Below are 57,079 nucleotides of genomic sequence, written 5' to 3'. Positions count from 1 at the left end.
GGAATGCTGATTCCAGGGAATATCCCGAACATCATCTCTGCAGGAAAACTTGGTATTAACAGTAAAGAATGGGCAAGACTTGGACTGCCTCTTGGGCTTATCTCAATGGCTATCTATTTCGTAATTATTTTTGTGCTTAAGATCTAAGCTCAAAATATGCACATTCGACTGTACTAATATAGTTTCAAAATCCGGTGATAATATAAAATTGAAATCGCTGGATTTTGGAACAAATTTTGTAAATATCCTCAAAAAATGAATAATTAGCTACTAATTTCCCAGATAATCAAATCAGTATCAGGTTTTAACCCTGTTTTTCAATGTTGATTTCTTTGACTCTCATTGAATTTTTTATATTTTTTTCTGACAACACTCAGATTTTTAATGCTTTTTTTCAAAGCTGGAATCTATTCTTCTCATCTACCTTATGTCAATATTATGTTCCGGATAAAAGATTCTGAATTTGCTAAATCCGGATAAGAAGGATTTCTGTCAAAATCTGAAGATAAATCTCAATTTGCAATGTATGGCTGAATGAGATTTCAAAGGAATATTAATGATAGATTAATATATTATAGGACTATATTTAATAAAGCAGGTTTCTATAAGGCCCAACCATCCGAGAATTTCCTGCTGTTAGACAGTAAGTTACCTTCTCAGGCCCTTTATGACCTAGAGTAATAAATAATGGAGGAAAAATAATGGCTCTTGATTTAGGAGTTTTAATTGGATTTCTTGTGATATTCCTCACCGTATTGATTGGACCTTTTAAAATACACTTTATTGAAGAAAATCTGGAAATATTCCTGTTTATCTGCGGTGTAGCGGCAATGACACTTTCAGGTTTTGCTAGGATTCCAGGTGAAGAAACAGGCTGGAGCTTGGAGATTATAGAAGAAGCTATAACTGCTCCGCTGCACGTTGGAGATATATTTGGTATTCCAATAGGCATATTTCAGATAGTGCTGTTTGTCGGTTTGATTATCTATAAATGGCATTCTCCAATCCATAAAGCAATCAGAAAATTGACAGATATGCTTTCTGTAAAGGTTCTGGCTTTTCTTCTGATTGTCGTGCTTGGTCTGTCTTCCAGCGTGATGTCAGCTATACTTGCGGCAATAATTCTCGTTGAAGTGGTTAATGCAATGCCTCTCTCCCGAAAGTCAAAGATAGACCTTACAATCATTGCATGCTTTTCAATCGGGCTTGGAGCAGCGCTGACCCCTCTTGGAGAGCCGCTTTCAACAATCGCCATCTCAAAATTAGCCGGTGAACCTTACCACGCTGATTTCATGTTTTTGTTTAATATGCTTGGCAAATATATCTTCCCGGGCATCCTTGTGTTTGGTCTTCTTGGAGTATTTTTCCTTGGAAAGGCGGATCAAGAGGCTCATGAAATGGAAGCTGCAGACTATAATGAGACTGTGAAGGACGTTGTAATGAGAGCTGTCAAGGTTTATGTGTTTATTGCGGCGCTCGTACTGCTCGGCGAAGGTTTCAAGCCCATAATATTCGAGTATTTCATACAGGTGCCGTCTGTGGCGCTCTACTGGATTAATATGGTCTCTGCTGTCCTTGATAATGCTACTCTGGCAGCTGCTGAGATCGGACCTATCCTCAGTGAATTCCAGATAAAGAGCATCCTTATGGGGCTTTTGATCTCAGGTGGAATGCTGATCCCGGGAAATATTCCCAACATTATATCTGCAAGCAAACTGGGTATCACCAGTAAAGAATGGGCAAGACTCGGACTGCCTCTTGGGCTTGTCTCGATGACTATCTATTTCATCGTACTGTTTGTACTCGGAATATAAACTTTCAAAAATTTTCTTTTTTAATTTTTTCCATCCGAAGAGTCTTTTCTCGGTTTAACTTTTCTTCATTCAGTAAACAAGTTTTTATTTATGTTCAGTTACTTCCTTCAATCAGGACAATATTATCTAACGAAATATAATCTGGGAATTTAATATTCAGTCAGGAATAAGGAGAATACAAAATGCGTAGGGACTATATAGACATCGGCTACAGCCCGAAGGATACGGAGCTGGTGTGTGAATTCCACATCGAACCGACAGCAGGAGTTAATTTTGAGGAAGCTGCCACTCATATGGCAGGGGAAAGTTCCATAGATTCCTGGACTGAAATTGCCACTCTGAGTCCCGAACTTGCAGAGAAACTGAAACCCCATGTTTTTTACGCAGATGAAAAAGCACAGACTGTAAGAGTGGCTTATTCGGAAGATCTCTTTGAACTCGGCTCCGTTCCTCAGGTTCTCAGTGCTGTTGCAGGAAATATCCTGAGCATGAAAATCGTTGACAACCTGAGGCTGCAGGATATCGCTTTCCCGAAGTCAATGCTTCGCGAATTCAGGGGACCCAACTTCGGGCTTCCGGGAATAAGGAAACTTGTGGGTGTTCAGAATAGACCGTTGATAGGGACCATTGTCAAACCAAAAGTCGGTCTGAACTCAGAAAAGCATGCTGAGGTCGCGTACAATTCTTTTGCCGGGGGCTGCGATCTTGTTAAGGATGACGAAAACCTGACCGACCAGAAATTTAACAGCTTTGAAAAGAGAGCTGAACTTACCCTGAAACTGGCAGAAAAGGCAGAATCTGAGACAGGGGAAAAGAAGATGTACCTCTGCAATGTCACTGCCCCAACCTGCAAGGAAATGATCCGCCGCATGAATGTCCTTAAAGACCTTGGTGCCAGTTATGCAATGATCGATATCGTGCCTGCGGGCTGGACTGCAATTCAGACCCTGCGCGAAGAAGCTCAGGATGTCGGTCTTGCTCTTCACGCCCACCGCTGCATGCATTCTGCCTATACAAGGAACCCGCGCCATGGAATAAGCATGCTTGTTGTTGCCAAGCTCTGCAGGCTGGTAGGGCTTGACCAGCTTCACATAGGCACGGTTGTCGGAAAGATGCATGGAGAAAAGCACGAGGTCCTGAATCTCAGGGACCAGTGCGTGCTCGATAAAGTGCCTGCGGACGAAAGCCAGCATGTCCTTGCCCAGGACTGGAGGGGACTGAAACCAATGTTTCCTGTAGCATCCGGAGGGCTTGCTCCCACAATGATTCCTGACCTTTATTCCATATTCGGAAAAGATGTTATTATGCAGTTCGGCGGCGGCATTCATGCGCACCCAATGGGCACGGCAGCCGGAGCCACTGCCTGCAGGCAGGCCCTTGAAGCAAGTCTTGAAGGAATCAGCCTGCAGGATTATGCAAAGAACCACAAAGAACTTGAAGCAGCTCTCGGAAAATGGCTGAATAAATAAACTGCCGAATTAGAACAGGACTGTATAACTGGAACCAGTGCAGGCAGAATCATTACAGCTTGTAAAAGCAAAAAAATAGCAGAATAATTATCAGTAAGGAGTTCACCTCCGGTGCAGGTAGAAAACAGAAGCAAAAGAGAGACCCGAATTTTCCGGGTCTCCGAAGAGAATTTTGATACTATTCTCGATGAGGCCGCAGAGATTATCAGAAAGGGTGGGACAGTAGCCTTTCCCACGGAGACAGTTTACGGGCTTGGTGCAGACGGGCTGAATCCAGATGCCGTCCTGAAAATCTTTGAAGCAAAGGAACGCCCTCCCGGGAATCCTCTCAGCCTCCTTGTTCATTCCAGGGAAGACATCAGAAAGGTTGCAAAAAATATTCCTGAAAAAGCTGTCAGGCTTATGGATGCTTTCTGGCCCGGTCCCCTTACGATTGTGCTTGAGAAAAATGACATTGTGCCGGAAATTACTTCGGGGAACCTGCCTTCAATAGGTCTCCGCATGCCTGACCACAGGATTCCTCTGGAACTTGTAAAAAGAGCAGGAACTCCTCTGGCTGCTCCGAGTGCTAACCTTTCCGGAAAGCCCAGCCCCAGTCTGGCAATCCATGTCCTGGCTGACCTTGCGGGGAGGATTGATGCGGTTATTGATGGCGGAGGAACTGCCATAGGGCTTGAGTCAACTGTGATTGACATGACAGTCGAACCTCCTGTGGTTCTCCGGCTCGGAGCCGTGGGAATTGATGATCTTGAAAAAGTCATAGGTAAAGTCAGCAGGCCAATGGGAACTGAAACAAAGGCTGGAGAATCCTTGCCTGAAAAACAGGCAGGTCAGAAATACAGCCATTATACTCCTGATACAATGGTCGTGCTTGTCGAAGGAGAAAAAGAAGAAAAGGTTTCTGAAAAGATTGGTACCCTGTTTGAAGATTACCTGAGCAAAGGACAGAAGGTCGGGCTTTTACTCAGTGATGAGACTGCAGGTTTTTTTACTGCTGAGGGATTGAGTGCCCATAAATGCTTTTTACTGGGATCTCGTAAAGAGCCGGAAGAAGCTGCAAAGAGATTATTTGAAGGGCTCAGGGCACTGGATGCAGAAGGGCTGGACGTGATCCTGGCTGACGGCTCTTTTTCACTTTCAGGACTTGGAACTGCCCTCCTTAGCAGATTAAGAGAAGCCTCCTCAGTAAGGTATATTGTTTAAATCGGAATGCCGGTTAAATTGAAAGGGTATAAGTGACAGTTTGACAGTCAGATTTGATAGTCAAACTTAATATTCAAATTTGCTAGTTATTGGTTGTTCAGGTATTACTGGAGAGATCTTTTTGAAGGCGGAAAAAAGAGAAAGAATGGAACAAATGCGGGCTTATAAAAAAATCAGGCAGCAGAACAAAAAAACGACACTTATAAGCCTTGCGATCCTGGCTACAGGTCTGGTTTTGACAAATCTTAAAATAAGTCTTCTTGGCATTGATATCGGGTACTATTTCCTGTGGGCAGGCGTCTTTGTTTTCTTTGTGGTCTCAATGCAGGGACTCTTTGCTGCCGGATCTCTGCGCAAGCAGAGATAAACTTTTTTCTTTTCTTAAAAGGGGCTTTTCGATATGGGAGAAACTATTGCAAGTGAAGAAATGCATGAATATTTTGACGGGCTTGAGGCAAGGTTAAAAGAGGCGATTGAAATCGCAAACAGAGCACGGGCCCGCGGTGGAGATCCCAGGCCCTTTGTAGAAATTCCCCTTGCCAAAGACCTTGCAGACAGGGTCGAGAACCTTATCGGAATTCAGGGAGTTGCTGTAAAGATCCGGGAACTTGAGACCAGGATGTCTCGAGAAGAAGCTGCCCTTGAAATAGGAAAACAGGTTGCTGAAGGGAAAGTAGGAAGTTTTCCAACAAAAAAAGATGCAGTGGATGCTGCTATTCGTGTCTCTATGGCAGTTTTGACCGAAGGGGTAGTTGCAGCTCCTCTAGAAGGAATTGATAAGGTAGATCTCGGAAAAAATGACGATGGCTCTCAGTATATCCGGATTTTTTATTCCGGTCCCATACGGAGCGCGGGAGGGACTGCGCAGGCACTTTCCGTGCTTGTCGGCGATTATGTGAGGCACGGGATAGGGATTGACCGCTATAAGCCGCGGGAAGAGGAAGTGGAGAGGTATGTGGAAGAACTCCTGCTTTACAAGAGAGTTGCAGGCCTGCAGTACACACCTTCCGAAGATGAAATTCGCCTGATAGTCCGGAACTGTCCTGTCTGTATTGATGGAGACCCGACTGAAGAAGCCGAGGTTGAAGGTCACAGGGATCTCGAAAGGATAGGGACAAACCGTGTTAGGGGAGGAATGTGCCTCGTGCTTGCCGAAGGGCTTGCCCTCAAGGCTCCAAAAGTCAAAAAACACGTGAACAAATTGAAGATGGAAGGGTGGGACTGGCTGGAGATCCTTATTGGAGGAGCCAAAAGCGGGGAAAATGCTGAAGATGAGCAGAAAAACAAGATCAAGCCTAAGGATAAGTATATCCGCGACCTGATTGCCGGAAGGCCTGTATTCTCTCACCCCTCAAGACCGGGAGGTTTCAGGCTGCGGTACGGGCGGTCAAGAAATACTTCCTTTGCTTCTGCAGGGATCAATCCTGCAAGCATGGTCCTTCTTGATGATTTTATTACTAACGGAACGCAGCTCAAGGTTGAAAGACCCGGAAAAGCTGCGGCAATGTCTGCTGTGGATTCAATAGAGGGTCCTACGGTAAGGCTTTTTTCAGGAGATCTTATCCGTATAGATAATATAAAGGAGGCATACGAACTCCGTCCTCAGGTTGAAGTAATTGTTGATATCGGGGAAATTCTGATCAATTATGGGGATTTTCTGGAAAACAATCACCCTCTCATGCCTTCTCCATATGTTTTTGAGTGGTGGATTTATGATTACGAAGCAGCCTGTCCTGAAAAGATTCCAGAGGAAGAGTTGAAAAACCCGTCTGCTGTTCTTGCCCTGAGGCTTGCAAGGGAATATAATGTGCCATTGCACCCGAAATTCACATTTCTCTGGCACGATATAAACCGGAATGAGTTTGAGGCTCTCAGGAAGTTCGTTGCTGAAAAAGGGGTCTTTCTGAAAGGCGAACTGGACGGGGAAGGAATTCTCAAACTGCCTCTGGAAGCCTCTTTGAGGGGGGGCATAAAGCCTGTGCTTGAAAAGCTACTTGTACTGCACAGGGTAAAAGAAGGTGAAATCCTTATTGAAGAGGCGCTTCCTTTCATTTTATGTCTTGGGCTTGATGATTCGCTTAAAGAAAAAGCCGGCATGCCGGATACTGATAATATGGTGGAAGCTGCAGGCTTTTTGAGCGGGTTTAAGGTTTATCCCAGGGCGCCTTCAAGAATAGGGGCGAGGATGGGAAGGCCGGAAAAAGCTGACCTGCGCAAGATGTCTCCTGCGGCTCAGGTTCTTTTTCCAATAAGCAATGCCGGAGGAATGACGCGCAACCTTGTCACTGCTTCTGATTACACCTCCTGCATGAATGCGAAGATCGGAGAAATTGAAGTGGAACTGGGGAAGAGGGAATGCCCTGCCTGCGGGAAAGAGACTTATTTCTGGCGCTGCGAATGCGGGGAATTTACGGACCCCAAACTTTCCTGCCCTCGATGCAGGATAGATGTAAGAGGTACCGATACCTGCCCCAAGTGCGGGAGAAAGGCGACTTCCGTTGCAAACGTAAAACTTGATTTCCGTTCCATTTACAAACAGGCTTTTGAGAACTTAGGGGAAAGGGAAAAAGGGGATATGATAAAGGGAGTTAAACGGCTCATGAACGGGCAGATGACTCCCGAGCCTCTGGAAAAAGGAATCCTGCGCGCAAAGCATGATGTTTACATTTTTAAAGATGGGACTGTCCGTTATGATATGTCCGATATCCCCCTTACTCATATAAGGGCGGATGAACTCGGAATTACGGCAGCCAAACTTAGAGAACTCGGTTACAGGGAGGACATTTACGGAAAGCCCCTTGAGAGGGATGACCAGGTTGTCTGTTTAAAGGTTCAGGATCTTGTGATTTCTTATGACGGGGGCGATTATATGTTGCGCACGGCAAAATACGTGGATGACCTTCTTGTGAAGTACTATAAAGTTGAGCCATATTACAATGCCGAAACCATTCAGGATCTTGTGGGGACATTACTGATAGGACTTGCGCCGCATACATCTGCAGGTGTACTCGGGCGCCTGGTGGGTTTCACAAAAGCATCCGTAGGCTATGCTCACCCCTTTTTCCATGCCTCAAAAAGAAGAAATTGCGATGGGGACGAAGACTGCATAATGCTTCTTATGGACGGAATTCTCAATTTCTCAAGGTCATATCTGCCCGATAAAAGGGGAGGAAAGATGGATGCTCCTCTGGTGTTAACTACCAGAATAGATCCCAAGGAAGTTGACAAGGAAGCTCATAATATTGATGTTCCTGCGCGCTATCCTCTTGAGTTCTACAGGGCTACGCAGGAGATTAAAAATCCAACTGAAATTGAAAGCATGATGGACCTCGTCAGCAGCCGGCTCGGGACACCTGAACAGTACGAGCACTTTATGTTTACACATGATACCTCAAATATTGCTGCAGGTCCGCTTCATTCCTCATATAAGACTCTTGGAAGCATGATTGACAAGATGGAGGCTCAGCTTTCTCTGGCTAGCAGGATAAGGGCAGTAGACGCGCCGGATGTAGCCGAAAGAGTTTTAAAGTCTCATTTTCTTCCGGACCTGATAGGAAATCTTCGTTCCTTTTCCAGGCAGCGTATGCGCTGCATCAAGTGCGGAGAGAAATTCAGGCGCCCTCCACTTACGGGAGCCTGCCCCAAGTGCGGAGGCAATGTGGTGCTGACTGTGCACGAGGGGGCTGTCCGCAAATATCTTGAAATTTCAAAAGAGATCGGTGAAAGGTATGGAGTTTCCAGCTATACCAGACAGAGAATAGAACTTCTAGATTATGATATCTGCTCTTTGTTTGAAAACCATAAGGTTAAGCAGCTTGGACTTTCAGATTTTATGTCCGGGTCTGCGCGCTGAGGTAAAAAATAGAGAGTGTTTTAGAATCTGAAAATCTTCTGACTACTTTCAGGAAGAAGATAGGGCAGTCTAAAAACCGGAAAAAAATCGAAATGTTTATTAATAATGCTTTCAAACTCTCCTGCTGGATTTTTTTTCTTCCGGAAAAGAGGACTTTTCATTTTCGGACTTTTTTTACTGACAAAAGTTCTACTATCTAATTGGATGGGCTTCTATTGATTTTCTCTATATTTATATAATTTCGTATGGATTTATATAGTATCTGTTTTAATATCTAAACTCTCATCAGTATATTTTTTTTGATGACGTAGGGGTCCTCTCAAAGTTTGATTTTAATGCCTCTATTTTGAGGATATCGGGTAGATCAAAGCTTTACTCTACAGGCAATCCCAGGGAGTTTATATGGTTAATAAGCTCTGTGAAATTCTCGATTTCCAGTTCCAGAACTTCTTCTCTGGTCATGCCTATGGACATTTCCCCATCTACGGAAAGGCGTTCTGGACCTCTGCGTACAATTCTGTCTACCCCATCTCTTTTGAGAGCTTCTTTGATTTCCATATCATGAACAAAGGCTCTGCCCGGAATGAAGACAGTTTCAGCCACCTCTGAGAGGTCCAGAGTTTTGAAATCATCAATTGTGATAAGGCAGCCTATGTCTTTTTTTAGCGGAACTACGTTTACTGTTCCTCCAAGAGCTTTAAAAATTTCGGTAAGCCTGGGGGCTGCTACCTGTCCTGTGATAACGGTTGCTTTTTTGGTCACTCCGGGAAGTTTTGAAAGGGCTTCGGGAATGTTTCGGATTGCAAAAGGTGAGCCAATTAAAGGGTCTTCCAGCGGCGTTCCTGTGATCCTCATAGAAGGATGTTTTGCTGCGGAACTGCGCACAATTTCTGTAAACTCGGAAACCGTGTGCGGAGTAATTCCCGGAATGATAGGAGAATTATTGAGGATCAGGCCATTTTCCTGAAAGTTTGCAAACCTCATAAGAATGGCTCCTTTTGCCCCCATAGATTCCAGGTCACTGAGGGTTTTTTCAAGAACCTCTCCATCGTTTACTCCCGGAAGAAGGACTATTGCTCCATAAACTTCACAGTGGGAACAGAAGTCGCGAAGAACCTGAATTGATGCTTCTGGTTCAGGGTCTTTCATATATTCGGCTCTCAGGGCAGGATCTGTTGCAAAAACTGTGAAACTAACTTCAGTAACCCCGTTATTTATGTAGAAAACAGCGTCATCGGGCTTGCTGAAGCCTTTTCCACTGGTATATCCAAGGTGTATCGGGATGCTGAACTGGGACAGGAAAGCAATAAGATTCTTCAGCTCAGGATAGCAGCTTAAGTCTCCTCCTCCGCTAACTGTGAATTTTTTTACCTCTCCTGTTGTGAAACAGAGTTTATTTGCAGTTTCTTCGAGTACCATCTGGAGGGACTTGAAGCCTGAGTACGATTCTTTTACGCTGCGAGTACAGTAATCACACCCTTTTTTAAAAGGGAGGCAATACTTACAGCCAAGGGGTTGAACTTCTTTGACTTTCTTAAAATAACAGTATTTGCAAAAGCCTCGGCAGTCTACCCCGGGATTTCCTCCTACGTCGACAACTACTTCCATATCAAACTTTCGTATAATGAGGATATTACTAATTCTTTTTGGTATGATCCTTGTAACTTAAGACCTACAATCTAAAAAAAGTTGTATCATCTCAGGCGTCTCTCAGAAAAATATATAATTAAGTTTTTTGCAAAATTTTCGATAATTTTTGGTTACTCTAAAAATTCATTTTCCTATTGATGCCGATTTTTAATATATTTCTAGAATAATACAATTCACATTAATAAAACTATTTTTAAAAAAATACATGAATTCATCTAGCGGAGAACACAAAAGATTTAAGTACCTTCTAAACGAATGAGATTTGATTGGGAAAGTGGACACTTAAAAACGACGCGGTACTTGATTTATTGAGTGCACAGCACTCGAGTAGGTGACCAGTCCCAAAATGATTTTAATAAATTAAGGAGGAAATTAAAGTGTCTGACACAGTAGACATCTACGACGACAGAGGAAAACTGCTCGAGAGCAATGTCAACATAATGGACCTTGCTCCAACAAGAAACGCAGCAATTAAAAAGATTATCTTGGACACCAAGAGGTCAGTTGCAGTCTCCCTCGCAGGTATTCAGGGCGCACTTGCCAGCGGCAAGATGGGCGGCAAAGGCCGTCATATCTTAGGCCGTGGACTCAACTACGATCTCGTAGGCAATGTTGATGCACTCGCAGCAAATGTGAAGAAGCTCGTCCAGGTCGATGAAGGCGACGACACAGTTGTCAAAGTCCTTAAGGGCGGAAAGAGCCTTCTCATTCAGGCTCCCTCATCCAGAATGGCCGCTGGTGCTGACTACATGGCTGCAACAACAGTCGGCGCAGCAGCAGTTACCCAGAGCATCATTGACATGTTCAAGACCGACATGTACGATGCACCAATTGTAAAAGGTGCAGTCTGGGGAAGCTACCCGCAGACAATGGACCTCATGGGCGGACAGGTTCAGAGCATCCTGAGCATCCCCCAGAACAATGAAGGTCTTGGTTTCTCCCTCAGGAACATCATGGCAAACCACGTTGCAGCAATCACCAACCGCGGTGCAATGAACGCAGCAGCTCTCTCCTCAATATATGAACAGGCCGGTATCTTTGAAATGGGCGGCGCAGTCGGTATGTTCGAGAGGCACCAGCTCCTCGGTCTTGCCTTCCAGGGCCTCAATGCCAACAACATGGTATATGATATCGTAAAGGAAAACGGCAAGGACGGTACTATCGGAACTGTTATTGCATCCACTGTCAGCAGGGCAATTGAAGACGGTGTAATCTCCGTTGACAAGACCGCACCCTCCGGATATAAGTTCTACAAGGCAAATGACGTCCCAATGTGGAACGCCTACGCCGCAGCCGGTACACTTGCAGCCACCTTCGTGAACTGTGGTGCAGGCCGTGCAGCCCAGAACGTCTCCTCAACACTTCTGTACTTCAACGACATCCTTGAGAAGGAAACCGGTCTCCCAGGATGCGACTACGGTAAAGTACAGGGTACTGCAGTAGGATTCTCATTCTTCAGCCACTCAATCTATGGTGGCGGTGGACCTGGTGTCTTCAACGGTAACCACGTCGTTACCAGGCACTCCAGAGGTTTCGCAATTCCCTGCGTATGCGCAGCAGTAGCCCTGGATGCAGGTACCCAGATGTTCCCAATCGAAGCAACATCCGGCCTCATCGGCGACGTGTTCGGATCGATTGAGGAATTCCGCCAGCCGATTAAGGCAGTTGCAGGAGCGCTCAAATAAATTAGTTAAAAAGGTCTAAAGATGTCAGACTCTGCTTCAACTAAGGAAGATTCTATTCAAATTGAAATCTTTCCCAGCAGGATCCTGTCCCCTGAAACTGCTCAGAAACTCATCGCTGAGCTTTATCAGATTGACGGGATACTCCGTGTCATGGTCCAGGGCCCGAAACTTCCCGAAAAGGTGGGTTACGGTCCTGGTACCGGGGAAAAGGTGGAACATCCCCTAAGAAAGCCTATTCAGATCGGAGATCAGGTCATTGAACTCAAGATCAGTGTAGGCAGGATCAGGCTTGAACTCTCAAACGCCGAAGTTAAAGAAAAAGTCAGGGCAGTATGTGAAAAAGTGCTCCCGTTCTCTTTTGAATTCAGGGAAGGGCATTTCCTCAGGAGGAAGCCTACAGTTACTGACTATGCAAAACTTGGTCCTGAAGCTGACTCTCGCTTGCTTGGTATGGTAGATCCCAAAGCCAAGATAAACCAGCTCGTCTTCATCGAGAAACAAGAGAACGAAAATAAAAAAGATAAAGATGAGTGAAAGGTATGATGATCGATCGGGAAACGCAGGTAGTTGACTGCCGATGCGGCGGAGGCCTGGGCAAAGGAGGAGGGCTTGCTCAAAGGGGCACTCTTTCGGAAGCTGGCCGTGCCGATGTGGTAGCTATTGCCATGAGTCCCGGACAGAGACATATCACAAAGCCGGTATGCGAGATTACATACGGCATGAGGAAAGAGAACATTCAGGTGAGTGTGCTGGTACTTTATTCCGGTTCGGGAATTCCTGAATCAGGCATGAGGACAGGATCATTTGTACTGAGTCCTGTAGAAGTCGCACAGATCGAAATGCATAAACTGGCTGTTATTCACCTCGGAAATATCAAGGATCACGTAATCAGAAAAGCCAGGGAGATCCTGAGCCAGGCTGATATACCGGCAATTATTGTCAGCCAGATCCCGGTGGATTTTGAAGATTTTGCAGAAGCAGGGATAAAGACGAGATTAGTGATGCCAAGGGATGAAAATATTCGTACAAAGGGAATTATAATGGATATGGTTAGTGGAGTTACACGTGGTGACTTCTGTCCCAGGGATAAGCTAAATTTAATCGTAAAATACGTCAAGACGACATTAGACCAGTTAGAAGATCATAAAGGAGTTGCATGAGATGGCATACAATCCACAGTTTTATCCAGGCGCGACATCAGTCGGCGCTAACAGAAGAAAGCACATGTCTGGAAAACTTGAGAAACTCAGGGAAATTTCCGACGAAGACTTAACTGCAGTCCTCGGACACCGTGCCCCAGGGAGCGACTACCCGAGCACCCACCCACCACTTGCTGAGATGGGAGAGCCCGCATGCTCTATCCGCGAAGCCGTAGCACCAACACCCGGTGCAGCAGCAGGAGACAGAGTCAGGTACGTCCAGTTCGCAGACTCCATGTACAACGCTCCGGCTACCCCGTACTTCAGATCATACTTCGCAGCAATCAACTTCAGAGGTGTAGACCCAGGTACCCTTTCCGGTCGTCAGATCGTTGAAGCCCGTGAAAGAGACATGGAAAAGTGTGCAAAGGTTCAGATGGAAACCGAAATGAGCTGCCCGGCACTCTCCGGTATGCGCGGTTCAACTGTGCACGGTCACTCTGTCCGTCTCCAGGAAGATGGCGTAATGTTCGACATGGTCGACAGGAGAAGACTCGAGAACGGCACCATCATCATGGACAAGGACCAGGTCGCAATTCCACTCGACAGGAAAGTAGACCTCGGCAAGCCAATGTCCAGTGCAGAGGCCGCAAAGAGGACCACCATCTACCGTGTGGACAATGTAGCCTTCAGGGACGATGCAGAAGTCGTTGAATGGGTACACAGAGTATTCGACAAGAGAACGACATACGGATTCCAGCCAAAATGAGGTGACCATAATGGCAGCAGATATTTTCTCTAAATTCAAAAAATCAATGGAAGTCAAGTTCACACAGGAATTTGGTTCGAACAAGCAGACTGGTGGCGACATCACCGGCAAGACCGAAAAGTTCCTGAGACTCGGCCCTGAGCAGGACCCGAGAAAAGTTGAAATGATTAAGGCCGGAAAGGAAATCGCAGAGAAGAGAGGTATTGCATTCTACAACCCAATGATGCACTCTGGTGCACCACTCGGTCAGCGTGCAATCACCCCTTACGTCATTTCCGGAACTGATATCGTTGCAGAACCTGACGACCTCCACTACGTCAACAACGCTGCAATGCAGCAGATGTGGGACGACATCAGGAGAACCTGTATTGTCGGTCTTGACATGGCTCACGAGACCCTCGAGAAGAGGCTGGGTAAGGAAGTTACCCCTGAAACCATCAACCACTACCTTGAAGTCCTTAACCACGCCATGCCCGGTGCAGCAGTGGTTCAGGAAATGATGGTCGAAACCCACCCCGCTCTCGTCGACGACTGTTACGTCAAGGTCTTCACCGGTGACGATGAACTCGCAGACGAAATCGACAAGCAGTTCTTAATCAACATCAACAAGATGTTCCCTGCAGAGCAGGCAGCCCAGATTAAGGCCTCCATCGGCAAGACATCCTGGCAGGCAATCCACATCCCAACAATTGTCTCCAGAACAACTGACGGTGCTCAGACCTCCAGGTGGGCAGCCATGCAGATCGGTATGTCCTTCATCTCCGCATACGCAATGTGCGCTGGTGAAGCAGCAGTCGCTGACCTGTCTTTCGCTGCAAAGCACGCAGCCCTTGTCTCCATGGGTGAAATGCTCCCAGCAAGGCGTGCACGCGGACCAAACGAGCCCGGTGGACTGTCCTTCGGTCACCTCTCAGACATCATCCAGACAAGCCGCACATCCCAGGACCCGGCAAAGATTGCCCTTGAAGTCGTCGGTGCAGGATGCATGCTCTACGACCAGATCTGGCTCGGATCCTACATGTCCGGTGGTGTCGGATTCACACAGTATGCAACCGCTGCATACACTGATGACATCCTCGACAACAACGTGTACTACGACGTTGACTACATCAACGACAAGTACAACGGTGCTGCAGAAGTAGGCAAGGACAACAAGGTAAAGGCAACCCTCGACGTCGTAAAGGACATCGCAACCGAGTCCACACTCTACGGTATCGAGACCTACGAGAAGTTCCCGACTGCCCTTGAAGACCACTTCGGTGGATCCCAGAGAGCAACCGTGCTCGCAGCTGCAGCCGGTGTCGCAACTGCACTCGCAACCGCAAACGCCAACGCTGGTCTCTCCGGCTGGTACCTCTCCATGTACCTCCACAAGGAAGCATGGGGCAGACTCGGATTCTTCGGATACGACCTGCAGGACCAGTGCGGTGCCACAAACGTTCTGTCCTACCAGGGCGACGAAGGTCTCCCAGACGAACTCCGTGGTCCAAACTACCCCAACTACGCAATGAACGTCGGTCACCAGGGTGGATACGCAGGTATCGCTCAGGCAGCCCACGCAGGCCGCGGCGACGCATTCACCGTCAACCCACTCATCAAGGTCTGCTTCGCTGACGACCTCCTGCCCTTCAACTTCGCTGAGCCCAGGAGAGAGTTCGGCCGCGGTGCCATCAGAGAGTTCGTGCCTGCTGGTGAGAGATCCCTCATCATCCCGGCAAAATAAACTCAATAAATTAAACACTTTAAAACAGAGCAGGCCTTCGGGCCTGCTTCTTTTCTCTTTTTCCCACCCGAATTGCGCCTCGCCCGAATTGCGCCTCGGGAGTACGCTGTCCTTTTCGCTTCGCTCAAGAGGACTAATTTTACGGGAAGCTTCTTCTTTTCGCTCATTCAAAAAATGTAGACGTGTTTCTATTTTCCTTTACACTTGATATCGTGAGTCTCTTCAAACAGTGTTCCTTCCATTCCAGGCTCATATATTTCTATTTCAAATCACAACAATCTTTTTGCCTAATTTTCCTGCAGCTTCCACAAATTCTGCTGTATCCACACCCGGAAATGCATCTATAATACAAATATCAAATTTTTCCTCTAAACAATTCGCTAATTCTCTTATATCCATACTGTAAACTTCAAATCTGTCTCCGGATGCTATTAATTTTTTTTCACCGCTGGAAAGTTTGACTGGAAATCCGTTAGCTTCCAGATTAATCAAAGTAGTTTCTATTGCAGGACGCCATATATCATTAAAAACAACTTTTGGTGAGCCGGCTTTAAGGCATGTGATTCCTAACGTTCCGGGACCACACGTACAATCAAGAACAGAAGGCTTATCATAATCTTTCAGGGCTTTTTCAAGTATTCCTATTTTCGGCGATTCTAACGTTGGAAACTCTATATGAATTTCATGCTGGTACTTGTATATTCCCAGAGCTCCGTAAGGAGTCTGTATAATGTCACATCTCAAATCGCATCCGGCAAGAAGTTCATATACATGAGGATTTGAATCAGAATCTTTTATACCCACAGTTTTTCTTGCGTCTCCTTTTAAAACTCCTTTAACTTCTCTAACTTCTTTTACAATTTTTTCAGCACATCTTTTGTCCACTTCATTAGACAATATTACTAAAGAATCCGTGGGCAAATAGGGAATAGAATTAGCTGGATAGCCAGGAGTCACAAGAGGAACGCATGCATTCCTCAAATTAGCTTTTTTATCTTTTATTCCTTCATCAATCATTACTTTCAGCACGTGAGCCATTACAATATCAAGGTGCCTCTTACCGCATTTACAACTTCCAAAATGGTTATCTATCTCATCAAGGCTAATCTGTTCTGCCAGAGGAGAGAATTTCTTTATTTTTTCTGTTTTGCAATCATTACACGGTTTGTAGAATAATTCTATATCTTCTAACGCTTCCGAAATAGGCCCTATACATGTATCTCCGCACCTGCACTTTGCTCCCATATATTTAAAAATGTATATTTTTGTATAAGTACTATGTCATTTATTATCATTCCGGAATTCTGGTTCAGATTCATTTAGAGAACATCTGCATTTCGAAATCCGGATTGAATTTTCAACTTATTCTTCTGAGATTTCCTCTATTTTTGCCCCAAGGCTGCGCATATCTTTGAAGAAATCAGGATAAGAAATAGAAACCGACTCGGTTGTGTCAATTGTCGTGTTTCCTGCTACCATCCCTGCAAGTGCAAGAGACATAACAATCCTGTGGTCATCCCAGCCGTGGACTGCTGCTCCTTTAAGTTCACCTCCGGTGATGGTCAGGCTGTCTTTCTCTTCTTTTAGCTTAACTCCAAGTTTCGGAAGTTCAGTTGCAAGGGCGCGAAGGCGGTCAGTCTCCTTATACCTTACATGTTCGGCGTTTTCGATCCTGCTTGTCCCTTCGGCTACTGCTGCCAGAACAGCAATTGTAGGGACAAGGTCAGGAGTTGCTCCGGCATCAAAGGTAATGGCTTTTAACTTTCTTCCTCCTCTGACGGTTACAATACCGGCTTCTCTGTTCCATGTAATGTCTGCTCCCATCTGTTTGAGAGTATCAATAATTACTCTGTCTCCCTGTTTTGAGGGAAATAGGTTTTTGACCGTAACTTCGGATCCTTCGAGCATAGCTGCGGCTGCGAGCAGGTAAGATGCAGAGGAAAAGTCTCCGGGAATCGTGTATTCTTTGAGGTCGTATTTCTGTTTTCCAGGAATAATGAATCTGGTACCGTTGTTATCCTCTGTACGAATTTTGACCCCCGCCAGTTCAAGCATCTCAATGGTCACGTCCACATAGGGTCTTGACTTGAGTTTTCCTATGATGGAAAGCGTGGTGGTTTTTTCTGCAAGAGGACAGGCTATAAGAAGAGCAGAAATGAACTGTGAACTGATAGAACCATCAATACTCACTTCATTTCCCTCAAGCCCACCTTTTACTACAATTGGAGCCCTCTCGTTTCCCCGGGTAGAACAGGCACTTGCTCCCAGCTGGTTGAGGACTTTGAGAAGAGGTCCATTTGGCCGGGTGCGGAGGGAAGAGTCTCCGGTAAGTACTGTGATCCCATCCGTGAGACCTGCTATTGCAGTCATGATGCGCAGGGTGGTCCCTGAGTTTGCAGCATCAATTACATCATCAGGAACTTTTGGCTTTCCATTAAACCCCTGAACGATGAGATTTTCTCCCTCGTGTTTAACTGAAGCTCCGAACATTTCCGAAGCTCTGATTGTAGCAAGAGTATCGGCGGAGAGCAGGGGGCGGTGCACGACTGTTTTTTTAGATAGGGCTGCCAGGGTTATGGCTCTGTGGGTGTAACTTTTTGAAGGAGGGGCAAAGACCTCTCCCTTTACCGATGATTTACTGATTGAGACACGCATTTATGACAGGACTCCGGTTTTTTATTGTTTATTCTAATTGATCTGTATTGCATGTGATATTTGTGGAATACTTACTCTGATTTTGATTTGATCAGGTTCTTGTCTTTGTCGTATAATGTGAGTTCAATGGATGCCTTTTACGATATTTTCCACCATATCCCAGTCATGGTCGTAAACGTGGGCTGAAATGCTGACTGTGGTGATAACTCCTGGTTCAACTCCTGCCCTTTCGGCAACGTATTCAAGGAGCCTGGAAAGCCCGTAAAGGTTTGCAGGGTAGGCTCCCCCGAAATCATGGCTCCTGAAGAGTGTAGTAAGGTGAACTTTCTCGTTCCTTATTTTAAAGTCATCAAGTATCATGCAGGGAACTTCGTCGACTTTAGTGTCCACAGGCGGTATCCAGGTAACGGCTGTAGCCCTTCTGGAAGTGGGGCTTTCCTGAAGTTTTTCGATTACATATTCTATCTGGTCCACTTCCCCATTCCAGTTCCTGAGCCGCTGCCCATAAGTATATTCAAAATCCTGCACATTTTCGCCCGAGATCAGCTGTTTTGCATATTCCTCAAGCCTTTCTTCATTCCAGGCGGTATCTTCAGGAATCCTGTCCGTATAGGGATCTTTGATTACAACCATCAGGTCCATAAATTCCTTTATCTGGCTTCCCCTTTCATCGGTGATAACCTTCCCGTGGTTCCAGATGATATTAAGCCCTCGGTACCATGCATCAGAGATGTTCTTTGCTCTGATAATCCTGCCAATCTCAAACTTGTTTTCCATAAAAAGTTCCCCAAACAGATAAGGATAAGGTGTGGATAGCCAGTAAATTATTTGTTATTCCAAAAATATTTTTCAGCCCTATTCTGCTGCTGTTTTTACCTGTCAGTCCTTTTCATTTATCTATCACTTTCTTTTATATGTGCTTTTTCTCTATGAAACCTGATAATCACCATGCAACTTGATAGCATATAGCACGCTAAATTTAAAAAAATAACGGATAAGCTTTCAAAAAGAGAATGAGGCAGAAAAACAAAATTAAAAAATGTAAGGGGATGAAAAACGAAATGAAAAGAGAAAAACGAAAGAAGGGAAAACAAAAAATAAGGGTAAAAATTAAAGATAGAGGGAGAAACAAAAGCAAAAAAGGTTTTAGAGGGCTTTATAATCTCATTGCCCTCAGGCGCTTTACACGTTCATCGGTTACCGGGTGGGTCATAAAGAGGGACTGGATAGTTCCACCTTTAAGGGGGTTGACGATAAACATGTGAGCACTGCTTTCTTTTGCCTGTACATCTGAGACTCTTGGCCTGTAGTGAGAGTTCCCATATTCGAGTTTTTCAAGAGCATCGGCAAGAGCCCAGGGTTTTCTGGAAATTCTGGCTCCTTCTTCATCGGCTGCAAATTCCCTTGACCTTGAGATTGCAAGCTGGATCAGGGTTGCAGCAATTGGTGCCACAATGGCCATTGCGATAAGGCCCACGATTCCACCGTTGTCGTCATCTCTGCCTCCAAAGCCGCCGAATATTGCAGCCCACTGTGCCCAGTTGGCAATCATTGTGACAACACCTGCAAGGGTTGCAGCGATGGCGCTTATCAGGGTATCCCTGTTCTTTACGTGTGCCAGCTCGTGTGCCAGTACACCTTCCATTTCTTCATAAGATAGCAGTTCAAGAATTCCGGTTGTAGCAGCCACAGCTGCATGCTTCGGATCTCTGCCTGTTGCAAAAGCATTGGGCATCGCAGTTTGTACGATATACACTTTGGGTTTTGGTATTCCTGCCTTCATCACGAGTCCATCGACGATTCTGTGCAGGTTAGGGGCTTCCGCAGGGGAAACTTCTTTTGCCCTGTACATCTTGAGGACTATCTTGTCGCTGTACCAGTAACTCCCGAAGTTGAGAATTACTGCAAACAGGAATGCAATGATCATTCCGCCTGTCCCGCCAAAGTAGTCACCTATAAGTACAAGGAGACCTGTAAGGGCGGCAAGCAAAACTGTAGTTTTAAGCATGTTCTTCATGACTTCTCACGCGACATCCTCCCAGGCTAATGTCTGGGTTTTCAGTCTTTGATTCATATATCTGGACTTATTTTTATAAATTAGACCGATTAGAATCAACTGTATATATCCTGAATACAGATATATAATTTTTCTCCCGCATAATGCAGGTTGGTACAATTGTATTATTTTGATTTCTAAATCTGCTGAAATCGACTTAAAATCCTGCCAAAACGGAAATTTTGTCCTCAAACGGAGAGTTTCATTCAGATAGTTTTCTTTCCTTTTGAACTTCTCCATTCAGGCTTATGTAAATAACTAATATTTCTGTTTTGGTATATTTACATTTGTACATTTTGAGTGCTGATTTAGTTCGAAATCAAACTATTATTGTAACTTCAAGTATATGTATTTATTGAAAGACTTCTCTCGTCGATATGGCTAATTCAGTAAACGAAGACAGACTGTTAAGAACATGGGTTATATTGCTTCATCTTCAAAATAATCAGTATCCATTTTCTTAACTTCGTATCTCTCTCACTTGATATTCCATTTTGACCAGCCCGTTCTCATACTTTTCAACCTTTCCGGTCCCTAGTGTTTCGATTCCAAAATTGATTCCTTATTTCTCGGAAAAATCCGTGATCTTCGGGTCAATTCAAAATTCAAGTTTTATGAACATATTTCGGAATCGTAGTACTAGATTGATCTGTTTTCCAATCCGGTCAAAAAGTGGAATTCCACTCCCAAGAATGATTGGAACAATAAAAACAATCATATCCTCAACCAGGGCTTCTTCAAGAAAAACCTTGATTAGCTGTGAGCCGCCCACAAGCCAGATATCCTCATCAGTATTTTCTTTCAGCAGGCGCACAAACTCTCCGATGTCCCTGGAAACGAATTCTACATTTTTCTCCCGGCGCAGGGGCTCTTTTTGTCTTGTAAAAACACAGGTTTTTTTCTCCGCATAAGGCCAGTCTCCAAAGCCCAAAACCTGCTCGTAAGTTTTTCTGCCCATAAGGACCGTGCCAATTGATGCGTAAAATTCTGAATAGCCGTAATCGGTTTCAGAGTTATTTTCGTATTCTGTTAACCAGTCTATGCTTCCTTTTTCTCGGGCTATGTAACCATCGAGGCAAGGAGGATTTGATAAAAGGAGGATTTGATAAAAGGCTTTTTCTCGGGCTATGTAACCATCGAGGCTGCAGGCGATGTAGAGTTTGATTCTGAGCGTATTCTCTCCCCCCTGAAATGAATTCATAGCTCAATAGTCTGGTATGGAATTTCTTAACATAAGCGTTAAACTCTTTCTATTAAAATTTAAATAGTTGTAAGCTGTTTTGTATTATAAAGGTACTATCCTTTCTTTTCTCTCGTTTCTGTGAGTTGGATTGGGTCAAGATGGATACAGTCCTAGAATCAAAAAAGTTTGTAAAACATGAATCCGGTAAGGAATACATAGCGATAATTCAGTATATACCTTCTTCCAATACTCATATTATTACTCACAAGGGCGACTTTAAAAAAGGCTTTTTTCTCAAAGATTTCGCTCTTGATTTTGTCAAACTCTTTGGTGAACCTTTTATTTCTTCTGTCACGGAAATTCCTGTTTTTATATTGATAATAACCTGGTTACTATTGTTTTTTGTTTTAATATTAATATATCAAATCTCTAACTGGGAATTTTTTTTAATTATTCAATTTTTCATTCTTGTACTTGTAATCAAGTTAAAGTTTCAGTTCTCTTATATTATGGAGTATTACAGAAACACAAAATGTAATAACTGCGGAAAGGTGTTTATCTGTCGTGAAATCGAAAAACCGGATTTTAAGGAAATAAGTACACCTGAATACTACAGGATAGAGGCAACTCGATACTGGCGTTGTAAATCCTGTGGATATACAAATGTTAGAACAAATTATGAAAGACTTAATACAAAAAAAGGTAAACCGATGAAACTTTCTTCCCTTGCAAAAATTTCCTGCAAAAGATGTGGTAAGACCAGTGCATATATTGAGTCTAAAAAACCGGATATTATAAGATCAGAAAATAGGGGTCGCGAAGAAATTATGGAAAGAAGTTATTACAGGTGTAAATTCTGTGGGTTTGAAGATATTAACGGAGTTGAATATATAAGTTATCCTTATGATGACAGTCTTGGACTTTCTTTTTTTATATATGATGTTACTTATGAAGACTACTCCGATTGAAAGCTTCCTGTGTTTCCTTATCAAAAACGAATAAATCTTTGATTGTTAAATCCTCATAGACTTAATCTGATTATGAAAAAATTACGGGTTCAGACCGTTCGCTTGCGAACGGGGAAAGACAGACGGGATAAGTTATTCTCACAGCCCGGGTTGAATTTTTTGCTTTGTTTTTCCTTCTGCCTTTCACCGGATTAAGCCGGAAAATAAAGAACTCTTCTCATAATGGTCTCCTATAGAAGACCAGAATAAGATAAAATTGGTCTCCTATACAAGACCGCTTTCCAGCAAAATTCCAGTGAATCATAACCTTTTTACCTTTCCTTTCCCAAAAACGTCTCCATGTCTTCCCCAGGCGTCCCGCTTCCTCTCAAAACAGAACATTCTACCAGAGACCGCCTCTACTTGAATTTCTTAAATGTGATCCCTTTCCTGATCGGTTCAATAGCAATCTTGAGGGATTCGCCCAAATGGGTAGCAGTTTACATTGGAATAGCCCTTTTTTTCTTTCTGGTCATAGAACTACGGTTCGCTTGCACTCACTGTTCTTACTACATAAGGAGCAAAAACTGCGTAAAGTGTATGATGCTCCCGGGAATTCCAAAGATTTTCAAAGCTCGTCCCGACCCTCACAGCCCCATTGAAAAGGCGATTCTTGCACTTGGGGCTCTTCCAGTGTTCCTTTTTCCGGTTTACTGGCTTATCAAAGATCCTCTGCTGCTTGGGGCTTATGTCGTTGCCTGGGCATTATTCTTTCTGACCGCCCGCCGGTACGAGTGCGTTCGCTGCATTAACTTTGAGTGCCCTATGAACCGTGTGCCTGCAGAAGTGAAAGAAGATTTTGAGAAAAAAGGCGGGCTTTCCGGAAATATTGAGATTTCAGCAGAGAATATTCGGTTATCAGGGACAGACAGATGTGCCTCACTTAGAGCAGAGCATGAGTTTAAAGACTTTCTTTACTGGAACTTCGTAACGCTGACCATTTTATTTTCTGCAGGGCTTGCGATTGGCATCAGTTCAACAGGGTGGCTTCTTACCTATATTTTCATCGTTATCTTCCATTTCGGTATTCTGGAGCAGTATTTTTTCTGTACTCACTGCCCTTATTTTGTCAGGGGAGAAAAGTGTTTGAGGTGTATGATGAACTGGGGCTGGCCAAGGCATTTTAAGCCAGTACCGTATCCTCCAGGCAAATTTGACCTTGCCATTACATCTCTGGGATTTGTAATCGTGATTTTCTTTCCGCTTCCCTGGCTTTTGAAAGTGCCGTTTCTACTGGGGACTTACCTGGTTGCTATATTGATTTTTTTACTGACAATATGGAGATATGAGTGTGGTCGCTGTATTTATTTTGGGTGCCCTTTTAACAGGGTGCCGGCTGAAGTGAGAAAAGATTACCAGAAATGATTATGATTCGGCTGATTTTAAGGATCTATTCCTTTACGTGTAACCAACCCTTACAGTTTAAACTTCACTATTTCTTTATCTTCATCTTTCTTAATCCGGAAATTTTCGGTCTGTTTTTCCGGGGGATTTTGCCATATCTGGCAGGCATTTCTCTCATCAAAAGAAACTTATTTATACTAAAACACGGTAATGAATTTCCGTGCCCGGATGGGGGCATAAGGAATTGCAAAACCAGAAAAGGAGATTCAAAATATGAAAGAAAAAATACAGAGAAAGACTCCGGAACCCGTTTTGCATGGGTTTTTGTTTAGTAACGGAATGTTTATCACTCCCGCGGAAATGAAAATCATGCAAAGCCTCGGGGTCATTCCGGCAACAAAAGCATAAACTCAAAAATGAAATGGGAAAGAGCACATTGTAAGAATCAGGCAACTTCTCCGTAAGCAATTGTGACCAACCTTCATAATATCGGCTACCTATTAATTAACCTCCAGTAAATTTTAAATCCAACAAAACAACCTCCAGAATGTTTAATGTATCTTCTCATAACCAGTGATCTGCTCCATATCTGACTTAAGCTCAAAAGTTAGAGTGATGGAAGGGTCAATAAGAAAAACAGAGAAAAAAGCAGAAGGAAATTTACCGGGAGTTGTTCTATTGACCTTTTAAGCTTTGTGCCTCTTCTGAGTTCAAATTCCTTTATTTAGCATGAAAGTGCTCTCAAGTACTTTCATTTCTTTGTGCCTCTTATTCAAAGAATATAATGGCGTTTTTTGGCATATTACTCGAAAAATATCATGTTCATTTTTTGTTTTAACAAGTAAGTTCTATCTGTAGATAGGCACACACTTGCTGACAACTACAACCCTGCGCTCGAATTAACTCTGGTCTTTTTTAAAAGTGTATGTCCTTTTCCCTTTCTTTTTCAGCTTAAATAATCTTTTTCGGGTGACCCCTTCCATTATTTCTTCTTCTTTCAAGTAACGGTCTCTAAAAGAAAGAATGCCTTCAGGTTTAAGAATCCTGTGAATCTCTTTCATGACGAGTTGCGGCTCTTTCAGGGTATGGAATGTATCATAAAAAAGGACTATATCCACACTAGCGCCGAGCAGACCTGTGTTATAATCAGTAAGGATAGTCTCCACATTTCTCAGCTGCTTTATATAAGCCAGTTGCCTGACCATTTCAATAGCTACAGGGTTAATATCCAGTGCATAGACCTTTCCTGAAGAACCTACCATTTCGGAAGCATCAGGAATATAGGATCCTGCCCCGCATCCATAATCCAGAACATTGAAACCAGGCTTTATCCCGGCTTCTTCCAGGATCTTTCTGCGGGGAAAAAAGAAGTCTCGAAACTTAAACATAAGGGTATTTGCGTGGAATACAATATCAGAATCCGGCTCTTCCATGGCGTTTTCCTCCTTTGTGGTCAGTCTTCTGTCAATAAGAGTTCAGATCTTTTACTTGCAGGCTAATTTTTTCATTCAAGTCATTTTGAAATTCAATTGCCTTATATTTTACCTGCGGAAAGTTTTCGTGATTTTTTACTGTTCATTTTTTACTGTTCTATACAGATGAAAGATGTATAGTCATAAATATTGACTAATCATATATATTGACTACAACAGTTATCATATTTTCTATCAGACTTCAGGTTACAGGTACTCCGTTCTGCTGTGTGCAAAACTTTAATCCAAAATCAGAACGTAGAATACCTTATAAAGTATCATAAGTAAGGTAGTCAAGTATTAAGTAAGATCTGCATTCTATGAACGGAAGGAGTTAAAGTGACAAGCATTAAAGCCGCCTGCATTCAGATGAACATCTCGCTTTGTTCAAAACATGAAAACCTTGAGCATGCCCTTTCCCTCGCAGAAGAAGCGGTTTCAAAAGAAGCTGAGCTGCTTGTCTTTCCGGAAGTTTTCTCAACAGGCTTTTGTTATGACCACATAGAAGAAGTGGCTGAAACTGCCTCCGGTCCCACGATTGAGGCTCTCTGCAATTTTTCCAGAGAATATGGCTGCATTCTTGCAGGTTCAATGATAGAAAAAAGGGAACAGAAGGAAAGAGGCACAATAAGTTCAGAAAAAAGTGTTCCTTCCCAGTACAACCTCGGTTTCTGCATCGAATCCGGAAAACTGGTCGGGATCCACCGAAAAGCCCAGCTTTATGGTCTTGAAAAAAAATATTTTGCACCTGGAGACAGCATAGCCCCTATCAAACTGCAAAAACACGGGCTCTCCATGGGGCTTATAGTTTGTAATGAACTCAGGTATCCTGAAGTTTCCCGAAAACTTGCTCTTGAAGGAGCAGACTTTCTGGTCTCAGCTGCCTATATGCCGGATTTTTACATCTATCCCTGGCGCATTATGTCCATTTCCCGGGCGATTGAAAACCAGCTGCCGCATATCGCCTGCACCAGAGTGGGAAAAGATAAGTATTCGAATTATCCCGGCGGCTCTTTTATTGTCGATGGCTGGGGGCGCGTTCTGGCAGAAGCCGGGACCGAAGAGTGTGTTCTTCTTGGAGAAATCGATCTGGAAGAAGCAAAAGAGATCCGGCAAACCGGGTCCATTCTCGAAGACCGCAGGCCGGAATTGTATTAACCGTTAAAATAGAAGAGTCCAGAAATCAATATCAGCAAAAACAGTAAAAAGGTAATCCCTTTTGGGTTACCCTTTAAGTTCCTTTATAATCAGTTCACGCGCTGTCTTTGCATCCGCCGTGCCTTTTGTCTTTTTCATGACCTGTCCTACAAGGAAGTTCAGAGACTTTTCTGTTCCTCCAAGATAGTCCTGCACTGCAGCTGCGTTTTCGGCAATTGTTTCGGCAACAGCCCTGGTAACCAGATCGTCTTCGGCTTTGAAAAGACCTTTTTCTTCTATGATCTGCGAGGGAGTCTTTTCCTCAGTTCCGTCCAGGATGGTACGGATGACTTCTACTGCAGCCCTGTCGCTGATTTTGCCTTCAGCAAAAAGGTTGACCAGTTCTACCATGTCCGAAACCTTGAAGGAATTCTCCACCTCAGGGTCTTTTGCATGGATGAAGCCGATTGTACTGCCGTCGTAAGAAGAAATCGCAAGGTCGCGGTAGTTCAGTTCCCCGAGGAAGACGTCAGCAGTCCAGGTAGCTGCAATCTTCGGGTCAACCCCTTTTGCACAGACCCCTTCGTAGAAGTCGGCGAGCATAATCTTTGAGGTAAGAGCTCTTGCGTGCATATCCGTGATGCCGTACTGCTCCATGAAGCGTGCGCGTTTTGCGTCCGGAAGTTCTGGCAGGGTTTCCTTGATTGCCGGAATCCAGTCAGTAACACGCATGGGCATAAGGTCTGGCTCACGGAAGTAGCGGTAGTCTTCTGCCTCTTCCTTGGTCCTCATTGAAAGCGTTACGCCTCTACCCTCATCGAAGTGGCGGGTTTCCTGAACGATTTTTCCTCCTCTGCGGATCACGTTCTTCTGGCGCATGATCTCGTAGAGCAGAGCCCTTTCCACTCCTTTATGGGAGGAAATATTTTTGATCTCAACCCTGGTGCCCCAGTGGACCGAGACGTTTGCATCGACACGCATAGCCCCTTCAAGGTTTCCGTCAAAAACATCAAGGTATTCTAGGATATTCCTGAACTTGTCAAGGAACCTCCTGGCTTCTTTGGGGCTCCTCATGTCCGGCTCGGTAACGGTTTCAATCAGGGGCATGCCTGACCTGTTGTAGTCGATAAGGACACCTTTGGACTTTTCAATGCTCCCTATATGTACAAGCTTTCCGGGGTCTTCTTCCATATGAGCCCTTGTAATTCCGACTACGTGTTCTCCATCTTCTCCTTCGATCACTACCTTTCCTTTGCTGACAATCGGATAGTCGTACTGTGTGACCTGGAAACCTTTGGGAAGGTCAGGATAGAAGTAATTCTTCCTGTGGAACTGGGTCTCTTCCGCAATCTCTCCTTCAAGGGCAAGTCCTACCTTAATTGCTGCTTCCACAGCTTTTTTGTTCAGGACAGGGAGTGCTCCAGGAAGACCAAGGCATACCGGACATGTGTGGGTATTGGGAGCGTCGTTGTGATAATCGGTAGAGCAGCCGCAGAACATTTTGGTCTTGAGTTTGTTAAGCTGCACGTGGATTTCAAGCCCTATCCTTATACCGTCAGGGTTTTCATAGACCATTTATGCCACCTCCGGAGGTCTCTTAGTGTGGTAATCAGTATTCTTCTCAAACGTATAAGCTGCCCGAAGGACGGTAGGTTCGTCAAAGGGCTTGCCCATGATCTGAAGTCCTATCGGCAGTCCGTCTGTAAATCCGCAGGGTACGGAAATTGAAGGCACGCCTGCAAGGTTAATAGGGCAGGTGTTTATGTCCGAAAGGTAGAGGGTAAGAGGGTCTTCAATCTTTTCCCCAATCTTGAAAGCAGGATTCGGCATGGTTGGAGCCATGAGCAGATCGACTTTTGAAAGGGCTTTATCAAAGTCCTGCTTTACAAGAGTCCTGACCTTCAGGGCTTTGAGGTAGTATTTGTCGTGGTAGCCTGCAGAGAGGGCGTAGGTTCCGAGGAGAATTCTTCTCTTGACTTCTGTGCCGAAACCCTCAGCCCTGGTCTTTGAAACCATAGCATGCCAGTTTTCTCCGCTTGCTCTGAATCCGTAACGTGTTCCATCGAAACGGGCAAGGTTTGAGGACGCTTCGCTCATTGCAATTATATAATATGAAGCAAGGGCATACTTTATATGAGGCATTGAGACTTCTTCCCAGGTCGCTCCGAGGCTCTCACATTTGTATATTGCATCCCATACTGCTTTTTCTACGTCAGGATGAATCCCTTCTCCAAAGAATTCCTTCGGGACCCCTATTTTCAGGCCTTTCACGTCATCAACAAGAGCTTTCTGGTACTCTGTTTTGCTGTCAATAGAAGTGGAATCTCTCTTATCATAACCTGCTATAACATCCATGAGGACTGCAATATCTTCCACGTTGTTTGCAAGGGGTCCGACCTGTTCAAGGGAGTTTGCATAAGCCACAACTCCGTACCTTGAAACTGCTCCGTAGGTCGGTTTAAGCCCCACTACCCCGCAGAAAGATGCAGGACAGCGTACGGACCCGCCTGTATCAGAACCAAGAGCAAAAGGAGCTTCTCCGGCTGCTACAACTGCTGCACTTCCTCCGGAAGATCCTCCGGGTACTCTTTCAAGGTCCCAGGGGTTTGCAGTAGGTCCGAAATGGCTGGTTTCCGTGGAAGATCCCATGGCAAATTCGTCCATATTGGTTTTTCCAAGGATTACAGCTCCTGCAGCGAGGAGTTTCTCAATGACATGGGCATTGAAAGGAGGTACATAGCCTTCAAGAATCTTCGAGCCGCAACTGTTTGGCAGCCCAACTACGGAAATGTTGTCCTTTATAGCAATCGGTACACCTGCAAGAGGACCTTCGTGCCCTTCGGTGTCGATTTTTTTAGCCTGCTCAAGGGCTTTATCGGAAACCGTTATATAACCATTGATTTTGCTCTTTCCGATAACTTCGAGGTATCTGGCTGTTACTTCTTCGGCTGAGCTTTCTTTAATCTTCTCTTTAACCTGTGCAACACTCATCCATTTTGCCATCAAAACAACTCCTCAGCCAATTTTCGGGACCCTGAAAGCCCCGTCCTGTTTCTGTTCTGTGTTTGCAAGAACAGTTTCCTGCGGGAGGCACTTTTCCACCACATCCTCCCTGAATACATTATAAACCTCAGCAACATGGTATGTAGGAGCAACATCTTCGGTCGGCAGTTCATCAAGCTGCCCGAAATACCCCAGAACTGAGTTAAGTTTTTCCATATACTCGACTGTTTCCTGCTCATTGATTTCTATGCGAGCAAGCCAGCCGATGTGTTCTACATCTTCTTTTGTGATCATGAAAATTCCTCAAAAATAGAATGATCCTGAATAGAATGCCTTTGGTAATGCATTATAGAAACAGTTTATGAAATAAATATATATTCTTCCAGCACGAGGTCATTTTCGCTGCGCTCAAGAGGACTTCCATTAATCTTCCATTATTTTAGAGTTTTACTTCTTCTGCCTCCTGTTGAGGTCGTACATCTGTACTTTTTTCATCTTTGCCAGGTTGAGGACTCTTTCGAGTTCTTCGTCTTTGAGTTGCCGGGCTTCGATGTATCCGTTGTCCACGGCTTCGTTGAAGATTTCATAGCCTATGGCTGAACGGGCAAGAACTGTTGTGTAGCCTCTGGGACTTCCAACACCTCCAAAGGAGATATCTGAGTTTTCTGCGGTCAGGTCTGTACAGAAACGGCAGGAGGAGCTTCTATATTCGTCAAAATCATCGAGTTCGAAGATCTGTTCTTTTCCTTCTTTCAGGGTAACTTCGAATTTTCCTTTTCGGATTTTCATGGCGTCGACGTTATCCAGTGTAATTCCATAGCTTTCCAGTACGGTTTTTATTCCCTCATAGGAAAAAGTATCCATGCAGAAGAGTCCCAGTTTGAGAACCTTTGCCCTCATAAAGAGGTGCAGAAAACCGTAAGAGCTTTTCTGCATTTTCGTGACCGCATCAATATTGCAGCTCGTCCCTACAAAGGCAACGCTGTTCATCCCCTGTTTTACTGCGCTCATGAGGGCTTCAAGAGTCATCGAATGTGAATAAATACTTCCGCTACTCTGCAGGATTTCCTCCCTGTTTTTTGCAACTATGGGTATGGGCTTCCAGGGTTCTTCTTCTGAGCGGATTGTGACCACGGCACAGTCAATAAGTCCCTCGTCCAGAGCATACAGAAGAAGAGAAGTTACAACTCCGCCGTCCTGCCCCTTTATTTCAGGTATGGCAGATTTTGCAGCATAGGCGTATCTGAAGCTCCCTATGAGCCCTTCTTCCGTGGTGATAGTCCTGGGGCATTGATAATAACAAACACCGCAGGCTTTGCAGGGGCCTACAAGTTCGGTTTTTCCATCTTTGATAGTTATGTATTCGCAGCTTGCTGCACATGCTCCGCAAAGAGTGCAGATCCCAGGCTTTATGATATCCCGCTTTAGTTTTCCGAAAGAGATTTTTTCTTTTTCACTCAGGCTGCGCTTGAGTCTGATAACGCTCTTTTCAAGTGCGTCGAATTTTTGCTTGCATTCGGTACTGCAGAAATAGTAATGTTTTCCCCCGTAATCCGAAACGTATTCAGTATCGTTAGGTGTTATTTTTTTGCAAATAGGATCTAGCGGCATTAAAATCCTCCGATGATTGCTACCCAGGTTTCATGATATTTATGTGCGTAATCCTGCGAAATATCTAAAATGGTTCTTCAATTTACGATTATTATATTTTATGAGAAAATATTAATCACTGTGCATTATTATAACTATGCTCTTTATAATTTCTGCCCTTTATAATTGAATGATGTAATTTCTCCCTCTGGAGAAGCAGCAAAAAAGTCTTGGAACGGCAAAAAGAATGCGAAAAACAAATGATTAGAATGAAAACAAATGATCAGAATATGTCGATATATCACATAAAAAATTACAGTCATTTAATGAATTAGTCATTATAATTCATGAATAGATGCAGCAATTAATAACTAATTTAAATAAGCTGGCAATTTGAATTGTTTTAGAAAAGGTTATTATAGGCTTTGTTTAATACCTTCTTTAAACTTCAGATAAATTGTGTCCTTGTCTCATGTGTTTATTGAATCCTGGAGACAGGTCTTCCATAAAAGTCCGATATCAGAATTCGGTTTTTAAATGTTTATCCTTTCTAATATGAACTTAATGTGTTCTATAGTACAAACTTAATTGATTCTACGTCTGCAGATTTAACCGTATAAATGGATTTGATTTAATTTATAGATTCTCAGGAAGGAACAAAAATGGCTCTTAAACCCAGAATTGCAGAATCTCCTCAGGTTCGTTTGATTGACCTCAAGTCAAAACCGTTCTTTATCGTAGCTTCAGTAGAAGTAGGAAATACCACAACCAAATGTATCCTTACAGCCACCAATATGGATACTGGCAGGACGCATATCATTAATAAAGTAGTACGCATGACCAGAGATGTCCGCCCTCCAAAACCCGGAGAAGCTGTTTTCGGAAAGACTCTTACGGGTGTGGAACTTACGCGCGAGGCTGTTGCAGAACTGGTAAAGAGTACCCTTACCGAATCTATGGAAAAAGCCAGCCTGGATATAAAAACTGACCTGGACTTCGTGGTACGCTCTACGGGTGTAGTTGCAGGCTTTGATTCTCCGGAAGAAGTCGGCGAATTTATCAAAGCCCTGGCAGATGGATGCCTGATTGCAGGGGTCCCTCCTAAAAACATGACTCCTCCAATGTCAGTCTCAAACATTCCTAAGAAGCTTCAGAAATACAGCAAACTGGAAAAAGTAATTTTTGATGGGGCTGTAGCCAGCGTCACGCCACCCATAGGTTCTACTGGCGTTGAGATTGTTGCAAACGAGATGGAAGGAGAGCTTGCAACCGCAGGAATAAAAGAAGCGGCTAAATTGACGGATGTGGATTTCAGGAACCCCTGTATCTCAATCGACTTCGGGACTACTCTTGACGGCAGAATAACAAGCCCTGACCAGCCATATGCAAAAACAATTGGAAACTTCTGTGGATTCGCAGGTGCAATTCCTGATGCGATTATCCGGGGATCGAAAGTTGTTGACTCTAAGGTAGGAACCGCTCTGGAGGTTTTTGAAAAACAGAAACCTCCTTCTTTCATTACTTTGAAAATGAAAGCTAAAGCTATAGAAGATTATTCGAAGCGCATTCATGAGCTCATAATCATTGAAAAAGTCCCCCGAGATAGAAAGAGGTACGGCAGCGTTCCTGTCAGGCCGGATGCGGCTGAAGAGTTAGGTGTAACACTTATAGGCTGCGATGTGGGCGAAAACGGCTCATATATGGGAAAACTGAGTGCAATAGGCATGGAAATATGCAAAAGCCATGGGCTGCCGATTGTTTATGCTGTCATTGATGAGGTAATGGCAGGGGTAGTGTGCAGGCTCATAGAGGTTGCAAAGAAAGAAGGACTCATTTTTGAAGAAAGCACTATCGGAATCACCGGCAGAGCAGGAATCACCGGAAACAAACCTAAACTGATTTTGAGCTGCCTTGAGAAAATGAATATTGCCCCGAAAATCGATGAGAGAGTGGTCTTTGTGGATGACGGGCTTGCCAGAGGTGCGGCTGTTATGGCCCGCTGTATGAACTCCCTGGGTACACCGCAAAACCCGCTTGGCGGCAGACACGGTGGAAAATGTATCCTTGCACAGCGGATAAAAATGCAGGAAAAATAAAACGGTCGCCTTATTGGAATGGCAGCTTATCATTAGCAAATCAGCGTTTTCTGCAATGAATAAAGAAATATCTGTTTAAAAACAAGTATTAGAAACCCTTCCAGAAAGAAGGTAAGACAAAGGCAGGATAAATCAGCCTCCTGCCCCTCCACCTCCGGCTTTTCCAAGATCGAAGGCCTGAATTGTTTCCCTTTCTTTCCTGAACCTTTCTTCGAGTTCTTCGGCAGTAAATTCTCTTTGTTCTCTCTTCTCTGTGGGCTTGAGATCTGTATATTCCAGGGTCTCGTCTCTATACCAGAGATTTGTACTTTCGAGCAGGACCCATACTTTTCCCTGTTCGTCCTTTTTGATCTCGGTTACACGACTCAAAGTGTCGCTATTTACGTATTTGACAGCATCTCCCACTTTGATAATCTTCTTGTTCCGCCCTACCGCCGTGATTTCATCAGCATCAGCCATGCTTTCACCTCAAGGGCTTCCAGGACGCAGATTTTAGGCCCTGCAAGTCCACTCCTTCTTTTTTAATAAATGCTTATAGGTTATTCAGGCCCTTTAATAAAGTTTGTGTGATTTTGCCTGTGAAAGTCTCCAGAATATTCAAAAATTTTAAGAAACTTTTCAATTCAAAAAATAAAAAAAGAGTCTGGTGGTTCCTGATTTCTCAGTAACCAGCTATTTTTTCAGCATAAATTTTTCTTTATTTATTAATTCTTTACTGGCTGATTTCGTTCCTGAGTTCTCCCATGAGAGCTACCCTTTCAGCATATGCATTGTGCCTGTGTATACTTTCTTCATTGGTCTGTTTGATAGTTATTACTGCATTATCTGGAAGGTTCGGGAACTCTTTTACGACATTGTCTGCCATTGCTCTTACACAGTCTTCCACAAACTTCGGGTTCATGTGTGCAGTTTCCACAACAACCTTTTCGTCTGAGCGTTTCAGGACTTCATAAACGCTTGAACTCATGGAGCGTTCAATTATTTTTATTATGCTTTCCAGGGAAACATCAAAATCGTGGGCTACTTTGATTGAGATAATGCCTTTTCCGCGCTGGTTATGGGTAGCCATCGGGACTTTTTCCAGGAACTTTATTATTGTATCCCTGCCAACTCCAAGATTGGCAAGCTCGGTTGCGGCTTTATCTCTCATAATCTCCTGAGCGCAGGGGCAGGCAGTCATTCCTACAACTTCGGCTCCGATGAGTTTTTTCACATCAAAGTAGTCTCTGTCGCCGTCACCCCTCACAGCTGAAGCTTCGGCAAAGATGTTAACCACTTCCTGGCACTTGATCCCCGTGGAAGGAGAGGCACGCCTTATCATATATTCGCTTTTCATCCTGACTTCAGCCTGATTTGCATATTCATGGCGTCCGAGAAGGTTATGTGCAATATCGCTGCATAGTTGTTCTATTTCATATACAGGTGTGCTGAGAACCTTTTCCAGTACCTCATCCACAGCTTCGAAGTTCCTTGAAAGGTTTGCTCCCTTACGGTCCGAAGGCAGGTCAACAAAGACGTCAAAGGTTGAAATCAATACTATCGGGCGCTTGTCCTTTCTTTTGATTTCAACCAGCTTTTTCATATTTGTTACCCCGACACGGGTAAGATTGATAGCTATGCTTGGTTTGCTGGCCTGGACGTCCGGGAGGTTGAAAGTACAATGTTCCATATTTAACCAGATCCGTGAAAAGATAAGTATACTTGATTTTTAGAATAAATCCTTAATAAATACATAATTTTATTATATGCGTTTGGAAAAATATAATGACCATAAGAAGTAATAGCATGTAAAGTTTGTGCTTTCCAGGTTCTTTTCCAAAAGTACAATAAAATATATTCTAATTGAGTGTCTAAAATCCCTTACCTGAATACTGTTTTGAGTTGAATTTTTAACAAGGAATAAATATTTAAATATTTCCCAGTTCAATAACAATCTCTAAATATTTAGTTCAAATGCACTTCAGAGATTGAGAGCAGTTTTGTATAAACCACTAACTATAGGCAACATCCAAAGAAAGATTTTATATACTTTAAAAATTAATCAGTGTCTAGCAATACAATTTGCGAGGTGACCTTTATGTCCAACACAAGAAATTTTGTTTTACGAGACGAAGAAGGCAATGAACACGGAGTTTTCACTGGAAAACAGCCTCGGCAGGCTGCTCTGAAAGCTGCAAACCGGGGTTCCGGGACCAAATCCAAACCTGATATCATCCGCCTCAGGGAACGCGGGACAAAGAAGGTGCACGTTTTCAAGGCATGGAAAGAACTTGTCGCAGCCCCAAAAAACAGACCTGACTGGATGCCTGAGAAAATCAGCAAGCCCTTCGTTAAGAAAGAAAGGATCGAAAAGCTCGAGTGAATCTTTATCATCATATCCCCTGGAAAACAGGGTTCTTTATTTTTATTTTTTAAATCCTGATACGAATTAGCCTGGAAAGGTCTTTATTTTTATACTATCCGGGCTGGCTTATTTCTGTATCTCCACCAATTCGTGTGAGATTTCTTTATCGGCTTTTTTATAGATCTTTCTAATTTTACCCGCAATACTCAACGATAAGTTTAAAAAGAGATTCTCTGATTCCTAAATTATGGAACTTAAAAGAGAGAATGTGCTCATCGAAGCCCTGCCTTATATGCAGAAGTTCTACGATTCAATCATGGTTATCAAAGTGGGTGGTAACGCAATGGTCAGCACCCAGATCATGGAGGATATCATAAAAGATATCGTTCTTCTGCGTTATGTGGGAATCAAACCCGTTATTGTACACGGTGGGGGACCTGAAATCACCGAGAAAATGGAACGCATGGGCAAAAAGGCAGAGTTCTTCCAGGGGCTTCGAATTACAGATGACGAAACCATGGAAATTGCCAGAATGGTTCTGGTTGGGAACATAAACACAAAGATAGTATCTCTTATCGGGTTATTTGGCGGCAAAGGTGTCGGGTTTACAGGCTATGACGGAAGAATGATCCTCGGCCACAAACAGGCTGCGAAGCATGTGATTATCGACGGCGTGGAAACTGAAGTGGATATAGGCTGGGTAGGGGAAAGTGAGGTTATAAACCCTGAAATTCTCCATATTATGCTAGAGAAAGGCTATATACCGGTTATCTCTCCGATTGCTGTGGATGCAAAAGGCAATGCCCTTAACATAAATGCAGATACGGTTGCAGGAGACATTGCAGCGGCTTTGAAAGCTAAAAAACTTATCCTTATGACTGATGTTTGCGGTCTGCTGAGAAACATTAACGATCCGAAAAGCCGCGTCTCCCGCTTACATCTGGACGAAATTGACCCCCTTATTGAGGAAGGAATTATCAAGGGTGGAATGATCCCCAAAATCAAAGGTGCGGCTGTTGCAGTTAAAAGCGGGGTCGAGAGAGCACACATCATAAACGGGAGCGTTTCCCATTCTATGCTTCTTGAACTCTTTACTGACGGCGGAGTCGGAACAATGATCTACGGGCCGGAAAACTTGCCGGAGTGATCGCGGGTTTCCGATGCCATTTATAAGTTAGAGGGTATTTTGAGATCAAGAAGATCAAATTGTGGGCCTTGATCTCAGATTTTACTCCGCAAACCAAATTATAATTTTGGAACTTACTTTTTTCAGGTGGACCACTTTTCCAGCATTTCAGTCTAAAATGGGCGTTCCGTATGTGAAGTCTTCGATTTCCAGAACTTTTTTCCAGAGCTCTTTACAGTCACAGTCTCTGCTGCTGAGATCTTCAGGGTTCTGGGTGAGTGAGAAGGTCCGGAGAGAATCAGAAACTTCTGAACTGCATTCTTTACAGTTATGAGGGCCGCGTTTTGAGCCTGCGCCTACCGGGTCGGACATGAGGGGAAGATCAGGATGAGCTGCTTTCGCTTTTCGGAGAATTTCGATTATGCTCCAGAGCCAGGGTGGGCGGTACTGGCCTTTCTCCCAGAGAGCTTCTACAAGGGTGCCTTTCTGGACATTGCAGAGGTTAATCGAGATGGTATCCGCGTACGGGGCTGCGTCGTCTATGGAACGCATAATGTCTTCCATTGCCTGCTTTTCTGATAGGAATAGAGGCTTGAGCATAAGGTAGGCTTTTACGGTCACGCCATATTTTTTTGCAGTTTCTGCTGCGCGGATAAAATCCTGGAATGTGAAACCCTTGTTAATGGAGTCTTTTCGGATTTTGTCCGAACTTGTTTCAAGCCCGAATGCAAGTTCGAATGGTTTGTTTTTCAGGATGTCCAGGCAGGCATGTAAGTTTTTTTCGGTTACGAAGTTAGGGCGCGTTTCAACCAGCACCTTGATGACTCTGGGATCTTCTGCAAGGTTTTTAAGGATCGCATCTCTGGCTTCAGGCTGGACTTCCTGTTCATCCAGGAAACTACCCGAGGTAAAGATCTTGACCATGAATTCTGAGAACTTTTCAGCTTTCTTCAACGCTTTTGCAAGCTGGGATTCATACTCTTCAAGGGTTGGCGGCTCACTTGCACAGTCATAGACATAGCCGCACATTGTACAGCCTCCGGCTTTTCCCCAGCGGCAACCTGCGCTCTTGAAGATCACTGTGAGGGTTTTTGTTTGGACCCCGTTTACAAGGTCTGTTCCGGTCCAGCTTGCCGCAGGTTCATCTGCAGGTGAGGGTTTTACTTTGATCCGCTGCCGGATATCCAGTACTGCTTTATTAAGGGACATGGGCTTAAAACTCGCTTGAATTAATGTTTATAAATTAATATTTGTGGCTTGATATTTGTGAATTAATATTTGTGGATTAAAGTCCACTTTATAATTTATTATCTAATTTGAAAAAAAGCTTATGAAGCCTTTTAAGGCTTCACTTTACTTTATTTATCTTATAACTTCGGTTACCTGCATTCAGGTTTTACTCAAACTCAATTGTTGCAGGTGGCTTGGGAGTAATATCATATACTACTCTGGCTACTTTAGGGATCTCGGAAGTAATTCTGGATTCCAGGTGTTTGAGCACATCCCAGGGGAGTTCGAGGGCTTCTGCAGTCATTCCGTCTCTTGACCCTACTGCCCTTACAGCTACAATCCAGCCGTAAGCCCTTATGTCCCCCTTTACTCCTGTTCCTTTGCCGAGCACAGCGGCAAATGTCTGCCAGGGGCAAAACCTGTCTAGCAATTCCTCTTCGACTATAAAGTTGGCTTCCCTTGCAACCTCAAGCTTTTCTTCCGTGACTTCTCCTAAAACCCTCACGGCAAGCCCAGGGCCCGGGAAAGGCATCCTTTCGCAGATCTCATCAGGCAGCTTGAGAGCCCAGGCAACTTCCCTGACCTCATCCTTATAAAGGTCCTCTATAGGCTCAACGATTTTCTTGAAGTCCATGACGCTAGGGAGCCCTCCTACATTGTGGTGGGACTTGATTCCGCCTTCGGACTCTATCCTGTCAGGGTAAATCGTTCCCTGGATGAGGTAATCGGCTGCCAGTTTCCTTGCCTCTTCCTCAAACACCCTGATGAAAGTCTCACCTATAGCTTTTCTCTTCTCTTCAGGGTCGGTGATGCCTTTCAGGGCTGCAAGGAACCTGTCCTTTGCATAAACAACATCCAGATTCATGTGGGAGAAAATATGCCTTATTCTTTCGGTTTCCCCTTTTCTCATTAGCCCTGTGTCGATATAAATAGGCTGCAGCCTGTCCCCAATTGCCCTGTATGCCAGCTCTGCACAAACAGAGCTGTCGACGCCGCCGGAGAGTGCAATAATTGCCTTCCCGTCTTTTATTTCCTTGCTTATTTTCTCAATTGCTTTCGGAATGAATTTTTCGGTTTTAACCATTGAAGTGCTCCTTCGAGTGAATCTTTCCTTTGAAGATATGATAGTGATTGGTAACTGTATGAGAATTATGAAAATTTGATTATATTTTTGTGTGATATATGAGTCTGTGCATGGGGTTTTTGATATTTAAAGGTATAGTTAGAGAAAGTTAATTTAGCCCTTTATTCTGGAAATTAACAAAATTTCCAAAGTATTCCCGTTCTTTCAAAGATCAGATATTTGTTTTTTGTCTCTTTCCATAACTTTTGTCTTCTTTTTCTCTGGAAAGTGTCTTTACTTCATCTTGCTGACCAGTAACTTACTGCTGGTAAGCTACTTTAAAAAAGCTTTAGATTTCTGTTTTTTAACAAATATGCAGAATAAGGCACTGAATAATGATAGGAAATATGGGTTAGAGAGCAAGATCAAGCAAAAAGGTAAGTGAAATGATTTACACGTCAATTTTCAAATTCTGAGATCTTCTCAACCTTCTGCAGAAAATCAAAAATTACAATTATATATTAAGGTTTTCCAAAATATTGCTATAAAAAATGTCAAGTGGGAGTCAGTGATAGGAATGGTTAATGAAGATTATGAAGTAATTGATAAGCTTGAGAGTATCGCAAAGTCTCTGGAGAGCATGGCAGAGTCTCAGAAAAGAATAGTTGAGATACTTGAGCTGATGGCACAGGAAAAAGGAGTTATGGATCTGAAGTAATGAAGGTTCCTTCATACTTTTTGTCCTGAGTGCCTGATTAACACTTGCTCCATTTAATTTAAAATTTTTCTGATATATTTTTCTGAATATTTATTCTTCCATTTATATATCAGTACAGTTTAATTATGAATGGAAATTCTGAAACTCTGGATACAGAAAAAGTATCACAGATGTGGACTGCTCAAATATTTATATTGGCGCGTGGGCATTACTACAGCGTTACTAATTCTTTAAATTCATATCTCAGTAAAAATAAGTTAATTTGCAAACGGTGGAAGTAAAGATTGATATGTGCGGCCATATTTTGTCCCCCTACTTCTTTTACCTCTTACCAGGCACTACTTCCCAGGCGCTGAGGATGCCTGATTAAGAGGTCATATAGCCGTTCCATTCCCCCCATTCTTTACTTCCACATTTGCTTTCCCGCCTTAGCGGCCTCACCTTTTCTTCTTAAGTCCTATCAGCTTCACGAAGAAAAGGCACCATCATCGTTACTTTGGTTTTACTTTTCAGTACAGGACTTTAAGTTTTGAGGTACTGGAACGGAATATGTATTCAGGGGATTCTTAATCTATTCACATGATGACCGCTTAATCTTGAGCTATTCTCCAAACATACCATGTTTGTTAATGAAGTTAAACGTCGTCATTACATAAATTTCTTTCTAAAGTTCGGCTCTTGATAGTTTCATTAAAAAAGATCCACATGGTTCTTCTATCAGGTTTTTGAAAAGAATCTCATCTCTAATTTGTTGAGAGTTGTGCTTTATCTTCTGGATACCGGCGCATAATACTTTCACCCTGCATACCTGCAACTTAAATAAGATGAATCCAAAAAACCACAGCATTGTGGATTTACAGATAATTATGGTGCAGGTGTCGTAAACCGCTTATATGGAATTTAACATACGTAAATTGACTTCGAGAGGCTTCTCGGAATCTTTTCTGGCATATTACGAGTTCTGAAAGTTCAGGGATGAAATAATGGGTACTGATTACGGAGTATTGAAGGATAGTAAAAATGAAATTGAGTCCAGAGTGTTAATGTCTTCAAGAATGCACTCCGTATTGCGCCAGTACTTCGGATATACTGCTTTTCGACCTCTGCAGGAAGAAATCATCAGGGATGTTCTGGGCGGAAAAGACGTATTTGTTCTCATGCCCACAGGAGGGGGCAAGTCAATTTGCTATCAGCTGCCCTCTTTACTTCTGGATGGAGTTACTGTTGTAGTCTCTCCCCTGATTTCCCTGATGAAAGACCAGGTAGACGGGCTTGAAGCGAATGGGATTGCTGCAGCCTGCATGAACAGTACTCAGAGTGCCAGAGAAATACGGGATGTTAAAACAGCTTTTCTGGAAAACCGATTGAAGGTATTGTATATTGCACCAGAAAGGCTTATGATGCCTGGAACCATTGCTTTTCTGAAGAAAGGCAAGGTAAGTCTCTTTGCAATTGATGAGGCACACTGTATTTCGGAATGGGGGCACGACTTCCGGCCCGAGTACCGCAAACTGAAACTCCTCAGGGATTCGAAGGCCGGTTTTCCTGAAGTGCCCGTTATTGCACTTACGGCTACAGCTACCGAGAGGGTCCGAAAAGATATCATCTCCCAGCTTGGACTTGATATCGACCCGGAAAAAGGTCCTTATATTGCCAGCTTCAACCGGAGCAATCTTTACTACGAGGTCAGGCCAAAAAAAGATACTTTTTCAGAGATAACTGACTACCTGCTCAGGCACAGAGGTGAAGCCGGAATTATTTACTGCCAGAGCCGGAACAATGTCGAAACCCTGACAAGAAAACTGAACCTTGCCGGGTTCAGGGCTCTTCCATACCATGCCGGACTTTCAGATTCCGAACGTGCCAGAAATCAGGAGATGTTCATAAAAGATGATGTGGATATAATAGTGGCTACTATTGCCTTTGGAATGGGCATCGACAAGTCCAATGTCCGCTTTGTAATTCACTATGATCTCCCGCGGAACCTTGAGAGCTATTACCAGGAAACAGGACGTGGTGGCAGGGACGGGAGCCCTTGTGAATGCATCCTTTTCTTCAGCAGGGGAGACCGCTTTAAAATTGAGTACTTTATAGCTCAGAAAACAAATGAGAAAGAAAAGGATATCTCTCTTGTTCAGTTAAGGCAGATGGTAGCTTACTGTGAAGGCAATAAGTGCAGGCGTCAGACTCTCATGGAATATTTTGGTGAGGAACTTTCAACGCCATGTGGAAACTGCGATACCTGCCTTAGACCCAAGAACACTTTTGATGGGACTGAAGCTGCCAGAAAACTGATTGTCTGCATTCAGGAATTGAGCCAGCGTTTTGGCACTAACTACGTTATTGATGTACTTACGGGTTCAAAAACTAAAAAAATCAAGCAGAATCGCCATGAAAAATTGAAAGCTTATGGTAGCGGCAAGGAATTCACAAAGGAGCAGTGGAGGTCGCTTGCCTCTGAAATGCTGAACATCGGGCTTCTGGAGGTCAGCGGAGTGCAGTATCCTGTCCTGAAACTGAACGCTATGAGCAGGAAAATATTGAACGGTTCGGAAAGCGTTGAACTTGTCTGTCCTGCTGGCTTTATACCCGGAACTGAAGAGAATCTTACGCTGCCGGCTCCTGCAGGCAAAATTTCAGGAAAAGGCGAAAAAGATGAGCAGATTCCTTCCTGTGAGTATTCAACTGCTACTGATATTCTTAAAAAAGCCAGGTCTGGAGTACTTCCAGGATCCGGTACAGAGCACGACCCCATTCTTTTTGAGCGGTTAAAAGCTCTGAGAAAACAGATAGCTTTTAACAAAAACCTTCCTCCATACATCATTTTTTCTGACACAAGCCTCAAAGAAATGGCTTCAAAGTTTCCGCGCACCCCTGAAGAGTTTCATTCTATTACAGGTGTAGGAGACCATAAACTCCGGAAATATGGAGATGATTTTCTCAAAGAGATCAGGGATTATTGCAGGGACTACGACCTGACTCCTTCAGCGAAAGCCGAAGATTCCAAAAATCTCTGTACTGAATTCGAAAAAGAGAGTAGAGGCTCAAAGAGTCCTGTACATGAAACTCCACTTTCAGAGCTTGAAATTGAAAAAGAAGGATTTGGGATTAAAACTCTTTCTTCGGAAGCCGGTGAAGAGAAAAAATCAGAAAATTCATCCTTCGGCACACTTTCCGAAAGACTTTTAAAAACACGCAGCCTTCCCGCAAAAAGGGTTAGGTATCTGGATATGAGTATCCAGGACTGGTCTGAAGCAGACTCTTCTGACGGCTTTAGTAAAAAAGAACTTGAAAACAGCTCCTCTGAGTTAGTTGACAATATGCTTGATATGGATCTCTTTGAAAAGGTTTCTCTTGAAAAGACTTATTCACTCTATGTACAGGGATTGAATATTGGAGAAATTGCAGAAATTGAAGGTTTAAGCGTGGAAAATGTTTACAGGCAGTTCGAAAAACTGGTACTTGCCGGAAAGGTCAGAAAAATTGAAGGGCTTGTACCTTCTGAAAAGCAGAAGAAAATAAAATCAGCACTGGAAGTACTGGAAACTGAAATTAACTCCCTGATCAGGATGAAAGTGGGAGAGGGCTGTCAGGAAGAGGAACTAAAGCTTATAAGAGCTTTTCTGCTCTCTAAAATGCTTTCTTCAGCTTGAAGGTCCCGAAAGAAGCTCTTTTCTGTAAATTATTTTGTTTTTCCTCTCGTTCTTTATTGTAATAACAGCCGAATCTCCGTCTTTGAGTTCAACTCCTTCAGGAAGGGACAGTTTCATACTGTTTGCAACTTCAAGAACAACAGGAGGGTCAGGGCTTATTTCATACTCAATACCATTGTGCTGGAGGTATACGCTTGCGTTTTCTCCAAGGTTAATCGGATCTCCTCCCTTATGTTCTATTTCCAGGTTCTTTGAATCAAGTATCTGAACATCGAGCTGCGTAAAAGTTCCTGATTTCAGGGCTCTTTCCGTACTTCCTCCAAGGAGTACAGCTCCTCCCATAAGGGCAAGAAGTCCCACGCACATCATCGCGAGGGCAACGACCACCATACGATTTACGGCTTTCTCGTTACGTATGAATTTGTTTAAAGATTTGTTTATGGATTTATTTAAGAATCCTGAACCCAAAATAGCTTCACCCCCTAGAGAAGCATTTGAATCTTTCATATTAATTTATTTATACTGTTATGCGTCTTCATCTATAAAAAAGTTCCATAAGTTTGTTTCCCCTTCGTAAGTATCACTAATTTAGAGAAATCTTATAACTCCAGCAGGGCAACCCGGGAAAAGAATACCTCTCATTATCAGGGCTTTTGCATCTGCGCCTCCAAAAACCCTGATTCTGAAAGCAAATAAGCCAGAAGTTTTTTTGGTTCATTTTTTTATTCAGGTTTTGACTCCCGGTTTTTATCCTGCTTTTTATTCTCCATTTTTTATTCTGTTACTTCCAGTTTCCGGAAGTTTTCCAAAGAACAGCTTTTATCAACGTTTTTCCCACTTCTTGAGCTCCAGAATCTCTGAAAGGGTTCCACCCCTCCGGATCTCATCAAAAAGTCTCTTTTCTGTTTTGTTAACTTCCTTTGCCCTTCTTGCGAGTTCGTAGGCGCGTTCCTTCGGGACAACTACAACCCCGCTTTCGTCACCGATTATATAATCTCCAGGTCTTACAGCCTGACCTCCACATGTGATTTCAGCGTTGATTTCTCCAAACCCTTTAGGATCTCCGGCATTTGGTACTGTATTGCTTGTATAAATCGGAAGTCCAAGATTTTCCACTTCGTCAATATCTCTTACAGCCCCTTCTATTACCACGCCTGCAATTCCTTTATTCAGGCTGCTCAGGGTTGCAAGCCCTCCCCAGCACGCAATGTCCTTGCTCTCGTTGTAGATCACTATTACATCTCCCGGTTTTGCAAGATCGATGGCTTCGACGGTCTTTGCCCAATCCCCCGGGAAAGACTGCACTGTAACTGCAGTGCCTACCATTTTTCCTCTTACCAGAGGATGGATGCCTTTCATCGCTCCTTTTCTGTGCATTGCATCCGAGATATTGGAGGTAGAGACTTCCTTAAAGATCTCCCTTATTTCCTGGTCTACGGTTCCCCTGTCCCGAATATCTACAGATTCAGGAGAGTCAACACTCTTCCTTATTTTCTTTGCAGCCTCGGTTACATTATCAGAACGGGTTATGTTTCCTCCCACTATCACAATACTGGCACCAGCCCTGACCGCCTGAGCTGCACTTTCAGTATCAAGCCCTCCGGCTACTGCAAGCTGAACATTCACTTTTTCTGAAATTTCCATTAAAATAGATATCGGGTCTTTTCCGACCATTTGCTGGTCTATACCTACATGAACGTTAATATAGTCCACACCAAGAGCTTCGAGCTCCACTGCTCTTTTTACAGGGTCCGGAGCCGAGATCAGGTCTGCCATCAGCCTGACTCCGTATGTGTGTGCTGAACGGAGTGCGTCAAGAATTGTAGAATCATCTGCACTGCCGAGAACAATAACCACATCTGCACCGGCTTTTGCCGCCATCTCTACTTCCATAGCTCCGGTATCTACAGTTTTCATGTCCGCAAGAATTGTCCTGTCCGGAAAAGCTTTTCTCATGGCGCGGATTGCGTTCATGCCCTCGCTCTTGATCAGGGGAGTTCCTATTTCTATCCAGTCCGCTCCTCCTGCGACTGCTTCCTTTGCAATCTCCACTGAGCGGTCAAGTTCCAGAAGATCAAGTGCAACCTGAATTATGGGAACGATAGTATCACCTCTATCGGGAAACTTAAAAATGCGAAAATTGAATTTTTATATCGGTTTCCCTTCTGTTTTTTTTGAATTAAATTAATACTCAAATTTACTTTACTCTTAAATTTTTACTGGACATTTATTATCCTTTTTGATTCATTTATTAATTCTGTTCATTTGCTGCTGTTCTTTTTTTTGCTATGTGATTCCTTCATTATTTATGTTGCTTTTTGTTCTGAATTTTTTCTTTGAAAGCCTTTTTTCTGAGTTCATCTATACGGCTGAAAGAAATCTTTGTATTAAACGGTTGCCGCAAAAAATTTTTGATCAGGGAGAGCAATTTACTTTTTGGGGATAGTTAATGGAAAAGAGCCTTAAATCAAAAGATAATGAAGACTTTTCCCACAAATATATCACAGATGCGGAACGAAAACAGCTGCTATCTGCTCTACACGGCCGCCTCTTCTGGGTAGGGCAGCATATCCCGGATTATGTGGAGTGTGAGGGAAAGAGATACCCTCTTCATAACTATGTGTGGGAACTTATTCAGAAAGAAAACCTCACTCCAGGCGAAAAGTCCCGAATAGATAAATGCATCGATATTATCTCGGCAAAAGAGAAAGAGGATGAAAAGGAACTTGAAGAGAAGCCTCTTACAGAGGAAGAGGCAAAATCCCTGTATCATGAGACTGCAGGCTTGCTGCGTGCAATAATGGACCTTAAAGAGATTGAAAGCGGTGCTCTTAAAGAGAGCACAAAACGCTTTCAAGAGAAGTTTAATGCACAGAGAGTTAAAGATGTCAAGCTCTGGCTTGAGTTCCTGAAAAACGTGTCAAAGTAAATCCGTATAGCTCCGAAGCGAATCTGGTTTTTATCTTTGCAGCACCATCCTGGAAAATTCCCGGAGCAAAGGTTATATCTCAGGGCATCATTTATGAAAAATTGATGTTATTCAAGAACCGGCACGTCATCTCAATGAAAGATTTTTCACGGGAAGAAATCGATTATGTTCTGGATACCGCAGAAAAACTCGAACCTGTAGCCAGGGGGGAAGAAAAGTCCAGGCTGCTGGATGGAAAAATAGTTTCTCTTCTTTTTTTCGAACCAAGTACAAGAACAAGACTGTCTTTTGAGGTTGCTACGCGGAGGCTCGGAGGTCAGGTACTAAATCTGGGCGCAGTTGAGGCAAGTTCTGTCATGAAAGGGGAAAACCTCGCTGATACTATCCGCGTGATAAGTAAATATGCCGACCTTATCGTACTGCGTCATCCTCTTGATGGGTCGGCACGAATGGCTGCGGAATTTGCAAGCGTCCCTATAATCAATGGAGGAGACGGTTCTGTCCATCACCCTACTCAGACTTTTCTGGACCTCTACACTATCCGCAGGGAGAGCCATCTTGAGGGCTTAAAAATTGCCATGGCAGGAGACCTTAAATACGGGAGAACTGTCCATTCTCTCTGCCATGCTCTGTCTTTATACGGAGCAGAAATGACCTTTGTTTCGCCTCCAGAACTCAGGATGCCTCAGGAAATTGTCCGGGACCTCCAGAAGCAAAAGATCCGCGTAAAGGAAACTGATTCTCTTGAGGAGATTATAGGGGATGTTGAGGTCCTTTATATGACACGGGTCCAGAGGGAACGTTTTCCTGACCCTGAAGAATACGAAAAGGTTAAAAATAAGTTGAGGGTTACGGGTGACCTGTTAAAAGGTGCTGATCCTGGACTTAAGATTCTCCATCCTCTCCCAAGAGTAAATGAAATATCTCCTGATGTTGATGCGACTTCTCATGCACGCTATTTTGAGCAGGCTTTTTATGGAGTTCCGACAAGGATGGCTCTGCTTGCCCTGGCAATGGGGGTGATTGAATGAAAGAAAAAAGGGACCTGAAAATCCAGGCAATTGAAAATGGGACGGTAATCGATCACATAAAAGCCGGGCAGGCTTTGAATGTCCTGCGTATTCTGGGTATCTCCAGTGCTTTTCGGGCAACTATCAGTTTTGTGATGAATGCTCCCGGGGCTCGGGGCAAAAAAGACGTTGTTAAGATTGAAGGCAAGGAGCTCAGTGTTGAGGAACTTAACAGGATAGCTCTTATTTCTCCTAAAGCTACAATCAATATCATAAGGGATTTTGAGGTCGTTCAGAAAAATAATGTAGTGCTTCCTTCTTATGTGGAAGGTGTTGTCCGCTGTACTAACTCAAATTGCATATCAAATAGTAATGAACCTATCGAATCCAAATTTACAGTCCTGCAGTCTGAAGAGGAAGGAGTTTCCCTTCATTGCCTGTACTGCGAACATGTAATTTCTGAAGAGATTGCAGATTATTTACTGTAAATGTTTTTATGGAAGTTTTGGCTCAAGCTTCAGCTTGAAAATCTCACGAAAAGATTATGAATTCTAAAAAACTTAATAATTTGCTGTAACCGGAAGAAGAAACTAAATCCGGTTAAATTGTTACTTTTTTGTTTCGTTTTATCCTTATGCCCCACCGGAAACTCAGTGGTCAGAGAACCGGTGGGGGAGGAATCACATATGGATAACTGAGATTTTGGCTCTGTTAATGCAGTTCTTTAATTATAGCAGTCCATTATTGTAGGCATCAAGTGTCATGTATATAGCTTCTCCACCTGGGATTTCGCCGCATCCGACTTTTGTCCTGTTCTGCCAGGCAAAACCGCTTGCTTTTATCGGGGTTTCATCTTTGTCGAAGTAGTACATACTCATCCAAAGATCTCCTTCTTTTATTTTGTTTTTTACATCGTAGGACTGGCAGCAGTTTACTCCGTTCAGTTTGGCGGCGATAAGTGCATCGAACATGGTGTAAACTTTATCTCCTTTTACCGGGTGCTGCATAATCGCTATTGCCTCATCTACAGTATATGTCTTATAACCATAGCCGGTGTTACCAATTGTGATCGTCTGCACAGGCCACGCTTCCGGGTGGTTTTTCCAGTAACCAGGACTTTTAGGCGTACATTCGTTACTTCCACAGCTACTGGCTGCTGCAACTCCACTCAATGCGATCAGGCAAGCTGTCAGTACTAAGATTTTTGTCAAATACCTCATGTTTTTCACTCCCATTTTCATTTATAGAGGAAAAGATTTGACAATTCCAGAAAAGGAATTATTAAATTTTAACTTCTACCTCTTCCCCAGGCTCCCTATCTGGTTGTCAGTTTATCTAAATTCCCCAAAAGATAATAATTCTCTAAATTATTTAATACTTATCTGTATAAAATTAATATTTATGTTTTGGATGGAATACTTTTTTTAATCATATATCTTCTATGCAAGAACTTTTTTCTCTTCTTCTTTAAGGCATAATGCTATTGTTTATTTATCAAAATAGAGGGCTTGAAGATAATCGAAATATGAAACAGATCGATTTATTTACATAATTGTCCTTAAAAACTTAATACTGAAAACTATAATTCAGTAAAAAAATGAATCTAATGAAACTTGAGCACAGTTTAACTGGCTTGAACATGTGATTAATTCTTGCTCCAGAGACGGGTCGAGTGTAAGAAATTACTGACTTCTGGATGTAGATTTAAACTTTTTTCGGAGTCGGAATGGAAAAGAATATGAGAACGGGCGGATAAATCATAAAAGTAGATCTGGATTCAAAGAAATAATTTATGCTCGAAGATGAGAGAATGACCAGCGAAACAGAGGCAGAATACATAAGTTATCAGGAGCGCAATAAACTCCTCTGGAGCCTCAGGAGTGAATTTTCCTGGGCCGGTAAAAAAATCCCTGAAAGTGTGGAGATAGATGGCGAGGAGTACAGGCTTCGGGATATGGTATGTGATCCTGGGGAAGAAAAAATCTTCAGCCCGGATGAAAGTGCCAGAATAAGGGCTCTTATCCCTAAACTGAAGGAAAAGGCAAAAGCATATGAAGAGCTGCTCGAAACTGAAGAACTTACAGTGGCAGAAGCAGAAGCCCTCTATCGAGAAGCAACCGGGCTTTTGCGGGCGGCAATGGAACTGAAAGATAAGCTTGAAGGAAAAGGCGGGGAAAAAAGCGTAGATGAATTTAAGAGGATGCTCAACACCCAGAAGCTTGTGGATGAAAAGCGCTTTCAGGACCTTATTAAAAGCTTGAAATAATGAGTTTGTTTTTTGTTTTCCCTGTGGATTTTTAGAGTGAATTTTTCATCAGTCGCCATCCCGTGAGCTTTTTGATCTCACAAACGCAAAAATCTTAATAGACATTTATGTACAGGGATGTTATAGTTTTTGTGGACGAATATCTTAAGACTTCACTCTCTTCGAGCGAAGTTATTGTTAGAGTACCGGGAGGTACAATCGGAAACTTTACACTGGATGTGGAGGATGCCCCCTCTTTTGAGCCCGGAGAAAATGTCCTGCTTTTCCTGGATGAAGACACAGATCCGACTACAAAAGATCTGGATCCTATGCATTTTGTGGTCTGTGGCTGTTTCCAGGGTAAATTTTCCCTAACTGAAGACGGGAAAGCTGTCAGCGAGGGAGAGACTGTAGAGCTGGAAGAAATGTTGAAGCTGCTCAATGTAAGTAATTGAGATTTAATAATTGAGATCAGATGGAATCTTTATGAGAAGCTCTCGAAGAAGTCTAATGCTCTGGATTTTCTTTCTTGTACTGATACTCGTATCGCTGTTTGTAGTTGTTCCCTACATTATAGCCGGACCTCCTACTCCTCTTTTCTCTGTCCGAAACCACGATGTCGAAGTTCATGAACTCCGAGTAGAGATTTACGACTCGAAAAATAATTCCATACTCGATAAGACATACGAACTTTCAGCAGGAGAGGAAGTTTACCATGCCAAACCTTTCAGATTCCTTGTTCCCGGACTTGAGGTTGTGGATTATACATTTGGATTTACGCTTGACAACAGGTCAACGGAAACGTATAACACAAATGTCCAGCCCTGGAATACTGTTGAAGTAGAACTATATGCTGATTATGCGGAAGGTCAGCCTCTTCTTATAGGCGAAACAACTGTCTGAGGTCAATTTCAGATTTGCTTCATCACAAACTAAGAAAAGACTGAAGAATAACAGAAGAACAAGAAAGAAGTAAAAATAGTGCAAAAATAGATAGTAAAATATGATCCCGATTAAAGATAAAAGCTGACCTGAACGATTATCAGCAGTCAGCCTTTACAATTAATTATTTTAAACCAAACCTTTACAACCCGAGCACATCATCCATGGAATAAATTCCAGGTTTCTGTCCGCAGATCCATTCGGCTGCACGGACTGCGCCTTTGGCAAAGATCTGGCGGGAGTGAGCCATATGACGGATTTCAACCCTTTCTGAGTTCCCTACAAAGAGAACGGTGTGGTCTCCGGTGATGTCTCCGCCGCGCACTGCATGGATACCGATTTCTTTCCCGCGGGGTGCGATTCCTTCTCTTCCGTATACATACTCTTTTCCGCCCAGGGCTTCGCTGATTACATCAGCTGCGCGAAGAGCGGTCCCGCTTGGAGCATCCTTTTTCTGGTTGTGATGAGCTTCGATAATTTCGATATCGTAATCTGCAAGATACTTTGCAGCTTCCCTTATTATTTTGAAAAAGACATTAACACCTACGGAATAATTAGGTGATATGACTGCACGTACCTGATTCTTCCGGATCGCTTCATCAATTACTGCCCGCTGTTCCGGATTCAGGCCTGTGGTTCCTATTATAAGGTTTACTCCGCATCTGGCGGCAATAGGAGCGTTTACAACAGTCGCGCAGGCTGCAGTAAAATCAATAAGTACATCAGCCTGGGTCTTTTTCAGGACTGTTTCCAGGTCTTTGACATCTGAAATCTGAATTCCCAGGTTACCCACATGAGCAAATTCCCCTGCATCCTTTCCTATATTCCCTATGTCAAATGCGGCGACTAGCTGCATATCTGTGGAGCAGGTGATGTTTTCTATAATTAAAGAGCCCATCCTGCCACAGGCTCCGAGTACTGCTGCGTTGATCATTCCATTACCCCAAGTTTCCTCAGTTCATTTACAAGCTTTTCCTGATTGGCGTCGCTTATGGGCGCTAGTGGAAGCCTCAGGTGCCCGCTTGCAAGCCCTGCAAGCTCTGCAGCCTTTTTAACAGGAATCGGATTTGTTTCAAGGAAAAGGGCACGGATCAGTGGAGCGATCTCAAAGTGGATCTTCCTTGCAGTCTCATAATCTCCTTTGAGGGCTGCATCTACCATTCCAGACATTTTGTCAGGTACAATGTTTGCAGCGACCGAAATGACTCCTCTGCCTCCCATGGAAATAATCGGAAGAGTCAGCCCATCCTCTCCTGAGAGGACTACAAAGTCATCATCTATAGTTTGCTCAAGGATCTGAGAAACTTTGGCGGCGTTCCCGCTGGCTTCTTTGATTCCAACGATGTTTTCTACTTTTGCAAGTTTGGTGATCACATCTACAGGCATATCCTGCCCTGTCCGGGATGGGACATTGTAGAGGATCATAGGGATATCTACTGCCTCTGCAATTTTCTTGAAGTGGGCAAGAAGACCTGCAGAATTTGGTTTATTGTAATAGGGAGAAATAAGAAGTACACCGTCAACACCAGCATCTGCTGCGTGTTTTGTGAACTGGAGTGCTTCACATGTGTTGTTTGAGCCTGTTCCTGCAATCACAGGAACCTTTGCGCAGTCCACTGCAATATCTATTACTTCTTCATGCTCCGCTGCGGAAAGGGTTGCCGATTCTCCGGTTGTGCCACAGGGCACGATTCCTGAAACCCCTCCGTCTTCAACAAACGCTATGTTCCTTTGTAGGCCTTCCCTGTCAATCCTGTCATCTTTAGTAAAAGGAGTGATCAGGGCAGGCATTGTTCCTTCAAACATATAGATATCCCTGCCTGTTTCCCGGAAATTAGTTCTTTATCCATTCAGTAAACTTATCAGTAGACTTTCATGCGTGCAACTTTTCTTGTGACGTAGCCTGCAACCCTGTTTCTAATTATTTTGCTCTCAATGGTTGTATACTTTGTCACAAGTGCTTTATTTGTCTCAAAGTCTTTTGTAAAAACGTCTCCATAGTTTTCAATCAGGCTGAGTGCGGTTCTTTTGATGTTTGTCTCTCTTATATTTCCCATCGTATCTCCTCTTGGATTTTTGTTTTTTTATTCCAGTTATTCAAGTTTTTGCGGTTTTCCAATAATGTTTCCATGTGAATTATGATTAATGTGAAGTCGGAAAAAGAAGCAGCTCCATAATATGGGTTTTCTTCGATTTCCGATAATGATTTAGCGGAAACTGGATACAAAAATTTGATTATACTGATTTTGTCGACTAATAGGTAACTTGAGATTTATAAGTTTTGGGGTGAAAAAAATATTTTTGGGAACGCCCCTGCCTTTTCTATAAGTATTTTTTCTTCTGTTTGTTTTCTCTGTTTCTCTTAATCTCTGCTATTTGATTCCGCCTGTCTTTGTTTAGTCTTATTTTTTTGAGTCTTTACTTGTTTTTACTTTCTCTTTACTTGTTTCTACTTTCTCTTAACTTGCATTTCTTTCTCTTTATATAGTCAGTTTTTCCCAGAAAACGGTCAAGTGTTCCTGCGTTTGTGAATACAGGTTCTCTTTCTCCTTTACGGTTGACAGTAAGTCCGAATAAAATAATGAGCAGGCCAATTTCCGGTTTTGCTTCAATGCTAATAGCCCCTATAAGGATCAGGGAAGAAGCTGCAAGCCCCTTAAGGGCACCTTTCCTGTAGGAAATATAGCCTGTTCTTCTAAAAATTCGGATATCCCGAATTGTCAGGAAGAGAACTACAAAATAGGCAAGCATTGCAATTTCCAGATACATTCTTTTCTCCATTTTTTTGGTTTCGCACTTCCTCTCTTTTACAGGCTTATTTTCGGGAATTTTTTCTCTATATATGGAACAAATCAAACTGATAAATTTTCAGGAGCAAGTGCAGGATCTGCATAACGATATGATTTCTCTATATTGTAGCAGGTGACAATATTAGATGTGATAATACTGTCGGTAATAGCCTATGTCGAAAATTACTGGTGAACAGGATTGCTGAAAGTAATTATAGCCTGATAATAGAGCAAAAATCAGGTACTCTAAATAGTATATAAAACTAGCAGGTTTAGTTTTTTCGATTAATTCTCTCTGCCAAAAAAGCGAAAAAATTGTAGTCTTCTTTGAACTCTGATATCTGGTCAGAAGATAGTTAATTTATTCTGAAAATTTCACAGCATTCTCGGGTCAAGAAGCCCATTCAGGAGCAAAAGCCCAAGGAAAAGGGGCTGGTGGATAAAATATATAGAAAGGGAATGTTTTCCAATCCAGGAAAAAGGTTTTTGAAGCAGAAATTTATCGGCTTCGGGGAGTTTAAACTGCCTGTTTCCACCTTTATAAAGAGAGTTCCCAAGAAAAATCCCTGTAAGAAGTACTCCAAACCAGGGAAATAAAGGGAAATAGTCCAGGGTCACAAAGCCTTCGGGTCTTAAGCCCAGCCAGAGAAGAGCAGAAAACCCGAAAGTCCTGTCTTTGAGATATAATCCTGTTATCCCAAAAAAAAGACCGAAGAGAAGGTTTTCTTTTCCGTATTTCAGGAAAGGGTAGGCAATCACTGCTGATACCCCGAAAAAATGCAGAATCCCAAAGAGAATATACTGTCCTGGAAAGAAAATCCAGGTTATTCCTGTAATTATAAGTCCCATAGAAAAGAGTCTTAACCCTCTTCTTAGATATTTGGAAAAATTCTCCATAGTTTTTCCCGAGATTATGTTCTTAAGATCTCTTGAACGGCTGATGGAAAGGGCAGTTCCGGATATCAGGATAAACAGAAAAGCTGCACCTCTTCCTATGTATAATAAAGTTCCTGACCTTAACTCAATATCAGCAATTCCAAAAAAATCGAGGTCATAGAGAAAGTGATATGCAAGCATTAAAATTACAGCTAAACCACGCAGACAATCAATTTCCCAGAAGCGGCTTGAGCGCCTTTCCATATATCGTTCTCCAACTGCCTGAATCCCGTTAATGAAATTTCAGATTTCTTTAAAGAAAGCCGTATTTTATATAATCTGCGGGACGCAGGCCCAGAAAGGCGTTACTTTTTCTGTTTTCTTCTGATTACCAGTAAACATCCAGATCCTCCCAGGACTCCGGCAAGCAAACAAAACAAATTAGTTATCTGGTTCTCTTGTGATTGATTTTTCTGCTCCTTTGCTGGTTCTTTTGGAAGGATTTCTCCAGCAGTCGCAGATACAGTGTTATTTTCGTCCCATGAGCTTTCAGTCAGGTAAATGCTGCTTTTTGAACCAAATTCAATTTCTCTTTTCGAATCCCCAAGTCTTATCTCAAGTTTTTCTGAAGGAACTGATTCCGTTCTGTATATATAACTGAATCTTCCGTCTTTTCCAGCTTTCAGTTTTTGAACGGTGGTAACTTTCAGGTTAACACCTGAAGCCCCATCTTCTGCAGTGCCTTCTACTCTGACTTTATACTCCCCAGGGGAAACTCCGGAATAGGATACGATAGCTATACCCTCTTCTGCCCAGGCACTTTCTGTTTTTGAGAGAATCATTTTCATTTTTACTTTAAGGCTCTCTACCCCTTCTGCCCTTAAGGTAAAAAGGTTATTAAAATTGAGGAACTCAATGTTTTCGAACTCGTAAGCATATTCTTTCATGTAAACAGGCACTGTCTTTTCAAAAGAAATAGAAATCTCCACTTCTTCTTCAGGCGAGGCAAGCCCGCTGATTATGAGCGTGTCCCCACTTTTCGGGATTTCAGGGGTTACTTCCCAGTCTATTACTTTAGCATTTGCAGATGAGACTGTGGTCCCGAAAAACAGGAGAAATGTAATGAGCAAACAGAATAGGAGATTTAATCTGATCCTGTTTAGTTTGAGCACGTTAAACTTCATATAACTCCTCCCAGATTTGACTTCAATGAACTCATCTAATTTATGTGCTCTGTCTAATCCTTTTCTTAATTTTTCGTATAGTTTCTTATACCAGTCCCAGTCCAGGACCCAGATTCGGAATCAGTCCAAATAAAAATATGTTTATGAAACCGTGAATCATTACCATTAGAGGAAGACTTTTCGTTCTGTAAAAGAAATACCCCATTATACCCCCCACAAGAAAAGTATATGCTATTTCATAAAGAGTGCCATAACTTGAATGCATTATCCCGAACAGGAGGCTTGCAAGAAGAATTCCTCCTGCAGGTCCTAAAAACTCTTCCAGTCTTGTCTGGATAATCCCTCTGAAAATAAGTTCCTCTATCAAGCCAACCACAAAAATCATTATAACTGTGAGTTCCAGCAGGTTAACAGGCGATAGATCCGGAATGAGAGGTTTGGTCTGGACAATTAAATACTCTGCTTCTGCGAAGATCAAACCTGCAAGCAGAGAGAAGGGCAGATAAATCCCCATTTTCTTGAGTAAATCCTTCTTTCCCTCTTTTGGGATTTCCTGGTGAACGGCTATGATTGTTATTGGAATTGTCATTGGAATGTACATGAATACGAAAGAGTAAAGGTTTGATTCAAAATAGATAGGCATTGAAAGATTTACCAGCCGAAGAACTGGAAGAAGTATTAATGTCTGGTGAACCCTGCGTATTTCAAGTTTTGTTGAGACTATTATCGAAAGTGAAAGGATGATAAGAAGCAGTGTGTAGGCTATTGCGGCCTCTTTTATCCGTCCGGTAAAAATTAACAACTCGGCAAAAGCAATAGCAATAACAGGAGCTCCTGCGGAGAACAACTTTTGTAAAAACCCTATTTTTTCATTAGTCTGAATTTTGAACATTTTCCCAGGCTCCGGCAAAGAGAGATGTCCTGCTTTCAGTTCAGAAGCTGGATAGTCTGGAGACGCCATCTTCAGATCTCCTTTGTGACATTTATCCAGAGGTGCGTATTCCTGTAAGGCACACTTTTTTCAGTTTCATTAAAAAGCAGAAACTCCAGTTTCATATTCTTTCCCTCTATAGTTGGAGTAAAAGTGACTGGCTCTTCCCATGATTCATTATTTTCAAGGCTGATGTATTTTTGATCTTCTGGAAGAGGCAGAGATCGATTTTGAAGCCTGATTTCCAGTGTATAATCTACAGTTCTATACTCATGGTTTGTAATCCCTACAACAACAGTTCCACTGTTCCCGAGTACATATTCTGTCGGGTAGTCCTCAGCCACTTTATCAGGTCCCAGGATGTAGAATTCGGTGAATTTCTCTTCTCCTCTGGGATTTCCTATTACATAGGCAAGGCTGCCAATAGATACCAGTATAGAGATCACCAGTAACGCTGCAAGTGCTTTGTCGGCTCCAGAACCATGTTCCTCCAAAAACTCTTCTTTCAGAGCCGAGATGGAGGTTTTAACTGTAACACTAAAAGCTTCGTCTTCAGGTAACTGAACTCTTCTATAATATGCCACTCCACAGATGAATAAAGTAAAAATCGAAAGGCCTGTGAGCACAGGAACTTCCCTGACTCCCCAGGAAGTATAGTTCATTCCAAGTCCCATGAGAGGAGCTATGGAAATGCTTAACCCTAAGGAGAGCAGTGCTCTCTCAATTCCTTCCAGATCTTTTTTTGCAGGAAGAAGAGCTGCTGTCAGGGCATATCCTGGCAGGAATAGGACAAGAAGAAGTCCGAAGACTGTGCGCAGAAAGCTTCCGCTGAGTGCGGGGACAAGTACGAAAATATCTGTAAGGATTACAAGACCTGCAACGAGTAGCAGGTCGAGAGGAGGTTGTCTGTTTCCAGCCATTTTTATCACTGCGAAAATATTTAGTATTCTATCTTTCTACAATTTATACTTATGTGAGCTTTCTGCAAATCTTCTCAAAAGGCATCTTTTTATATTTATTATTACACTTGTACCCCACTTATTTATATCTTTTCTAAATTTTTCACTCACTTACAGTAATCAACATTTAGATATTGTTGCTGCAACAGAATAGAGGATTCAAAAAGGAAGTTTAAACCTAACTTCCGCTTTTTTAAGCGCATAAATTCAATTTTTCCATAATTTCTTTTTG

Annotated in this window: 52 protein-coding genes; 26 read left to right on the top strand and 26 right to left on the bottom strand. The window is 43.1% G+C overall.

The features are described from left to right. The 6 genes from PLL47_RS05155 to PLL47_RS05130 form a co-directional block, all read left to right on the top strand. A partial coding sequence (locus PLL47_RS05155; protein WP_324445135.1) for a DUF1646 family protein occupies positions 1-147 on the top strand: 147 nt, incomplete at its 5' end. Between the two features lie 554 nt (positions 148-701). After that, positions 702-1,814 (top strand): DUF1646 family protein, encoded by a 1,113-nt coding sequence (locus tag PLL47_RS05150; protein WP_324445133.1) that lies wholly within the window; start codon positions 702-704, stop codon positions 1,812-1,814. Positions 1,815-1,996: 182 nt separating this feature from the next. Continuing rightward, the gene (rbcL, locus tag PLL47_RS05145) at positions 1,997-3,283 is read left to right on the top strand and encodes a type III ribulose-bisphosphate carboxylase (RefSeq protein WP_324445132.1); all 1,287 of its coding nucleotides are present in this window, start codon (positions 1,997-1,999) and stop codon (positions 3,281-3,283) included. A gap of 111 nt (positions 3,284-3,394) precedes the next feature. Then, positions 3,395-4,486 carry an L-threonylcarbamoyladenylate synthase gene (locus PLL47_RS05140; protein ID WP_324445131.1) on the top strand — a complete coding sequence of 364 codons (1,092 nt, stop codon included), beginning with the start codon at positions 3,395-3,397 and terminating at the stop codon, positions 4,484-4,486. Positions 4,487-4,607: 121 nt separating this feature from the next. Further along, entirely contained in the window at positions 4,608-4,853 is a 246-nt protein-coding gene (locus PLL47_RS05135) for a hypothetical protein (protein WP_324445130.1), read from the top strand. A gap of 33 nt (positions 4,854-4,886) precedes the next feature. Beyond that, on the top strand, positions 4,887-8,339 hold the full coding sequence (locus PLL47_RS05130; protein ID WP_324445129.1) for a DNA polymerase II large subunit: 3,453 nt from the start codon (positions 4,887-4,889) through the stop codon (positions 8,337-8,339). Between the two features lie 372 nt (positions 8,340-8,711). On the opposite strand, the gene mmp10 is transcribed toward PLL47_RS05130, so the two are convergent. Continuing rightward, a complete protein-coding gene (gene mmp10 / locus PLL47_RS05125; protein WP_324445128.1) occupies positions 8,712-9,947 on the bottom strand; it encodes a methyl coenzyme M reductase-arginine methyltransferase Mmp10 in 1,236 nt (411 codons plus the stop codon). A gap of 419 nt (positions 9,948-10,366) precedes the next feature. Between mmp10 and mcrB the strand changes: the two genes are divergently transcribed. The 5 genes from mcrB to mcrA are packed head-to-tail and all read left to right on the top strand — an operon-like array spanning position 10,367 to position 15,305. Then, positions 10,367-11,674, top strand: a complete 1,308-nt coding sequence (gene mcrB, locus PLL47_RS05120; protein WP_324445127.1) for a coenzyme-B sulfoethylthiotransferase subunit beta — start codon at positions 10,367-10,369, stop codon at positions 11,672-11,674. A gap of 21 nt (positions 11,675-11,695) precedes the next feature. Continuing rightward, the gene (mcrD, locus tag PLL47_RS05115) at positions 11,696-12,208 is read left to right on the top strand and encodes a methyl-coenzyme M reductase operon protein D (RefSeq protein ID WP_324445126.1); all 513 of its coding nucleotides are present in this window, start codon (positions 11,696-11,698) and stop codon (positions 12,206-12,208) included. A gap of 5 nt (positions 12,209-12,213) precedes the next feature. Continuing rightward, positions 12,214-12,834, top strand: coding sequence for a methyl-coenzyme M reductase I operon protein C (mcrC, locus tag PLL47_RS05110; protein ID WP_324445125.1), 621 nt, complete (start codon positions 12,214-12,216; stop codon positions 12,832-12,834). A gap of 1 nt (position 12,835) precedes the next feature. Beyond that, positions 12,836-13,582 (top strand): coenzyme-B sulfoethylthiotransferase subunit gamma, encoded by a 747-nt coding sequence (mcrG, locus tag PLL47_RS05105; RefSeq protein WP_324445124.1) that lies wholly within the window; start codon positions 12,836-12,838, stop codon positions 13,580-13,582. Between the two features lie 10 nt (positions 13,583-13,592). Beyond that, on the top strand, positions 13,593-15,305 hold the full coding sequence (gene mcrA / locus PLL47_RS05100; protein ID WP_324445123.1) for a coenzyme-B sulfoethylthiotransferase subunit alpha: 1,713 nt from the start codon (positions 13,593-13,595) through the stop codon (positions 15,303-15,305). Positions 15,306-15,569: 264 nt separating this feature from the next. Here mcrA and PLL47_RS05095 read toward each other — a convergent pair whose 3' ends face one another. The 5 genes from PLL47_RS05095 to PLL47_RS05075 form a co-directional block, all read right to left on the bottom strand. Beyond that, on the bottom strand, positions 15,570-16,550 hold the full coding sequence (locus PLL47_RS05095; RefSeq protein WP_324445122.1) for a 16S rRNA (guanine(1207)-N(2))-methyltransferase RsmC: 981 nt from the start codon (positions 16,548-16,550) through the stop codon (positions 15,570-15,572). Positions 16,551-16,667: 117 nt separating this feature from the next. Continuing rightward, the gene (gene aroA / locus PLL47_RS05090; protein ID WP_324445121.1) at positions 16,668-17,960 is read right to left on the bottom strand and encodes a 3-phosphoshikimate 1-carboxyvinyltransferase; all 1,293 of its coding nucleotides are present in this window, start codon (positions 17,958-17,960) and stop codon (positions 16,668-16,670) included. 123 nt (positions 17,961-18,083) lie between these two features. Then, positions 18,084-18,737: a thymidylate synthase gene (locus PLL47_RS05085; RefSeq protein ID WP_324445120.1), complete on the bottom strand. Its 654-nt coding sequence runs from the start codon at positions 18,735-18,737 to the stop codon at positions 18,084-18,086. A 379-nt stretch (positions 18,738-19,116) separates the two neighbouring features. Then, on the bottom strand, positions 19,117-19,977 hold the full coding sequence (gene htpX, locus PLL47_RS05080; RefSeq protein ID WP_324445119.1) for a zinc metalloprotease HtpX: 861 nt from the start codon (positions 19,975-19,977) through the stop codon (positions 19,117-19,119). Positions 19,978-20,614: 637 nt separating this feature from the next. Continuing rightward, on the bottom strand, positions 20,615-21,217 hold the full coding sequence (locus PLL47_RS05075; RefSeq protein ID WP_324445118.1) for a dihydrofolate reductase family protein: 603 nt from the start codon (positions 21,215-21,217) through the stop codon (positions 20,615-20,617). A 140-nt stretch (positions 21,218-21,357) separates the two neighbouring features. Between PLL47_RS05075 and PLL47_RS05070 the strand changes: the two genes are divergently transcribed. The 3 genes from PLL47_RS05070 (at position 21,358) to PLL47_RS05060 (ending at position 23,958) form a co-directional block, all read left to right on the top strand. Continuing rightward, on the top strand, positions 21,358-22,167 hold the full coding sequence (locus tag PLL47_RS05070; protein ID WP_324445117.1) for a hypothetical protein: 810 nt from the start codon (positions 21,358-21,360) through the stop codon (positions 22,165-22,167). Between the two features lie 339 nt (positions 22,168-22,506). Beyond that, the gene (locus PLL47_RS05065) at positions 22,507-23,571 is read left to right on the top strand and encodes a hypothetical protein (protein ID WP_324445116.1); all 1,065 of its coding nucleotides are present in this window, start codon (positions 22,507-22,509) and stop codon (positions 23,569-23,571) included. A gap of 252 nt (positions 23,572-23,823) precedes the next feature. Then, entirely contained in the window at positions 23,824-23,958 is a 135-nt protein-coding gene (locus tag PLL47_RS05060) for a hypothetical protein (protein WP_324445115.1), read from the top strand. A 491-nt stretch (positions 23,959-24,449) separates the two neighbouring features. On the opposite strand, the gene PLL47_RS05055 is transcribed toward PLL47_RS05060, so the two are convergent. After that, positions 24,450-24,983, bottom strand: a complete 534-nt coding sequence (locus tag PLL47_RS05055) for a class I SAM-dependent methyltransferase (protein ID WP_324445114.1) — start codon at positions 24,981-24,983, stop codon at positions 24,450-24,452. Between the two features lie 378 nt (positions 24,984-25,361). Between PLL47_RS05055 and PLL47_RS05050 the strand changes: the two genes are divergently transcribed. Continuing rightward, entirely contained in the window at positions 25,362-26,180 is an 819-nt protein-coding gene (locus tag PLL47_RS05050) for a nitrilase-related carbon-nitrogen hydrolase (protein ID WP_324445113.1), read from the top strand. A 66-nt stretch (positions 26,181-26,246) separates the two neighbouring features. On the opposite strand, the gene gatB is transcribed toward PLL47_RS05050, so the two are convergent. The 4 genes from gatB to PLL47_RS05030 form a co-directional block, all read right to left on the bottom strand. After that, entirely contained in the window at positions 26,247-27,734 is a 1,488-nt protein-coding gene (gatB, locus tag PLL47_RS05045; RefSeq protein ID WP_324445112.1) for an Asp-tRNA(Asn)/Glu-tRNA(Gln) amidotransferase subunit GatB, read from the bottom strand. Continuing rightward, positions 27,735-29,162 (bottom strand): Asp-tRNA(Asn)/Glu-tRNA(Gln) amidotransferase subunit GatA, encoded by a 1,428-nt coding sequence (gene gatA, locus PLL47_RS05040; protein WP_324445111.1) that lies wholly within the window; start codon positions 29,160-29,162, stop codon positions 27,735-27,737. A 12-nt stretch (positions 29,163-29,174) separates the two neighbouring features. Next, positions 29,175-29,456, bottom strand: coding sequence for an Asp-tRNA(Asn)/Glu-tRNA(Gln) amidotransferase subunit GatC (gene gatC / locus PLL47_RS05035; RefSeq protein WP_324445110.1), 282 nt, complete (start codon positions 29,454-29,456; stop codon positions 29,175-29,177). Positions 29,457-29,609: 153 nt separating this feature from the next. Further along, positions 29,610-30,773: a Coenzyme F420 hydrogenase/dehydrogenase, beta subunit C-terminal domain gene (locus tag PLL47_RS05030; protein ID WP_324445109.1), complete on the bottom strand. Its 1,164-nt coding sequence runs from the start codon at positions 30,771-30,773 to the stop codon at positions 29,610-29,612. Between the two features lie 641 nt (positions 30,774-31,414). Here PLL47_RS05030 and PLL47_RS05025 point away from each other — a divergent pair. After that, positions 31,415-32,848 (top strand): methanogenesis marker 14 protein, encoded by a 1,434-nt coding sequence (locus PLL47_RS05025; RefSeq protein WP_324445108.1) that lies wholly within the window; start codon positions 31,415-31,417, stop codon positions 32,846-32,848. A 132-nt stretch (positions 32,849-32,980) separates the two neighbouring features. Here PLL47_RS05025 and PLL47_RS05020 read toward each other — a convergent pair whose 3' ends face one another. Both PLL47_RS05020 and mptA read right to left on the bottom strand, forming a co-directional pair. Next, positions 32,981-33,307, bottom strand: a complete 327-nt coding sequence (locus PLL47_RS05020) for a DUF2098 domain-containing protein (protein WP_324445107.1) — start codon at positions 33,305-33,307, stop codon at positions 32,981-32,983. 253 nt (positions 33,308-33,560) lie between these two features. Next, complete coding sequence (mptA, locus tag PLL47_RS05015) at positions 33,561-34,517, bottom strand: GTP cyclohydrolase MptA (RefSeq protein ID WP_324445106.1); 957 nt, start codon at positions 34,515-34,517, stop codon at positions 33,561-33,563. 408 nt (positions 34,518-34,925) lie between these two features. Between mptA and PLL47_RS05010 the strand changes: the two genes are divergently transcribed. Together PLL47_RS05010 and argB are read left to right on the top strand one after the other, a co-directional pair. Further along, positions 34,926-35,210: a non-histone chromosomal MC1 family protein gene (locus tag PLL47_RS05010; protein WP_324445105.1), complete on the top strand. Its 285-nt coding sequence runs from the start codon at positions 34,926-34,928 to the stop codon at positions 35,208-35,210. Between the two features lie 229 nt (positions 35,211-35,439). Next, complete coding sequence (gene argB / locus PLL47_RS05005) at positions 35,440-36,339, top strand: acetylglutamate kinase (RefSeq protein WP_324445104.1); 900 nt, start codon at positions 35,440-35,442, stop codon at positions 36,337-36,339. A gap of 147 nt (positions 36,340-36,486) precedes the next feature. On the opposite strand, the gene PLL47_RS05000 is transcribed toward argB, so the two are convergent. Both PLL47_RS05000 and guaA read right to left on the bottom strand, forming a co-directional pair. Beyond that, the gene (locus tag PLL47_RS05000) at positions 36,487-37,527 is read right to left on the bottom strand and encodes an archaeosine biosynthesis radical SAM protein RaSEA (protein ID WP_324445103.1); all 1,041 of its coding nucleotides are present in this window, start codon (positions 37,525-37,527) and stop codon (positions 36,487-36,489) included. A gap of 187 nt (positions 37,528-37,714) precedes the next feature. Beyond that, entirely contained in the window at positions 37,715-38,632 is a 918-nt protein-coding gene (gene guaA / locus PLL47_RS04995) for a glutamine-hydrolyzing GMP synthase (RefSeq protein WP_324445102.1), read from the bottom strand. A 547-nt stretch (positions 38,633-39,179) separates the two neighbouring features. Between guaA and PLL47_RS04990 the strand changes: the two genes are divergently transcribed. Beyond that, positions 39,180-39,329 (top strand): hypothetical protein, encoded by a 150-nt coding sequence (locus tag PLL47_RS04990; RefSeq protein ID WP_324445101.1) that lies wholly within the window; start codon positions 39,180-39,182, stop codon positions 39,327-39,329. Positions 39,330-40,312: 983 nt separating this feature from the next. Beyond that, on the top strand, positions 40,313-42,982 hold the full coding sequence (gene recQ / locus PLL47_RS04985) for a DNA helicase RecQ (protein WP_324445100.1): 2,670 nt from the start codon (positions 40,313-40,315) through the stop codon (positions 42,980-42,982). Here the strand turns inward: recQ and PLL47_RS04980 are convergent. Both PLL47_RS04980 and hxlA read right to left on the bottom strand, forming a co-directional pair. Continuing rightward, complete coding sequence (locus PLL47_RS04980; protein ID WP_324445099.1) at positions 42,974-43,489, bottom strand: hypothetical protein; 516 nt, start codon at positions 43,487-43,489, stop codon at positions 42,974-42,976. The two genes, recQ and PLL47_RS04980, sit on opposite strands and share 9 nt — an antisense overlap. 315 nt (positions 43,490-43,804) lie before the next feature. After that, positions 43,805-45,034 (bottom strand): 3-hexulose-6-phosphate synthase, encoded by a 1,230-nt coding sequence (gene hxlA / locus PLL47_RS04975; protein WP_324445098.1) that lies wholly within the window; start codon positions 45,032-45,034, stop codon positions 43,805-43,807. A 397-nt stretch (positions 45,035-45,431) separates the two neighbouring features. Between hxlA and PLL47_RS04970 the strand changes: the two genes are divergently transcribed. The 3 genes from PLL47_RS04970 (at position 45,432) to pyrI (ending at position 47,409) form a co-directional block, all read left to right on the top strand. Beyond that, on the top strand, positions 45,432-45,911 hold the full coding sequence (locus PLL47_RS04970) for a DUF5788 family protein (protein ID WP_324445097.1): 480 nt from the start codon (positions 45,432-45,434) through the stop codon (positions 45,909-45,911). Positions 45,912-46,015: 104 nt separating this feature from the next. Next, on the top strand, positions 46,016-46,942 hold the full coding sequence (pyrB, locus tag PLL47_RS04965) for an aspartate carbamoyltransferase (protein ID WP_324445134.1): 927 nt from the start codon (positions 46,016-46,018) through the stop codon (positions 46,940-46,942). Beyond that, positions 46,939-47,409, top strand: a complete 471-nt coding sequence (gene pyrI / locus PLL47_RS04960; RefSeq protein ID WP_324445096.1) for an aspartate carbamoyltransferase regulatory subunit — start codon at positions 46,939-46,941, stop codon at positions 47,407-47,409. Before pyrB ends, pyrI begins: the two co-directional genes overlap by 4 nt. Positions 47,410-47,649: 240 nt before the next feature. Here the strand turns inward: pyrI and PLL47_RS04955 are convergent, their stop codons facing one another. Next, entirely contained in the window at positions 47,650-48,141 is a 492-nt protein-coding gene (locus tag PLL47_RS04955; RefSeq protein WP_324445095.1) for a hypothetical protein, read from the bottom strand. 590 nt (positions 48,142-48,731) lie between these two features. On the opposite strand from PLL47_RS04955, the gene PLL47_RS04950 reads away from it, so the two are divergent. From PLL47_RS04950 to PLL47_RS04940, 3 genes are all read left to right on the top strand, one after another. Continuing rightward, positions 48,732-49,187 carry a DUF5788 family protein gene (locus PLL47_RS04950; RefSeq protein WP_324445094.1) on the top strand — a complete coding sequence of 152 codons (456 nt, stop codon included), beginning with the start codon at positions 48,732-48,734 and terminating at the stop codon, positions 49,185-49,187. Between the two features lie 107 nt (positions 49,188-49,294). Continuing rightward, a complete protein-coding gene (locus PLL47_RS04945; protein ID WP_324445093.1) occupies positions 49,295-49,621 on the top strand; it encodes a hypothetical protein in 327 nt (108 codons plus the stop codon). A 55-nt stretch (positions 49,622-49,676) separates the two neighbouring features. Next, on the top strand, positions 49,677-50,069 hold the full coding sequence (locus PLL47_RS04940; RefSeq protein WP_324445092.1) for a hypothetical protein: 393 nt from the start codon (positions 49,677-49,679) through the stop codon (positions 50,067-50,069). Between the two features lie 181 nt (positions 50,070-50,250). On the opposite strand, the gene dapB is transcribed toward PLL47_RS04940, so the two are convergent. The 8 genes from dapB to PLL47_RS04900 all read right to left on the bottom strand — a co-directional run bounded on the left by dapB (position 50,251) and on the right by PLL47_RS04900 (position 56,808). Further along, complete coding sequence (gene dapB, locus PLL47_RS04935) at positions 50,251-51,042, bottom strand: 4-hydroxy-tetrahydrodipicolinate reductase (protein WP_324445091.1); 792 nt, start codon at positions 51,040-51,042, stop codon at positions 50,251-50,253. Further along, on the bottom strand, positions 51,039-51,914 hold the full coding sequence (dapA, locus tag PLL47_RS04930; RefSeq protein WP_324445090.1) for a 4-hydroxy-tetrahydrodipicolinate synthase: 876 nt from the start codon (positions 51,912-51,914) through the stop codon (positions 51,039-51,041). Before dapA ends, dapB begins: the two co-directional genes overlap by 4 nt. A 56-nt stretch (positions 51,915-51,970) precedes the next feature. Further along, positions 51,971-52,165: a 30S ribosomal protein S17e gene (locus tag PLL47_RS04925; protein WP_324445089.1), complete on the bottom strand. Its 195-nt coding sequence runs from the start codon at positions 52,163-52,165 to the stop codon at positions 51,971-51,973. Between the two features lie 382 nt (positions 52,166-52,547). After that, positions 52,548-52,889, bottom strand: a complete 342-nt coding sequence (locus PLL47_RS04920; RefSeq protein ID WP_324445088.1) for a hypothetical protein — start codon at positions 52,887-52,889, stop codon at positions 52,548-52,550. A 383-nt stretch (positions 52,890-53,272) separates the two neighbouring features. Continuing rightward, positions 53,273-54,037, bottom strand: a complete 765-nt coding sequence (locus PLL47_RS04915) for a heparan-alpha-glucosaminide N-acetyltransferase (protein WP_324445087.1) — start codon at positions 54,035-54,037, stop codon at positions 53,273-53,275. 101 nt (positions 54,038-54,138) lie between these two features. Next, entirely contained in the window at positions 54,139-54,957 is an 819-nt protein-coding gene (locus tag PLL47_RS04910; protein WP_324445086.1) for a hypothetical protein, read from the bottom strand. An 85-nt stretch (positions 54,958-55,042) separates the two neighbouring features. Continuing rightward, positions 55,043-55,918 (bottom strand): CPBP family intramembrane glutamic endopeptidase, encoded by an 876-nt coding sequence (locus PLL47_RS04905; protein WP_324445085.1) that lies wholly within the window; start codon positions 55,916-55,918, stop codon positions 55,043-55,045. Between the two features lie 2 nt (positions 55,919-55,920). Beyond that, entirely contained in the window at positions 55,921-56,808 is an 888-nt protein-coding gene (locus PLL47_RS04900; RefSeq protein WP_324445084.1) for a DUF8471 domain-containing protein, read from the bottom strand. Positions 56,809-57,079 lie beyond the last annotated feature (271 nt).

This window comes from Methanosarcina sp. (genome assembly GCF_035390745.1).
Lineage (GTDB): Archaea > Halobacteriota > Methanosarcinia > Methanosarcinales > Methanosarcinaceae > Methanosarcina.
This window is presented reverse-complemented; position numbering and strand designations above follow the sequence as displayed.

Excerpts from the sequence above, each read along its gene's own strand:
- PLL47_RS05150 (WP_324445133.1), top strand. The coding sequence starts at position 702 with ATGGCTCTTGATTTAGGAGTTTTAATTGGATTTCTTGTGATATTCCTC.
- rbcL (WP_324445132.1), top strand. The coding sequence starts at position 1,997 with ATGCGTAGGGACTATATAGACATCGGCTACAGCCCGAAGGATACGGAG.
- PLL47_RS05130 (WP_324445129.1), top strand. The coding sequence starts at position 4,887 with ATGGGAGAAACTATTGCAAGTGAAGAAATGCATGAATATTTTGACGGG.
- mmp10 (WP_324445128.1), bottom strand. The coding sequence starts at position 9,947 with ATGGAAGTAGTTGTCGACGTAGGAGGAAATCCCGGGGTAGACTGCCGA.
- mcrD (WP_324445126.1), top strand. The coding sequence starts at position 11,696 with ATGTCAGACTCTGCTTCAACTAAGGAAGATTCTATTCAAATTGAAATC.
- mcrC (WP_324445125.1), top strand. The coding sequence starts at position 12,214 with ATGATGATCGATCGGGAAACGCAGGTAGTTGACTGCCGATGCGGCGGA.
- mcrG (WP_324445124.1), top strand. The coding sequence starts at position 12,836 with ATGGCATACAATCCACAGTTTTATCCAGGCGCGACATCAGTCGGCGCT.
- mcrA (WP_324445123.1), top strand. The coding sequence starts at position 13,593 with ATGGCAGCAGATATTTTCTCTAAATTCAAAAAATCAATGGAAGTCAAG.
- PLL47_RS05095 (WP_324445122.1), bottom strand. The coding sequence starts at position 16,550 with ATGGGAGCAAAGTGCAGGTGCGGAGATACATGTATAGGGCCTATTTCG.
- aroA (WP_324445121.1), bottom strand. The coding sequence starts at position 17,960 with ATGCGTGTCTCAATCAGTAAATCATCGGTAAAGGGAGAGGTCTTTGCC.
- PLL47_RS05085 (WP_324445120.1), bottom strand. The coding sequence starts at position 18,737 with ATGGAAAACAAGTTTGAGATTGGCAGGATTATCAGAGCAAAGAACATC.
- htpX (WP_324445119.1), bottom strand. The coding sequence starts at position 19,977 with ATGAAGAACATGCTTAAAACTACAGTTTTGCTTGCCGCCCTTACAGGT.
- PLL47_RS05075 (WP_324445118.1), bottom strand. The coding sequence starts at position 21,217 with ATGAATTCATTTCAGGGGGGAGAGAATACGCTCAGAATCAAACTCTAC.
- PLL47_RS05070 (WP_324445117.1), top strand. The coding sequence starts at position 21,358 with ATGGATACAGTCCTAGAATCAAAAAAGTTTGTAAAACATGAATCCGGT.
- PLL47_RS05065 (WP_324445116.1), top strand. The coding sequence starts at position 22,507 with ATGTCTTCCCCAGGCGTCCCGCTTCCTCTCAAAACAGAACATTCTACC.
- PLL47_RS05060 (WP_324445115.1), top strand. The coding sequence starts at position 23,824 with ATGAAAGAAAAAATACAGAGAAAGACTCCGGAACCCGTTTTGCATGGG.
- PLL47_RS05055 (WP_324445114.1), bottom strand. The coding sequence starts at position 24,983 with ATGGAAGAGCCGGATTCTGATATTGTATTCCACGCAAATACCCTTATG.
- gatB (WP_324445112.1), bottom strand. The coding sequence starts at position 27,734 with ATGGTCTATGAAAACCCTGACGGTATAAGGATAGGGCTTGAAATCCAC.
- gatA (WP_324445111.1), bottom strand. The coding sequence starts at position 29,162 with ATGGCAAAATGGATGAGTGTTGCACAGGTTAAAGAGAAGATTAAAGAA.
- gatC (WP_324445110.1), bottom strand. The coding sequence starts at position 29,456 with ATGATCACAAAAGAAGATGTAGAACACATCGGCTGGCTTGCTCGCATA.
- PLL47_RS05030 (WP_324445109.1), bottom strand. The coding sequence starts at position 30,773 with ATGCCGCTAGATCCTATTTGCAAAAAAATAACACCTAACGATACTGAA.
- PLL47_RS05025 (WP_324445108.1), top strand. The coding sequence starts at position 31,415 with ATGGCTCTTAAACCCAGAATTGCAGAATCTCCTCAGGTTCGTTTGATT.
- PLL47_RS05020 (WP_324445107.1), bottom strand. The coding sequence starts at position 33,307 with ATGGCTGATGCTGATGAAATCACGGCGGTAGGGCGGAACAAGAAGATT.
- mptA (WP_324445106.1), bottom strand. The coding sequence starts at position 34,517 with ATGGAACATTGTACTTTCAACCTCCCGGACGTCCAGGCCAGCAAACCA.
- PLL47_RS05010 (WP_324445105.1), top strand. The coding sequence starts at position 34,926 with ATGTCCAACACAAGAAATTTTGTTTTACGAGACGAAGAAGGCAATGAA.
- argB (WP_324445104.1), top strand. The coding sequence starts at position 35,440 with ATGGAACTTAAAAGAGAGAATGTGCTCATCGAAGCCCTGCCTTATATG.
- PLL47_RS05000 (WP_324445103.1), bottom strand. The coding sequence starts at position 37,527 with ATGTCCCTTAATAAAGCAGTACTGGATATCCGGCAGCGGATCAAAGTA.
- guaA (WP_324445102.1), bottom strand. The coding sequence starts at position 38,632 with ATGGTTAAAACCGAAAAATTCATTCCGAAAGCAATTGAGAAAATAAGC.
- recQ (WP_324445100.1), top strand. The coding sequence starts at position 40,313 with ATGGGTACTGATTACGGAGTATTGAAGGATAGTAAAAATGAAATTGAG.
- PLL47_RS04980 (WP_324445099.1), bottom strand. The coding sequence starts at position 43,489 with ATGAAAGATTCAAATGCTTCTCTAGGGGGTGAAGCTATTTTGGGTTCA.
- PLL47_RS04970 (WP_324445097.1), top strand. The coding sequence starts at position 45,432 with ATGGAAAAGAGCCTTAAATCAAAAGATAATGAAGACTTTTCCCACAAA.
- pyrB (WP_324445134.1), top strand. The coding sequence starts at position 46,016 with ATGTTATTCAAGAACCGGCACGTCATCTCAATGAAAGATTTTTCACGG.
- pyrI (WP_324445096.1), top strand. The coding sequence starts at position 46,939 with ATGAAAGAAAAAAGGGACCTGAAAATCCAGGCAATTGAAAATGGGACG.
- PLL47_RS04955 (WP_324445095.1), bottom strand. The coding sequence starts at position 48,141 with ATGAGGTATTTGACAAAAATCTTAGTACTGACAGCTTGCCTGATCGCA.
- PLL47_RS04950 (WP_324445094.1), top strand. The coding sequence starts at position 48,732 with ATGACCAGCGAAACAGAGGCAGAATACATAAGTTATCAGGAGCGCAAT.
- PLL47_RS04945 (WP_324445093.1), top strand. The coding sequence starts at position 49,295 with ATGTACAGGGATGTTATAGTTTTTGTGGACGAATATCTTAAGACTTCA.
- PLL47_RS04940 (WP_324445092.1), top strand. The coding sequence starts at position 49,677 with ATGCTCTGGATTTTCTTTCTTGTACTGATACTCGTATCGCTGTTTGTA.
- dapB (WP_324445091.1), bottom strand. The coding sequence starts at position 51,042 with ATGATCAACGCAGCAGTACTCGGAGCCTGTGGCAGGATGGGCTCTTTA.
- dapA (WP_324445090.1), bottom strand. The coding sequence starts at position 51,914 with ATGTTTGAAGGAACAATGCCTGCCCTGATCACTCCTTTTACTAAAGAT.
- PLL47_RS04925 (WP_324445089.1), bottom strand. The coding sequence starts at position 52,165 with ATGGGAAATATAAGAGAGACAAACATCAAAAGAACCGCACTCAGCCTG.
- PLL47_RS04920 (WP_324445088.1), bottom strand. The coding sequence starts at position 52,889 with ATGGAGAAAAGAATGTATCTGGAAATTGCAATGCTTGCCTATTTTGTA.
- PLL47_RS04915 (WP_324445087.1), bottom strand. The coding sequence starts at position 54,037 with ATGGAAAGGCGCTCAAGCCGCTTCTGGGAAATTGATTGTCTGCGTGGT.
- PLL47_RS04910 (WP_324445086.1), bottom strand. The coding sequence starts at position 54,957 with ATGAAGTTTAACGTGCTCAAACTAAACAGGATCAGATTAAATCTCCTA.
- PLL47_RS04905 (WP_324445085.1), bottom strand. The coding sequence starts at position 55,918 with ATGGCGTCTCCAGACTATCCAGCTTCTGAACTGAAAGCAGGACATCTC.
- PLL47_RS04900 (WP_324445084.1), bottom strand. The coding sequence starts at position 56,808 with ATGGCTGGAAACAGACAACCTCCTCTCGACCTGCTACTCGTTGCAGGT.